Raw genomic sequence first — 57,671 nt, 5'->3', positions numbered from 1 at the left:
TCGCGCTATTGAGTGATGATTTGTTGTCTAGCATCGACAAATTAAGAGACATGGGTATCCCGCTGATGACAGCGCCAAATGATACCTATTACCAAATGCTGGATGAGCGCTTACCAAACCACGGCGAGAATGTCGCTGAACTACAAATGCGCGGCATCTTGTTAGACGGTACCACAGAAGGCGGTACGCCACGCTTATTGCTACAGATTTTCTCTGAAACCATCCTTGGTAGCCCCGTATTCTTCGAATTTATCCAGCGTAAAGGCGATTATGAAGAAGGCTTTGGTGAAGGTAACTTTAAAGCCTTGTTTGAATCCATCGAGCGTGACCAAGTCCGACGCGGCGCGATTGGTCAGCCAGAAACTGAAACGCCATAGTTTTAGCTTAATCGTTTATAAGTATAATAAATGGGCAGGGCAAAAGGAATTTGTCTTGTCCTTAATCAGCAAAGTACTGCTTGCGATGGTAAATCAAAAATACCTGAGAATTACTGACGACAAGCGACTGTACTAACGCTAATAAAAGGAACACAGGCATGGAACGCCTACAAGCTAACAATACTATTCAAAAATCCCACAGTGCCAAGAGTGTGTCTTCAAATGCTCTCGGCGCTGATGATGCTAGCCATAGCGATTCAACCGCTGAGAAGCAACCTTACCTCTCGCATCAGCCAGACAGTCAGGGTCATATTCACTATAGTGACGATGAAAATGCCATGTGGCAGGCGCTGCTTACACGTCAAGCCAAGCAAATACCCAATCGAGCTTGCTCGGCCTATATAGAAGGCTTAGAAAAGCTAAATCTGCCATCGATGCATATCCCGCAACTCCACGATATCGACGAAATATTGCAAGCCACCACCGGCTGGCAAACTGCTGCCGTTCCTGCGCTTATCAGCTTTGGTAAGTTTTTTAAACTTTTAGCAAATAAACGCTTTCCGGTAGCGACCTTTATCCGCCGCTTTGAAGACATGGACTATATCGAAGAGCCAGATATCTTTCATGAAATCGTTGGCCATTGTCCGCTGCTGACCCATCCTGCGTTTGCCGCTTTTAATGAGACCTATGGCAAACTGGGTCTTGATGCCAGTAAAGAAGAAAGGTGGTTTTTGGCACGGCTTTATTGGTTTACCATCGAGTTTGGCTTGGTAGGTAGTCACCCTGACAATCGCCGTATCTATGGCGGCGGTATCTTAAGCTCCCCTTCTGAAACGATTTATGCGCTTAATGGTAGCGATACATTGCAACAATCCAACCATCACCATCAGCAGCAACCTCAAAATCAGCCAGAACACCGCGCATTTGATTTGCTTGATGTTCTGCGTACACCTTATCGCATTGACCATATTCAGCCGATTTATTATGTCATTGATGATTTAGATGCGCTGTTCGATATCGTCGATAGCGACATCATGGGCAAGGTCAAACAAGCAATGGCACTTGGCTTGTTTGAACCAACTTATGCACCAAAAAACTCTTAATACATTAAAAAATTTAGCATCGTTAAAATAACGATGGGTAAAAGTGCTGCTGTAAAAACAGTATTAACACGGACGTAACTGTATTAAACCTAACGGTATTAAAAAAATAATAGTTAACTTAAAAGGATATTATCATGACGACATTATCACAAGCCAGCTGTGAAGCCTGCCGTATCGGTGCTCCAACCGTCGACGACACAGAAGCACGCGAGCTATTACAACAAATTCCTGACTGGTCGCTCATCGATGTCGACGGCATTAAGCAATTACAGCGTCAGTATAAATTCAAAAATTTTGTCACAGCGATGGCATTTGCCAATGAGCTTGCCGACATTGCGGAAGCAGAAGGGCATCATCCAGGTATTTTGGTAGAGTGGGGCAAGGTCACCGTCACTTGGTGGTCACATAGCATTAAAGGTCTGCATCACAATGATTTTATCATGGCAGCCAAGACCGATAGCCTACTGGGTAAGTCATGAGACTGGCAATAATCTTTGCAACTAATTAAACTTGTCCCACCCAAAACCAACCCTAACGCCAGAGTATATATGATGGCCCCATAAGGATGTGTTATGCCTCCACAAGTACTTACCGAGCTATCTCCCAAGGTAGCTTTTATTATTGCCAGCGTTGTCATCGCGATTATGGGTGTGACCATGATCGGCTTTGGCTGGGTACCGCATCTGTCATTGATGCTTGCAATCGTTGTTTTATTAGGCCTTGGTATGTATAAAGGTCTAAGCTTTGAGAAGATGCAGGGGCAGATGTCATCGGGTGTTGTCAGTGGTATTGGTGCTATTTATTTACTATTTTTTATTGGTTTGCTGGTCGCCGCGCTGATGATGTCAGGTGCTATTCCTACCATTATGTATTATGGTTTTGATCTCATCTCACCGCAGTATTATTATATTTCGGCTTTTGTTTTGACCTCAATTATTGGTGTCGCTCTAGGCAGTAGTTTGACCACAGCCGCGACACTTGGTGTGGCCTTTATTGGTATGAGTAATGCCTTTGATGCCAACGTTGCTATTGCTGCTGGTGCTGTGGTTTCAGGTGCTTTTTTTGCCGATAAAATGTCGCCGTTGTCAGATACTTGTACGCTTGCCTCTTCTGTCGTCGGCATTGATTTGTTCGAGCATATTCGCAATATGATGTATACCACGGTACCGGCGTGGCTCATTACAGCTGGGCTATTTTGGTATTTCTCTGGCCAGACGGGTACGGGTGATTTAGGTCAAGTGACCTTACTGCAATCACAATTGGTCGATAGCGGCTTAGTCCATGGTTATGCCGTATTACCATTTGTCGTGCTAGTGGTATTAGCACTATGCCGAGTCAATGCCATTTATACCATCATTTGTACAATCGCGACCGCTTTAGTGCTTACTTATCTGCACAGCACGCCAAGTATTGGGCAGCTCGGCGGTTATCTATTTGCTGGTTATACGCCCGCCGAAAATTTAGAGCTGGGTGAAGTGGCGGGTATGATCTCACGTGGCGGTATGCAAAGTATGTTCTTTACTCAGACTATCGTGATATTGGCGTTAAGTTTGGGCGGTTTATTACGTGCTTTGGGTATCTTGCCAGCGTTATTGTTAGGTATTCGAAATATGCTGACAAGCTCAGGACGTGCTATTTTTGCCGCGGCAATGGCAGCTTTAAGTATCAACGTGCTGATCGGTGAGCAGTATTTGAGTATCTTATTATCAGGAACTGCGTTTCGTCCGACCTTTGAGCGTTTGAATTTACACCCCAAAAACCTATCGCGTACTATCGAAGATGCGGGCACGGTTATCAATCCATTAGTACCGTGGAGCGTGTGCGGGGTATTTATCAGCCAAGCGTTAGGTGTTCCAGTACTTGAATATTTGCCTTATGCCTTTTTCTGTTATTTATCGCTGCTGCTTACGATACTGTTTGGATTCACAGGTATCACCATCAGTTGTAAAGATGGCTCTAGCATTCGTAAGCAACCAAAAGTACAAATGGCCAATTAGCGAACATTCATTTTTAAAATAAACTGAGATAGTATTGGTTGCATAAAAACCACTCTAAGCAACTTAGAGTGGTTTTTTTTGGTTAATTTGAACGCCTAAACCATATATCTAAAAGTGGCTGAATAAGAGATAATAGAGGACATAGATTTTCGCTTACCTCAATAAAAAGGCAGTCCTGCATGACCCATAATAATCCATATAACCTGATACCCTTGCAACCTACGGGCAGAAATGAGACCAATACCGCCAATACCTATTCACCTGAAGATATGATTGCCATTTACGAGCAGCAGTTTCTGACCGAAGTGCCAGAAGACAAGCTCACAGAGTTCTTACCTTTTTTAAAAGCGTTTTATGATATCGACGACCATACCTTAGATGTCAGTGCGGTGATTTTTGATGCGATTGCGGACGCTTGTATTATTTATAATCACAAAGTCAAAGTTGGGCGTTACGAAATATTAGAAGGCTTGGTAAAAGAAGAGATTGCAGAAGATATAAGTGATGCAGAAGGCGCTGAAGAGAAACAAGTACAAGCCTATACCCTAGAGTGTAAGCGTACTTTTTTTATCAATGAGGTGGAAATACCTTATCATTTTAATTTGTTTATCCATGGCGATAATTATTCTACCTTGACGAGAAGAGAGAGCGTGTTAGAAAAAATGTATTGGTTTGTCAGTGATAGCTTTGATGAGCAGTTATTGGATAATTCTGAAGATACTGAGAGCTTGGCGTCTATTAATAAGCAACTGGCAAGTTTGGGTATTCGAGAAATGGATCTGACTACTATTCATCAGCTAGTCGATTATTTAGAAGGTAACATCATAGATGATGACATGGCAGATGCGGTCAATAAGCTGCTAGATGAAGCCGAGTAGCATTGAATACACTATTCACTGTTATTCACTGTTAAAAAAGACCACGCTAAGCCAATTTAGCGTGGTCTTTTTTTGATAGGACAACCAATTTTAAACAGTAAGCAATAAAAAACCCTCGTAATCGATAGATTGCGAGGGTTTCGTATATGGTACCAGTGGTCGGACTCGAACCGACACGCTTTTAAAGGCAACGGATTTTGAATCCGTCATGTCTACCAATTCCATCACACTGGCATGTTAGGAGATAAAGTCTTTACTGCTAGACTATATCGAATTGGGCTACAAGGTTAACTCTGTATAGGCTGCGTATTATAGCAGGCTATTTTTAGCCGTCAAGAATTATTTATTATATTTAAGATAAAAATTCATTTTTAACCAACGAAGGCACGTTCAACGGCATAATCCGCTTGTACGCCCATACGTGGAGAGACGGTGAGACCGAAGTCGTCTAAAATTGTAGAGATATCCGCATTAAATGGCATACTACCGCAGATAAGTACTCGGTCATCGTCTTTATTCATTGGCGGTAGACCGATATCTTCAAAGAATTTACCTGATTTCATCAGATCAGTGATACGGCCGGTATTTCTAAACTCTTCGCGCGTGACGGTCGGGTAGTAGATAAACTTCTCACGGAACTCTTCACCAAAGATTTCATCGTTTGGCAGCTCTTCTTCGAACATTTCGCGATAAGCCAAATCCTTGACCTGACGTACGCCGTGTACCAAAATGATTTTGTCAAAACGCTCATAGACTTCAGGGTCGCGTGATAACGCTAAAAATGGCGCAAGTCCTGTACCGGTTGAGAGCATATATAAGTGCTTACCCGGCAACAAATCATCTAAGACCAACGTGCCAGTCGGTTTTTTACTGACCAGTAACTCATCGCCCACTTTGATATGCTGCAAGCGCGAGGTTAGCGGACCGTCTTGAACTTTAATAGAGAAAAATTCCAAATGCTCTTCGTAGTTGGGGCTGGCAATCGAGTAAGCGCGCAATAGCGGTCTACCATCGACAACGATACCAATCATCGCAAACTCGCCATTACGGAAGCGTAAGCCATCGTCGCGCGTGGTTTTGATGCTAAATAGAGAGTCATTCCAGTGATGAACCTCAGTGACCGTTTCGGTGCGGAGTTTTGACATAAAGCCCTCGTTAGTAAGTGGTAATGTGTATTCGCCCATTAAAAATGGTGGTAAGCAAAAATTTTTAAGGTAATAAAAAGTGTGAATAAGATTAAGCGCTTATCAATTATCAGTTCAGGCTAATTAAGCAAATGACATGCTAAGCAAATGACACGGATAAAAAACCGTTATTTTAACATTATTATCAGGTTTTATAAGGCGTCAGATTATAGCAAACAACGGCGCTGCCGGTAAAAGTAAACTTTGCTGCTTGTACTTTTAGACGTGTGCGTTATGAATGCAAGCCATTCTCAATAAATTTCTCGCTCATCATAACAAACTTTAAAATAAAAATCCGCCTAGCTGCCTGTCTGTACCATGATAAAATGGAATATCGTTAGCGAGTAATTTTCTATCATTGCCGCATGCCATGTATTATCAGCTATTTACTTTTGGAACTTGATTTATGACTTGTCAGACTTCCGCCGCTATTAACTATCATATATCGCCCATTATCGGTTACCACCGTGCGCCGCTGTCACAAAAGTTTGGCGCACCGAGGCAGCCAAATTTGGTTGCTATGACTAGTGTGATTGAAATGCTCGCGCCGTATGACACGCCAGCGGCATTTGTCGGACTGGAGGATTTTAGTCATATTTGGATCAGTTGGCAGTTTCATCATAACTATTTATATAAAGACAAGTTAGATAAAGACAAGCATTCACTCAATAATAAGCAGCAAGACAAAAATGATAGTAATTTTCGCCCGCAAGTGCGTCCGCCGCGTTTGGGTGGCAATCAAAAAATAGGCGTATTTGCCAGTCGCAGTATGTATCGACCATCCGCGCTTGGACTGTCTGTGGTAAAGCTTGAGCGCATTGAGATGGTAGAAGGTCGAGTGTTACTTATTATCAGCGGTGCTGATATGATAGATGGGACGCCCATCATCGATATCAAGCCTTATGTGGCTTATAGTGATGCCTTGCCTGAAGCAAAAAGCGGTTTTGCGCCTTCGGCGCCGCATTTGTTGGACGTGACGATTACCGAATCGGCTTATGAGCAATTTGGGCAAATTATCGCCATTCAAAGTGCAGATAATGCAGCGGAAGAAAATGCGCAAAATAAGCACTCATCCGTTAAAGCAGTCATTGATAAAACTCAAAAGCAGTTAGTAATATCTGATTTTGATACTATCAAAGCTTTGATAGCGCAAGACCCGCGCCCTGCTTATCGACGTACAGAGACAGAGTCGTCATTTGTTATGCGCTATAAATCGGTTGATGTCAGTTTTAAATTGCTAGAATCAGGTGAATTGCAGATAATGAATATTGTCACAGTATAATGAAAGTAAAAATCGCCGCTGCCAAATGCCTTAAACCTCATAAGAATAAACCTTTAAAAGAAGACAACCATGCCTGTTCAAAAATATTCGATAGTGATTGATTTGCGTTGGTGCCTAGATGAATTATTGGCAGATAGGGTGATTGATCAACGCGGCTATAACCTTGTCATTACCAGTCGCCGTAACAAGGCGCAGCATCCGCTGATTACGATTAGCGAGTTTGGGCTGCCAAATGGTCACGCGCTTAATAATAATTCTGAGAATAAATTGACGCTAGCATGGCTTAATCAATGGTTGGCTGCCAAAGCAGATATGCCGCTGGTGCGTATTGATCCGTTAAAGGTCGATGTACCAGCAGTGACGCAGCTGATGTCGTTTGAGTATGCGCGTTCGCAGCATATTTTACCGATTGAAGTGACGCTTGATGAAGTGGTTATTGGTACTGACCAGCCATTTTATACCGATTGGCATGGCAATATCGAAAAGCTCATTAAATCAAAAAGCTATCGTACGGTCTTTATCAATCCTGAACAAATCAATCGCTATCGGCAAGAGTTTTATCAAGTCACGCAAGCGATTGCTGGCGCGAACTCCCTACATAAGCGCGCGGCGTCTGACGTCACTAATGTCGAAGCGTTGTTGCAGCTCGGAGATAATGCCAATCCCGATGCCAATGACCAACATATCGTCAAAGTGGTCGATTGGCTATTGCAATATGCCTTTGAGCAGCGCGCAAGCGACATTCATCTAGAGCCGCGCCGTGAGACTGGAAAAGTGCGCTTTCGTATCGATGGGGTGCTGCATAGCGTTTATGAGATGCCGCTGGCGATCATCGTCGCTGTGACTGCACGCATTAAAATCTTGGGGCGGCTCAATGTCGCAGAAAAGCGCAAGCCGCAAGATGGACGCCTAAAAACCCGTACGCCCAAAGGCTTAGAGACTGAGCTGCGTCTCTCTACTATGCCGACTGCCTTTGGTGAAAAGCTCGTCATGCGGGTATTTGACCCAGAAGTACTGGTGCGCTCGTTTGCCCAACTTGGCCTGTCGGGTAAGCAGCTTGAAACGTGGCACGAGCTGACCGCGCATCCAAATGGGATTATCTTGGTGACGGGTCCGACGGGTTCTGGTAAAACCACCACCTTATATAGTACGCTCAAGCAGCTCGCCACCGAGCAGGTCAATGTCTGTACCATTGAAGATCCGATTGAAATGATTGAGCCGGCCTTTAATCAAATGCAGGTCAATCCAGGGGTTGATTTGCATTTTGCCGACGGTATTCGTTCTTTGATGCGTCAAGACCCAGACATTATTATGGTCGGTGAGATTCGCGATGCCGAAACCGCCAATATGGCCGTGCAAGCGTCTTTGACGGGGCATTTGGTGCTATCAACGTTGCATACCAATGACGCACCAAGCTCTATTACTCGTCTGCATGATTTGGGTATTCAGCCGTTCTTAACCTCAGCAACGATATTGGGCGTCATGGCACAGCGATTATTACGGACGTTATGCCCGCATTGTAAGCAAGCGCTTGATGTGACGCCAGATAGTGAGATAGCCATTCAATGGCAAGAGCTGGTGCAGCCTTGGCGCGCGCCTGTACCAACACAAGTTTATAAGGCGCAGGGCTGTGAGCACTGTCGCCATACGGGTTATCAAGGCCGCGTTGGTCTGTACGAGATTATGCCGTTATCCAATGAGCTAAAAAAACTGGTCGCCGCCGATGCTAATTTGGATACGTTGAAGCAGCAAGCGTACCGCGAAGGTGTGCAGCCGCTACGTTTATCGGGAGCAAAGCGTATTAGCGAAGGGTTAACAACCATAGAAGAGGTGATGCGTGTGGTGCCGCTGCATTAAAGGATGTCTCTAAAATACACCTCATTCAAAAAAACCATTCTTTAAAAAAATGCTCTGATAAAAAGCCTTTGTATAGACGTTTGTTAAACACGACTTGAAAAGCCAGCTTATCAGAGCAATTAATACTATTACTATTACCAAATCCATATTTTAAGATAATTTTATTTATTGATTCTTATTAACGAGATTGTTTATGTTTACAGATACGCATTGCCATCTAAACCGTTTGGATTTAACCAAGTATGATGGTCAATTGTCCGGCGCGATTGCGGCGATGAAAGAGGCGAATGTTAATCGTGCGATGGCGATTATGTGTGATTTTGCTGAATACGATGAGATTGCCAATATCGTCAGCACTTATAATGACGAGACGCTAAATCTTGGTATGAGCGTCGGTATTCATCCTTGTGAAGATATCGGCGTATTGCAGTCAGCGACAGTTGAGCGCTTGATAGAAATGGCTGATGCTGAGAACGTGTGGGCGATAGGGGAGACGGGGCTGGACTATTACTGGTCGACGGAAAATAAAAAAGAGCAACAAGCTAGCCTTGCGCGTCATATCTATGCCAGCCAACAGCTAAAGAAACCGCTTGTCGTGCATATGCGTGACGCCAAAGAAGATACGCTTGATATCCTAAAAGCAGAAGGCGCTGAACACGGTATTATCCATTGCTTTACTGAAGACTGGGAGACGGCAAAACGAGCGCTAGATTTAGGGTTTTATATCTCCTTCTCAGGCATCGTCAGTTTTAAAAGTGCGCAAATGATTCAAGATGCCGCAAAAAACATGCCCAAAGACAGAATACTTATCGAAACCGATAGCCCATATTTAGCACCCGTGCCTAAACGTGGCAGGCCTAATGAGCCGGCATACGTGCCATACGTGGCAAGCTATCTTGCCGAGATATATGGCTGTAGTGGCGAGGAAGTCGGCGCGCTGACTGCAAAAAACTTTGAAAATTTACTGGCACAGTATCACTAAAATGGTTATGCTATGACCAATCAGTCATTTATAGGCTTGTCTTGTAGTTCTGTGTTGAATGTGTTTTTGATGCTGAACTTAACCCTATGATTATCAATGACTATTTAGCAAACATAAGCATATTGCCTTTGATGGTATTGGCGTAGCCGTTATAAAATTTATAAGCGTGCTGCCAGTACACTGACAAAAGGGACGGCGGTATGCATGATATTGTCAGTTTTTAGGAGAAATTATGAGTCGTCAGCACCAGTTCAAGGCCCGAGAAGAAAATATCTTAGCGATGGCGGAGCAATTGCTACTTGAGTCAGGCGATGGTGATATCACTTTGGACAGTTTGGCAGACCAGCTTGATTTGGCTAAAGGCACCTTATATAAGCATTTCTCCAGTAAAGATGAGCTCTACCTGCGTATTATTATCCGTTATGAAGAGCAATTGTTTGAGATCAATCGTATTGATGACTGTCCATCGGCTGGTGTTGCGCGGATGATTTTCCAGCAACTATTTAATCCGCAAAAAGCCATGCTCCTTAACCAAATCGAAGAGCGTTTGGCAGCATCAGTGACGGGTCTGAACCGCCTGTTCGGTGAGCTTTACGATATTCGTCGTCAGCGCATGAAGCGTTTGATTGATATTATCAGTGCGTATCTTCAAGAGCAGCATAGTAGTCTAAGTACGCGTGATTATTTGTCCTCGATTTGGGCGATGGGTCAGGGCGGCGCAGGATTATTAAACTCAAGTTTTTATCAGCGCTACTTAGGTCGCCGTGATACCTTGCGTTATGCTTTTGTGCAGCAAATGCTTGAGTTGCCAAGCCATTATCCAGCTGCCGATGATGAAGTCATGGATGAAGATATGCAAGAATTGGTAGAGCAAATCGATACTGAATCAGAAGAGCACCGTAATACCAATTACTAGCTTTTTATTCTATTTTAAACACAGTCAGCTATTATTTTATAACGGTCCGTGTTGCTATCTTCTGTATGGCAACACGTTAAATTATCTTTTAACACGTGTACGAAGTCATAGTTTTTGTAACTCGTCATGTCTTTCGTCGTTTGTATACCATTCAATATAGCGTTATTTTTAATAAGGTGACGCCATTCTAGATGACTTCTGTATGTCAAAACCGACTTCCTCGATATCTTCAATAACAGCCTTTCACGCACGCAGCCATATCGGGCAAGCGGGCTTTACCCTTGTTGAAATAGTAGTGGTGGTCGTTATTCTATCCATATTTGCTGGGATGATGAGCTTATCGGTCGGTAGTAGTGAGTCACGCAAAAACCGTGCTTTTTATGAGCATTTAACGGATTCATTGAGCTATGTACGGCTTTTATCGGCTGAGCGTATGCAGCCCATGGGTCTAAGCTTACAAGCCGATAAACAAGGTCAAATTGCGCCTGTCATTGTCACGCTATCAAACCCGTATATTGCCTATCAAACTCAAGATTCTACGTCTTCTAGAGGCGATAGTACGCCTAAGAACGCCATGGAGCTGTCAGCAGATTTGACGAGTATGTCAGGTGCTGCTTCAGATAAAGTGCCCACACCAAGCTGGGAGATTGAGCCAGAAGTTAGTCTGCCTGAATTGCCTGCTGGCATGAGTTTAAGCGTGCAAAGCCTAGATGCAGGGAGGCAAACAACCGCAGGCCAAACACAAGCACTGCAGCCATGGTTTACCGACCAAAACGTACCGCAAGTACTATGGTTTGGCACAGGTCAGGCCACGCCGGTGACGATTGAGGTGCGTCATAATTCGCGTTTGGTGGGTGAAGTCATTACAATTATGCCCGATGGTAGTATCTCGATAGGACAAGGGCTGTAGCTGATGATTAACAAAGATAAAGCCAAATCGACCTACACAAATCCAAAGCCTGTTATATCAAGGCATGAGCAAGGATTTACCCTGATTGAAGTCATGGTTGCTTTAGCAATTTTGGCCGTCGTTGCCGTTGCCGCGAGCCGTGCGAGTAGTGCGTATTTAAGCTCAGTTGATGTTTTACGTACTCGCACGCTAGCGCAGTTTGTCGCACAAAACGCGGCAGCGGACTTGCATATTCAAGATACGTGGCTGACGGCCAACAAAACACAAACCATCAATGCTCAAGGTCGTGATTGGCAAGTGACAATGACTGCCACCGATGCCATCACACCTGCATTAAAGCAAGTAAATATCGCTGTTGCGCCCATTATAGACGGACAAACACGCAGCGCAGTGACGGATATCAACGTGATGTTAAGTAATGCTGAGCAAGAGGTTGGTAGTTTGGATTTGAGCCAACTAGACCCTAATGGAGGCAATCCATGAAATCAAATCATGGGTTTACTCTGCTTGAGCTGATGGTGGCGATGGCGATATTTGCCATGTTAGCGGTGGCTGGCTGGCAAGTGTTTGATGGCGTTAACCGTGCGCGCGAACGGGCGCAGTTTCATGCGGATCATTTAGCAGTTCTGCAATATGCCTATTTGCAATTACAGCAAGATATGAACCAAATGATTCCCTATCAGGCAGTGGATACGCAGGGTGCTAATTCTTTAACTAATAACGCCTCAACCAATAACGCCTCAACCAATAACGCTACAACCAACAATACCGCAAATAACAATGGTAGTAATAACAACGCCAACAATAGCAATCAAGAAAATGCACCAGCGCCCGAACCTTTCATGAGTCTAGAAGGCGCACGTATCAGCTTTGTTCGTTTTGCCGACCCTGACCCACGTTATCAAAGCAGCGCGAGTTTGCAGCATATCGAATACATTTTTGCTGATGAACGCTTAATTCGTCGTCAATATACCAGTCTTGCCGGTGGCAGTGACAGCATTAGCCTAGATAGTGTGTTGCTTGAAGGCGTTACGGCTGGACGTTGGCAAGCTTATTTACCTGAATTAAGTGCCAAATTTCCCAATAAAGACAGCAGCAGCATTAATAACAATACCATATCAGCGCAGTTGACGAATTCACCCAATAACACGTCTGAGATTATACTGTTACCAAAAGGGGTTGTGCTCAACTTTACGTATCAAGATATGCCGATCACTTGGCAATGGGCACTGACGCCGCAGCCAATACCAAATGTCAGTACAAATACCAGTCATAAAAATACGCCTAACAATTCTAATGGCGATAGCAATAGTAATAACAACAATAACGGCAACAGTAATGGTGGCACCAATAACGATAGCGAAGCCAATGGCAATGCAGCCAATAATAGCTCAGGGAACGCTACTGAAAATACCCCTTTTGGTCAATGATAGAGGCTATTTATGTCAAACAAGCCACAAATAGGGCCAACGATGCCTATAACCTCTATAAAAGCCAATTCTCAATGTGGCGTCGCACTGCTAACTATTTTATTATTGGTGGTTAGTATTACTGTGGTTGCAGGGGCAATGCTTGCTAGCCAAAAGATTGCCATTCGGCGTAGCGGCTTATTGTTTGACCAAAACCAACTCTTACAAGATATTAATGCAGGTCAGCAATTGGCGGTTACCTTGATTCGTGCTGATGCCAAATTAAATGATACTGATAGCGAGCAGGATATTTGGGCGCAGCCAATACCGCCTTACACCCTAGGCGGACATAGTATCGACATCGAATTACGCGATGAGGGCAGTCGTTTTAATATTAATAATTTATATCATAATGGCGCTGTCGATACTGCTGCCTTGGCCGTCTTTCAAAGACTGCTTACACAGCTAAATTTAGAGCCTGATACCGCCGTTGCGATACTTGATTATCAAGATGCCGACAGCGAGGTCTACCAAGATGGCGGTGATGAAAGTGTGGTTTATGCTCAGCAGTCTAATCGCGGCGCGGATACAGCTTTACCCAACCAAGCATTGCTTAGTATCGATCAATTAGCAGAGGTAAAGGGCGTTGATGCGCAAGTATTGGCGACACTGCGTCCCTATATCACGGCGGTGCCATATTATTTACCCATTAATATTAATACCGCCAGTCCCGTTTTGTTTGCTGCCTTGGTAGAAGGTGCGAGCAGCCAGCAAATGCAGAGTATCATTGAGTTGCGAGCAAAACAAGCCTTTAGCTCTGTCGAAGATGTTTGGCAACTGCCCGTATTAAGTAGTGTAAAAGAAGAGGAGCGCAAAGCCTTGACGCCATTACTAGCGGTTGATAGCCAAGCCTTTATGGCACTTATTACCGCCTCTGATAATGCGACGGTTGGTCAAGCAAGACAACGCTTTGCGACTATTATTATTAGCAAAACGGCCGCTGATGGCGACGCAGCAAATAGCAGCGATAATAATGGTAATGAAAACAGCAGTGATGCTAACAACGCTAATGGCAATGCTAATAACGCTGATAATAAAAAGCCCAAAGAGGTGCGTGTGCTAACGCAGCGACTTTGGGCGTTTAGGCCAATTTTCTAATGGTTATAGATAATTAGTAATAAATAGCATGCAAAAATTAAGTCTAATTAATCATTTAAACGGGTTTCTTCGGTAGATTTCCAGTTATAGGCACCATAAAACAGCATTTGTGCTTGGCGCGTGCAATTATGCAGCATCAGCTGTTTTTTCTTTTCAATCTCAGCCAAGTCGACCTCATCATCATGATCTTCGGTATAGGTTAGCTCGAGCCAGTCAATAATCCAAGAAAAAAACATATTGACCCCAGCTTCCGCCAACAGTCTACGATCATAAGTATTGATGTGGGTAAATGCCGGCTGTAGCGCTAAGTCTTCTGCTAGGTTTTGGCCGTGTTTTTTAATCAGCTCATTGATGGCTTTGCGTACCGCCTCTGAGCCGCCATAGCGTTCACTGACTAAGAACTGCCAGTAGCAAGGCTGCTCGCTGACCATATATAAAAACATTTGGATGCTTTTTGCGATTTGACGCTCAAAACTGCGTTTGCGCCCAATTTGCAAGTTTTCACTTAACGTTGCCATCGTACCGCCCAACTCTTCGATGACTAAGGCGCGACCAAGCGATTCCATGTCATCAAAATGGCGATAAAAGGCGGTCGGCACCACGCCAACCTCACGCGTGACTTGCCTGAGACTGATTGAGCTAAAAGACTGTCCTGTCATACACAAATCGAGCACCGCATTAAAAAAAGCGTGCCGTGTTTGAAGTTTCTTTTGTTCGCGACTACTCATAATATTTCAAAATTACCTGATAGATGTCTATCATACTCATTTCATTGCGAAAATACGAATAAAATAGAGGATTATCGTTAATGGTTTGCTTAAATTTTGGTTTGGCTCGGTTTTAAATTGTCTCTAAACTTCTTTTTAAACGAGCTGCTTAAACATGTTGTTTAAACAATGGTGCCCCAATGTCCTTGTAGCTCTTGTGCCAGTCGATAGGCTTCATGGTCATTCATACCGGTTATAAAGTCTAAAACATTAAGCATATTATCATAGGTATTATCTGCTAGAGTCCGGCGGTGTTCATCGAGATGCGGCTGGAGTAATTTTAGCAAACGCTGCTGCTCAAAGGATATTTGGCTTATCGGCGCATCGGTTTCATTTGCCTCATTTGTCTGTTTTATCCAGGCGAGTGGCATAAAAGCATCGAGCAGGCGCTGCAAGCATTGATTGGCCATCAGCTCCATGCGTACCTTACTTGGGTGATTAAATATCTTTTCGCGTGCCAATTGCTTAGCTTGGTTAATGCCACTTTGTACGCTCGGCTCACAGTGCGCAAACAAGCTGCCTGGTAGCATCCCCGCCAACATAGTATCACTATTGGCTACAAAGGCATCGGTGACGGCATTGACCAAACGCATCATTGCACGTGCCCGCAGCGATGCCAAATGCTGTCTGACTGATACTTGAGTGGGTAGAATAAGCGTATCAGGGCGCTCGCCAATCAGCTCATAAAAAATCGCCGCAACCTCTGCATAGCTTAGCATATTCAAATTGATGCCATCCTCCAAATCTATCAGCGCATAGCAAATATCGTCTGCCGCTTCTAATAAATAGGCTAGCGGATGACGAGCAAAGCCATCGTGCTGCTTTGAATATGGCAAGCCTAACGTTTCTGCCAACTGCTCTAACTGCGCTGCCTCACTATAAAAGCAGCCAAATTTTTGCATGTTAGTGGTGTGATTGCCTTGGTAAATGCAGTTGTTTTGATCAATAGAGCTGTCTTGATAAACGGGATTGCTATGGGTCGCAAGCCAAGGGTACTTCATAAACGCGCCCAAAGTAGCACAGGTTAAGCGCATACCACCTAAATCAGGGTGGTGCTCATTTCGGGTTAATATACGAAATCCTTGTGCATTGCCTTCATAAGCCAGTAAATCTAATTGCTCGTTATTATTCAGATTTTGCAAGATTTGCTTACGGTCAGGATGCATAAACCAGTCACGAATGGCGTACTCTCCGGCATGACCAAACGGTGGGTTGCCAATATCATGGGCAAGGCAAGCTGCTTGGACAATGACACCGACATCAGCGGGCGTGACGCCATTCGGTAAACCGCCGCCCAACTTATCATGCAGCTTCTCTGCCGCCATGATACCTAAAGAGCGACCAATACAAGAAACTTCTAGCGAATGTGTCAACCGCGTATGAATACCTAGTTGATTAGTTAAGGGATGGACTTGAGTTTTTTGATTGAGCTGGCGAAAGGAGTGTGAAAATACCAGTCTGTCATAGTCTTTATGAAAGGATGAGCGTGCGCTGTCCTCGGCAGGGGCTTTTTTATGACTGCCTAAACGCTGAGCACTAAATAGTTTTGCCCAATGATCGCTGGAATTCGTGGTTTGATTAACAGAAGCAGTCATCATTTATCGCCCGTTATTTTTATCATTTTATTTTATCGTTGTTGTTCGAGAATTTAATTATTTTAATGTTATTCCCTTTATTATAATAAAAAAAGCCAGCGTTGAAGCTGGCTTTTGGTTGTTCTCTACTAAGACTATGTAAACATTCAATCCGCTTGTACTTGTAAATATTAAACGTTAAAGCGGAAATGCATCACATCGCCATCTTGCACGATGTAGGTTTTGCCTTCTAAGCGTGATTTGCCGGCTGCTGCTGCGCCTTTTTCGCCGCCATACTCGATAAAGTCATCATATGCAATGACTTCAGCGCGGATAAAACCCCGTTCAAAATCAGTATGAATCACCCCAGCGGCTTCAGGAGCGGTGGCACCAACAGCGACTGTCCAAGCGCGGACTTCTTTGACGCCTGCCGTAAAATACGTTTGCATATCAAGCAAATCATAACCGCCGCGAATCACTTGATCAAGACCAGCTTCTTCCATATCCATTTCAGCTAGGAAGTCTTTTTTGTCATCTTCATCAAGCTGAGCAATTTCAGATTCGATTTGATTGCATAGGGCAATGACAATAGAATCTTCGCCAGTGGCATAGTTACGCACTGCATCTAGATATGGGTTATTTTCAAAGCCATCTTCGCTCACGTTAGCGATATACATCGTTGGCTTTAAGGTAATCAGACCATAACTTCTGATCAGTTTTTGCTCGTCTTTGTCTAGGTTAGCACCGCGAGCCGCTTTACCTTCTGCTAATAAAGGCTCGATTTTTTTGAAAATATCGAGCATAGCCGTCGCATCTTTGTCGCCACCTTTGGCTTTTTTGCTTAAGTTGGTAATAGCGCGCTCAACGGCCTCTAAATCGGCCAATGCCAATTCGGTATTGATGGTTTCGATATCATCGATAGGGCTGACGCGGCCATCAACGTGGACGACGTTGTCATCATCAAAGCAGCGTACCACGTGGGCAATCGCATCGGTCTCGCGAATATTAGCCAAGAACTGATTGCCCATACCTTCACCTTTTGAGGCGCCAGCGACCAAACCTGCGATGTCGACAAATTCCATCGTTGTCGGCAATACGCGCTCGGGCTTGACGATATCAGCCAATTTTTTTAGGCGTGGATCTGGCACAGGAACAATACCGGTATTGGGATCTTTGGTACAAAAAGGGAAGTTTTCAGCGGCGATACCCGCTTTGGTCAAGGCGTTAAACAGGGTGGATTTACCCACGTTTGGTAGACCGACGATGCCGCAATTAAAACCCATAACATGCTCTCAATATATTAATAAAATCAGGCAATAACAGACTTGGTATTTAGTCAGTATAAAGCTTGGTAAAATAGGAACTCAAAATTGGGCATATTGTAGCAAATTTCAGCCAAAATGGGTGAGGTTGTTGTGCTTGCTATTTTAATTTTTACGCTCAATCACAATACTTAGTAACCTGTTTAATACCGCGGTTTAATACCATCCTTTAATACCATCGTTTCATATGAGTGTTCGTTATCAACGACCCTCAGCGCCCTGTCTATTATGATAAGCTACTACCTATAAATGATGATGCATGCTGCTGCGCTGTCATCAATAGCCAGCACGATAAACCATACCAAAGGCAATTTTAATAATGACCACCATTTTTGCTACCCACCATTATAATTATCCGCAAAATTTCGTTGACATGAAACCCAAGCTGACGCGGCTTGAGCAGGCGATTAAAAAGCTCGAGGCCAACTTGATAAATGCGGATGCTGAAATATTAGAGCGACGGCTTGCCAGTCATTTAGGGTTACAAGTGGATTACGCTCGTGAGCTGAACCCTAACCAGTTGTTGGCTGCCACGACTATTGAGGGCAAAGTATTGGTCATCGCCGGTGCAGGCTCTGGTAAAACCAAAACCTTGACTTATAGAACCAGCTATTTGATAGAAAATGGCGTCGCGCCAAAAGAGATTTTGCTATTAACCTTTACCCGCAAGGCGGCCAATGAAATTAAAAGTCGCGCTAGAACTTTGCTGGCAAGCCGTCTAGATGATAGTCACATAAATGGTAAGGCGCTAAATGATATCACTAGCGGCACTTTTCACTCATTTTGCAATATGTTATTGCGCCAATATTCTGGGCTACTTGGTATCAATCCGCGCTTTACGATTTTAGATACCGGCGATAGTGAAGATGCGATTGATTTGATTAATAAAGAAAAAAAGTATCCGACCAAAATAACCAATCAGGCGTTTCCGCGCAAAAAAACCTTGCAAAATATATTTTCAACTTCTAGAAATCGGCGCATTCATATTCGCGACTTAATCGAAAGCAGTTATCCTGATATCGCCGTGCATATTCCAGTTATTGAGCAATTGGCGGTCGACTTTCATGAATATAAGCGTGCCAATCATTTATATGATTTTGATGACATCATCAGCCAAGTGGTGCGCCATCTAAAGCACAATGACACCTTTCGAAAGCTACTGCAACAGCACTATCGTTATGTCATGGTCGATGAATACCAAGACACCAATATTCCGCAAAAAGAGCTGATTGACCTCATTTGTGCGCCGGCGTCGGTATCGCTGATGGTCGTTGGTGATGACAACCAAAGCATCTATGCTTTTCGCGGTGCCAATTATGAAAATATCTTACTATTTGGCGAAAGCTACCCCGAAGCAAAACTGATTAAGCTAGAGCAAAATTATCGCAGTACGCCAGCGGTGCTTGATTATATCAATGCTTTATCGGCGCAAATTACCTTGGGCTATCAAAAGCAATTGTACTCGAGCGCATCTATAGAAGGCATCAAGCCAATATTTCGCCGTTTAAGTGATGAAACAAAAGAGGCTAAATATATTGCAGATAAAATCATCGAATTAAAACCAGATTATGATTATCAGGATTTTGCTGTCTTGTGCCGCACATCTTTTCAATCCAACTACGTTCAGCTTGAATTTATGGAACGCAATATTCCCTTTATCGTCGTGGGCGGCATTCGCTTTATTGAGCGGCGTCATATCAAGGACGTTTTAGCCTTTGTCAAAATACTTTATAACCCAAATGACACCATTGCATGGCACCGTATTTTAACCTTGTTTAAAGGAGTAGGAGCAGTGACGGCGACGCGCTTAACCCAAGCGATTAATGCCGATAACAATGTGAATAATAATGTAAATAACAATGTGAATAGCGATGTTAATAGTAACGCTAACAACAACACTTTCGAGCCGCTATTAGCACCATCATTTGCAAAGAAAAGCCCACAGCTTAAATCATTGCATACGACTTTAACCAAAGCCAGTCAGGCAGAGTCAGTGGAAATAGTAATTGAGCGAATTTTAGCGTTTTATATTCCTGTATTAAAAACGATTGAAGAGAATTGGCGCGAGCGTAGTGAAGATTTTCGTGTGCTTAAAAACCTAGCAACAGAGTACGACAGCCTCGATAAATTCTTAGAAAATCTTGCCCTCGATCCGCCCAATGATTCAGTTGCTACCGCAGGCGAGCCTGAAAAAGACGAAAATAGTAATGATAAAGTTACCGTTTCTACCATTCATAGTGCCAAAGGGCTTGAATGGCCAGTGGTATTTGTCAACTCTCTCGTCGATGGTATGACGCCGCACTATCGCTCGCTCAGTGATTTTGAAGAGTTAGAGGAGGAGCGTAAGCTGTTTTATGTTGCTTGTAGCCGTGCTAAGAGCAGATTATTTTTAACTGCGCCCGAGTATTTCTCAAGCTATTCGGGTTACTTTGATAAGCCGTCACGGTTCATCGCTGAGCTACCTGCCGATAAGTTGACGGTCGAGACTGGCAAGAAGCTTTTAGAAACACTAGCAAGTGAGGATCCAATTTGGTGGTGATTGGTTTATTCCTTGCATTTTGATTAGCCAAAATAGGTCTAATTTCTTAATAATTTCTACATTATTCCTATCAGAAATAGCTTTCAATTAAACGCATAACCAAAAGTATTAAATAGCAAAAATATTTCTATGATAAGGGTTTAATCTGATGCGCAATGCGTTACTATTACTCCCTTATTTGTTATTTCTCAACCTTGATATTCTGTATTAAAATCTTAAAAAAGGACGTGTTATGCGCTACGAAGTGATCGTTATCGGTGCAGGTATGGTCGGCACCTCAGCGGCTTGGCATTTACAAAAAAATAACGCCAAAGTTTTACTATTGGACAAAAAACTACCGGGCTCTGAGACTTCATATGGCAATGCTGGTTTGATTCAGCGCGAGGCGATTCATACTCATCCGTTTCCACGCCAGCTGACTGAAATGATACGCGTATTGCCAAACCAAGGCACTGATATTCGCTATCGAATCCCAGCGATTTTGCGCTATCATCAAGCGTTATTGCAGTATTGGAAATACTCGACGCCAGCTTCAATTAAAAAAATCGAAGCGGAGTGGCAGACACTGATTGAACATTGCACCAGTGAACACCAAACCATGATTGAAGCGTCTGGCGCTGAATATTTGATTAGCCGCAAAGGCTGGTTACAGTTGCATCGCTCTGAAGAGACGTTTAAAGCAGCTATTGATGCTGCAATCAAAGACCGTGATCAGGGCGTTGAGCACAATGTCTTGACGCTTGACGAATTAAAAGCGATGGAACCAAGCGCCAATTTTGATGAGTTCGTTGGCGCGATTCATTGGCTAAACTCTTGGCAAGTGTCAAACCCGAGCTTATTGGTGAAATCATACGCAAAAAACTTTCAAGAAATGGGTGGTACCATCAAAGAAAGCGGTGTCAATGAAATCGTCCAAGAAGCAGATGGCTGGAAAATTATTACCGACAACGACACTTTTTATAGTGAAAAATTGGTCATTGCTGCTGGGCCTTGGTCTAACGATTTAATCAAACCGCTTGGTTATGATTTGCCGCTGTTCCCAATGCGTGGCTATCATCAGCATTTTAAAGTCACGGAAAAAAACACCATCAACCATAGTATGTTTGATATGGATAAGGGTTTTGTGATGGGTCCGATGCAGCAAGGTATCCGTATCACTACCGGTGCTGAGATGACCACCATGAATGCGCCAAAGAATTTTGGTCAATTAAATACCGTATTAAAACTTGCGCGCAAAATTCTGCCGCTAGAAGATGCCGTCGAGAGTGAAGCGTGGGCGGGCTCACGTCCTTGCATGCCAGATATGAAGCCAGTCATCGGTCCTGCGCCGCAGCACGACAAATTATGGTTTGCCTTTGGTCATAGCCATCAGGGTTTTACCTTAGGACCCATGACTGGTCGTCTGGTAGAGGAGATGATTCATGACAAGCCATTATTGGTTGATATTAAACCCTTTAGCGCTGAGCGTTTTTCTCGCTAACTCCTAGCTAAGCACTGTTTAAAAAAATCTGAACTGTTTATATATTTGACAGTTCAGGTATTTGAAAGAACTGAAACATTAAAAATTAAGGATAATAATTCATGCAAAAGCTGCATAGTAACCAACGTATGAGTCAGATTGTGATTCATAACCAAACCATTTATCTGTCCGGTCAAGTGGGTAATAGCGAAGAGGATATCAAAGCCCAAACCTTGACATGCTTAGAGAAAGTCGAAAAACTGCTGCAAGAAGTTGGTAGTGACAAATCAAAGCTGCTATCCGCAACCGTCTGGCTAAAAAGTATGTCAGACTTTGCCGCAATGAATGAGGTGTGGGATAAATGGTTTGAAGGCGTCCAGCCACCAGCGCGTGCATGCGGTGAATCAGCATTGGCTCGTCCTGAGTTATTGGTCGAGATTACCGTTATCGCTGCTGAATAATTGCTTATTTTACTTGTTTAGGTTGAAAGCCAGATAAAATAAAAGGGTGTGATTGCTATCACGCCCTTTTCTATGAGCTATTGTTATAAATTAGTCTATAATCAACATCATTCAACGCCTATAACGCGCAACCAACAGGGTAACCCATCATGATTAATACCAAAATATATAAATCCATCTATGTGTTAGCAGAAAAGCTGCTAGAAGCGGACAGTAAGAACGATCAAAAAACCTTTGATGCGCTATATGCGCAGCTAAAAGATTTGTGTAATGAAAATGAAAAAAGCGATAAAGACCATCCTGAACAGTGGGAAACCTTGGCTGACTTTACCGAGGATTTGGATGAAGCGCTGGTTATATATCAAAAAGCATTAGATAAAGCCGCAGCGATTAATTCAAAAGACCATTTAGCATCGATTGCTTTTTCGATGGCTGAGCTGCAAATCGAATTGGGCCAAACCGATGCTGCGATCAAAAGTCTACAAAACGCTAAAATCAGCGCCAATAAAATCGAAGATAAAGAGTTTAAAGTCGAAATAAATGAATTGTTGGCGAAGTTGTTGGCAGAGTAGCTTTGTTAAAGCTATTGGTTATTGAGAAAAGCATTTTTTATGATACAAAAAGCGAGCTTACCAATTAAGCATCTATAATATAGTTCTATAAATACTGTTTTAGGCGTTGACCCAATTTTATCGCTGCGGCAATATTAGTAGCGGTAATTTCAATATTGTTATAAGCGTTTTTAAAGACATTATCGAGGGAATCTAGCTTTTGGATACTGGGCACAATGACGTCAAACTGGCTAGTCTGAGCGGATTTTAGCCCATCAACACTGCCGCAAATAGCAATCACGGGGGTATGACTCAATTTAGCAATTTGGCTAATACCACCTGCCACTTTGCCCATAGCAGACTGAGCATCAAGCTTGCCTTCACCAGTGATGACCAAGTCTGCCTCGGCGATATGCTGTGATAAATTGGCCACTTTTGCCACTGTATCAAAACCTGACTTTAACTCCGCTTGGCAAAAGCTCATTAACGCATAGCCCAGTCCACCTGCTGCACCGGCACCTGCTACCTCTTGATGGCCTTGATAGCCATGCTGCCCGCACACATTTACAAAATGCGTTAACGATTTATCTAGCTCATGGACTTGCTGCGGGCTAGCGCCTTTTTGAGGACCAAATATGGCACTGGCACCCAATTCACCACATAACGGATTGGTGACATCACAAGCCACTTCAAACACCGTGTTTAAGACGCTTGCATGAAAGCTGGTCGCATCCAATCGTTGCAAGTTAGCAAGTGCGCCGCCGCCTTGGGCTAAGATGTTGTCATTACTATCATGAAACGTCATACCAAGCGCCGTTAACATACCAAGTCCTGCATCATTGGTAGCACTGCCACCAAGACCAATGATAATCCGCTTGACGCCTTCATTTAGAGCATCCTCAATCAATTCGCCGACGCCATAGCTGCTAGCAATGACAGGATTACGCTCTGCTACCGTCAATAGATGTAAGCCACAAGCTTGAGCGACTTCAATGACCGCAGTTGCATCAGGGAGTAATAAATATTTTGCGTTAATTGGTCGCATTAAAGGGTCATGGACACGCACTTCTTTCCAGCGTCCACCTAACACATAAGACAACACTGCAGAAGTCCCTTCGCCGCCATCTGCCATCGGTAGCAGTTTATAGTCAGCGTCAGGAAACACTTGGCTGAAGCCAGATTGAATAGCGTGGCAGACATCCAGTGCTTCTACACTTTCTTTAAACGAGTCAGGGGCGATTAAAATTTTCATGACTTTCTCTTTAAATGTTTCTTTGAGTCTTTTTTAATTACTTAAATTTTAAAAATTGACTTTCAATAATTTACTTAAGGCGCTAGATAAATACCAAGGTCAATAGCCAAATAAAGATGATGCTGGTCACGCCTTGAATACCTGTCGCCATAGAATGGGCTTTGTAAGCCTGCGCCACACTCATACGACTAAACTGGCTAACAATCCAAAAGAAGCTGTCATTAGCATGCGAGACAGTCATCGCGCCTGCACCAATCGCCATCACACAAAATACGCGACCAAGCTCACTATCAAGACCTATTTGACCTAATAATGGAGCGACCATCGCCGAAGTAGTGACCAAAGCAACAGTGGTTGAACCTTGTGCTGTTTTGAGCGCCGCAGAAACGATAAATGGCATAAAAATACCAAGCCCTAGGGCAGATAACGTAGTACCCAAATAATCACCGATTGGCGTAACTTTTAGCATAGCGCCAAACGCGCCACCAGCACCAGTAATTAAAAGAATAGGCGCTGCGACTACCAAGCCTTGTGAGATGCTGTCACTAATCTGCTGTGTTTTTTGGTCAGTATTAATCAGTAAGAATGATAAAAACAAACCAATTAATAGGGCGGTTAATGGGTTGCCAATAAATATGAGAATATCGGTTAGTATGCCGCTACCAAATGGTGTGCTGGGTAAATTGGCAATAGACGATAAGCAAATCAATACAATGGGCACGATAATAGGTAAAAATGCCATAGTCGCTGATGGCAGTTTGCTGTAGTCGTCACGAGTCTTCATATTATCTGGTACGGCGACTGCGTCAAGGGCATCAATATTGTCAGGCGTGGCGTCAAGGAAGCGATTTGACCACAGCCAACCAGCAAGTACCGCAACGGTGGTGACGACAACACCGACCATGATGACCAAGCCCAAGTTTGACTCAAGACCCAAGTTGCCCGCTGCTGCAATTGGACCGGGTGTTGGCGGCACAAAGGTATGAGTGGCATATAAGCCAGTCGCTAATGCGACACTCATTGCCACGCTCGAAACTTTTAAACGCTCAGCCAAAGACTCTTTTAACGAGTTTAAAATAATATAGCCTGAGTCGCAGAACACGGGTACAGATACGACAGCACCAACGATAGACATGGTCAAAGTAGGGAAACGCGGTCCCAAAACTTTAATGACGGTTTCTGCCATCACGATGGCGGCACCCGTTTTCTCAAGGATTAGGCCAATAATGGTTCCAAACACAATCACCAACCCGATATATCCTAAGATACCGCCAAAGCCATCAGAGATAGTTTTTGCGACCGTATTAAGCGGTACTTGGTAGAAAAGTGCGACCAGAAAGGCAGATAGTATTAATACTAAAAAAGGATGCCATTTTAACTTCGCAGTGGCGAAAATGATAAAAAGAATGGTCAGCAGCAGCCAAAATACGATCATTACTGTCTCTATATAGTTGTTAATCTCTTATCGCTATTAATGCAACTCACACAGCATTTAGTGAGTTTGGCGTCTAGCTTAACATCAATAGTGATATGAATTTTTAAAGGTGCATATTCTATCGTAAATCTATCCTACTAGGGAGTCTATTCGGCTCTCATTTGATTTTATTCGTGGTAAAGCTGAGATACTCTGCTAGTATGTGGGTTTTGTTTTAATTGTATAAATACGAGGGTGGTTTGCTTGAACACATTTATAGCACCAACGATTGCAAATATAGAAAATCACGAGCTGCGTCAGCAATTGCAGCAAATCATGGATCAAAAGACTAAGCCGCTTGGCGCCCTTGGACGCTTGGAGACGCTCGCGGTACAGTTGGGATTGATTCAAGGTACGACCACGCCGCATATTGAGCAACCGCAAATTCGGGTATTTGCTGCCGACCATGGCCTAACCAAGCATGGTACCTCAGCATATCCTAGCGCGGTGACGGCGCAGATGGTATATAACTTTTTGCAAGGCGGTGCAGCTATCAATGTTTTAGCGCGTCAGCATGATATTGAGCTAAAAGTGGTCGATGCTGGTGTCGATACTGACTTTGCCCATTCTCCTTTTAAAGATCACACGCAACTGCTCGATTATAAAGTGCGTCATGGAAGCCGCGACGCGTTAACAGAACCTGCCATGACAGCAGAAGAGTGCTTAGCCGCATTAGAAAATGGTATAGACGTAGTCAAGAATATGGCGGGCAATCTATTGATTGTCGGTGAAATGGGAATTGGTAACACATCCGCCGCCAGTTTATTACTGGCAAGACTGGGCGATATACCGCTTGACGAGTGTATCGGTCGCGGCACTGGTCTCGACGATGCAGGATTAAAGCACAAGGCAAGTATTTTAACCCAAGTATTAGTGCGGCACAGTGAAGCGCAAACGCCATTCGACATACTTGCGGCATTAGGCGGGCTTGAGATTGCGATGATGGCAGGGGCGCTGATGCAAGCCGCCAGTGAGCGCCGTATTCTTCTTATCGACGGTTTTATTGCCAGTAGCGCGTTGTTGGCGGCTGAGCGCTTAGCGCCGGGTGTTGCTCAATATGCTGTCTTTGCTCATCATTCGGTCGAGCCGGGACATACGCATTTATTAAAACTGCTCAATGCTGAGCCATTACTCAATATGGGTATGCGCTTAGGTGAGGGTAGTGGCGCGGCGCTGGCGTATCCATTATTACAGTCGGCTTGTGCGGTTATCAATGAGATGGCAAGTTTTAATGATGCTGGTATCAGTGGACAGAACAGCTAATGTCACAATTATCAAAAAAGCCATCGCATCAACCAGATTCATTATCCCACTCTCCGTCTAAACCCAGCGTTGGCCAATTTATAAAACATGAATGGCGTTTATTGTTAGTAGCAGTACAGTTTTTAACGCGTCTGCCCGTACCGCAATTTGCCAATTACAATCCGCAGTGGTTGCACCAGAGCAGCCGTCATTTTCCTGGGGTAGGTTTGCTGGTTGGGCTACTTTGCGCGAGCGTATTTTGGCTAGGCAGCCTTTTATTTACGCCTTTGGTGGCGGCAGTGATAAGTACGGCCTTTGGAATTAGGCTCACTGGCGCTTTTCATGAAGATGGACTTGCGGATAGCTGTGATGGTCTAGGTGGTGGTCTGACTCGCGCGCGTACTTTAACCATTATGAAGGATTCGCGCTTAGGGACTTATGGTGTACTAGGATTGGTCTTGGCGTTACTTATCAAAATCAGCTTATTGGCGTCTATGTCTTTATCAGTGGCTATCGTGGCGCTGATTATTGGACATACGCTCTCACGCTTATTATGTATTAGTTTACTGGCGCTATTGCCTTACGGCGGTGAGATTGAGCATGCTAAAGCCAAACCGATGGCGCAGCAGCTGACGCCATTACAAGGACTATGGAGCAGTGGTTGGCTCATACTAGCGGGCGTGCTGGTCGTGCTCCTATTGCCAAATGCCGTGCAACAAATTGGTATTTGGCAATGGTCATTGGCTTTATTACTAGGCATCGTAGCGACGGATTATATGCGGCGCTTGTTGCGCAGACGTTTAGATGGTTATACCGGTGATGGGTTAGGCGCCACGCAGCAGTTAAGTGAAATCGCTATTTATATCGGACTTGCTGCCTCGAACCCTTTTATTTAATGTTAAGCGTACTATTTAGAAAGGATAATGATAGCGAATGGTTTTGTATATTTGGCGCCATCCAAAGCCCATTGCGGCTAATGGCTTTTGTATCGGACAGACTGATATCAGTGTCGATAAACGCAAAATTAAACGCCTTGCTAATAAAATACAGCGCTTCGTGCGTTTTCATCAATTGCCAAAAGTGATTTGGGTCAGCCCACTACAGCGCTCGCTAAAAGTCGGAGAAATATTGGCGCCGCATGGCTTTCAATATCATGTCGCCCCTGAGCTGGCAGAGATTGATTTTGGCGGCTGGGATGGCAGGCCTTGGGCGCAAATTCCTAAACAACAGATTGATGATTGGTGTGATCATTTTGCAGATTTTGCCCCTAAGGGCGGCGAGAGTTTACAGCAGTTGTTTAATCGTGTGGAAAACTGGTTAAATGAGATGGCTGCGCAAAATAGGGGTCAAAAACCAGTATTAGCAGTCGGTCATGCGGGCTGGATAAATGCTGCCAGTATGATTGCCGCTTGGCAAGAGGCGCCAAAAATAGCGGCTGATTGGCCACAAGCAGTAAATTATTTACAATGCCGTAAACTAGTTTTTCAACCAAAAAAGCTGACTGTTTATAACAGCCAGCTTTTTGAGTAATAATTTTTCTATCTAATTTTTATAATCGTTTATCTTTCATCAATATAGCAATAAAAACCTCTAATCTATCTTATCAAACCATGCTTTATTGTCTTTAGGGCTCATAGAATCAAAGCTAACATAAATACCTTCGTCGTCTAATGTTGCATACCAATGGTCAGAGTTGTCGCCAGTCAATATCTGAAAATACTTATCATTCACAATTCTACCGACCCTGTAGGTTTCACCTTCTTTATAAAACTCGTTACCTTGGATGCATATTAATTTGTCATCAGTGTTTATCATATCGTCCCATTTTATCTATGACTAAATACAGCTAGGATAGCAATAGGTCCGATATTATTGAAGACGACTTTATAAGCAGTATTTTATTATTAGGTATAGGTTATACAGGTGTTTTATTACCAGTTATTGCTACACAATACTATTGTAAGTATTAATGAGATAGCATTTAGCAAATTTTAGAAATAAAAAAAGCCAGCAACATGACGTTGCTGGCTTTCTTAGACGGGTAGTAAGTTTACACTACTATCAAATATTACTCTTCTGAGTAATCTTCGTTGTCGTCTTCAACTTCTTCAGCGGCATCTTCGTTGTCGCCATCTTCAGAAAGAATGGTTACTAAGATGCTAGCAGTTACGTCATGGTGTAGTTGAATATCAACATTGTATTCGCCCACTTGACGTAGTGTGCCTTCAGGTAGCTTGATTTCAGCACGGTCAACTTCTAGACCTGAGTTAGTCAATGCTTCAGCGATATCGCGAGTACCGATAGAGCCAAATAGCTTGCCTTCGTCACCTGATTTAGCGCGCATGATAACATTAACGTCCGTTAATGCGTCAGCACGTTCTTGAGCAACCGCTACTTCTTTTGCTTCTTCAGCTTCAAGTTCAGCACGGCGTGCTTCGAACTTTTCAATGTTTGCTTTAGTTGCAGGTAGTGCTTTGCCCTGAGGGATAAGAAAGTTACGTCCGTAACCTGGTTTCACATCGACAGTTTCACCGAGTTTACCAAGGTTGACGATACGCTGTAACAAAATAATTTGCATGAGTCATTCCTAGTTAACGGTTAAATTACTGATGGTTGTCAGTATACGGAAGTAGCGCAAGATAGCGAGCTTGCTTGATAGCAGTGGCTAGCTGACGCTGATATTTAGTAGATGTACCGGTGATGCGGCTTGGTACGATTTTACCATTGTCACTGATGTACTGTTTTAGCAATTCAACATCTTTATAATCGATGTGAGTGATGCCTTCAGCAGTGAAACGGCAGAATTTGCGACGGCGATAGAAACGTGCCATGAGTATTCTCCTTTAATTAGTCTTCACTGTTGTCGTTGTCGTCGTTTTCACGATTGTCTGGACGACGAGTCGTTGCTTTGCGTGCGCGTTTTTCATCGGCATTCTTGGCTAACTGCGACTCTTCAGTGACAGCTTCGTCACGGCGCATAACTAGACTACGAATGATCGCGTCGTTATAACGGAATAATTCTTCAAGTTCAGCCAAAGTCTCACCGTCAGTTTCAACGTTGAAAAGAACGTAGTGAGCTTTGTGAATTTTGTTAATTGGGTAAGCCAATTGACGACGACCCCAATCTTCTAGACGATGGATCGTACCGCCGTTGTCTTGAACCAACTTGATATAGCGTTCAACCATGCCGACCACTTGGTCGCTTTGGTCTGGGTGTACAAGTAACACCAGTTCGTAATGTCGCATTATGACTCCTTACGGATTAGTAGCTATTAACCCTATGTTAATAGCAAGGAGATTTATAAGGTAAGCCCAAATCTTATCGAATTTTGCAAAAACAATAGGGGATAAGCTTAGTTTATAAAGCGCCGTATTATAACAGTACTCAGCCTTTAACACAAAGGTTAATGACTGAGCGTCTGTCAATAAATAATAAAAGACGTAAATATAAATCCTTCAATAAAAAAGCAGCGTATAAACGCCACTTTTTCATATAACCTTATGATATTTATAACAATCGTTTTTATCATAAACTTATAAACCCATTATTTTACTTTTGGTTGTTTGACCAATTGGCTATTATCGGCTTTCACTACTAAGGTTTTAGCCAGTTTATCATGCCAACCGATGTTTTCAGGACTTTTTGAGGCCATATAATAATGAACAATAATAACCACAAAACCTAAAAAGCTAGTAAATGAGAATAATAAGTTATAAATAATAAACAGTAGTAGCGTACGCATGCCAATAAGCTTGCTAAAAGAAGGCAAGCGGTGGGTGGTTTGGTCAACGACGCGAATACCGGTAATCAGCTTACCAAGTGATTGTCCCCGCAAGGTAATAAATACCAGCTGCAGCGCAAACAAACCAAACACCATCACTTGTGACATCATCAAAGTGCTGCTAGGAATACTTTCCATCAAGGTCATGGAATACTGATACGCGGCATCCATATCTTGGATGTTTTGAAATTTGGTATAGTCCACATCCATTTTGGTTAATGCCATGACCAGCGGTAAAATTGCTAATACATAGAGCAAACCATTGATTGCGGTCGCTAACACCCGCGACATAATCGGCGCAAGGACGACATTACCGACGACTTTATCTTTAGGCGAGGCGGCTTTGACTGTACCAGACTTATTCAATGACACGTTTTTATTGGGTGTATATTGACGATTGGTGGTCATGTCCAGCTTGGTATTTTTAGCGTTCTCTGCTGGGCGTTCAGGCTTACCATACAATCTGTCTAGCGATACCGCTTTGTCATCTTTAGAGGTGCTACTAGCAGAATCTTCTGGGAAGATAGTGACGTTATTGATAATAGAGTCATTATGATCTGCCGACACTATAGGGGCAGGACGATAATAAGTCTGATTATTGGTTAAATTACCAACACGCTGCCACTGATCTAGGCCTTCATGCCACATCAAATCATCTAATACTACTTCACCTGAGGCGAGCATAATATTGAGCTGATCCAACGTGTATGGACCCGCTTGTACGTTATTTCGAGCAAGGAAAATCTGCATAATTGCCTACATAGTTAGTCATATCTTAAGTCACTTTTTCAAGCCACTTTCGCTAATACATTATATTAGGGTCTATTTGAAAAAATCAAATAGACCCTAATGGCAGTATATTAAATGACTCTGTCAATTAACGCTGTGACGTATCGTTACGTCTTATTTCGTTTCTTCACCAGCTAAGAAGAACCAAGTATCTAGCACTGAGTCAGGGTTTAGTGACACTGAGTTGATGCCTTGTTCCATGAGCCAAAACGCAAGATCTGGATGATCTGATGGACCTTGACCGCAAATACCAATGTATTTGCCTGCTTTGTTACAAGCTTCAATCGCCATAGATAATAGCTTCTTAACCGCGGGATCACGCTCATCAAATAGATGTGAGACGATACCTGAGTCACGGTCAAGACCTAGCGTTAACTGAGTCAAGTCGTTTGAACCGATTGAGAAACCATCGAAGTGCTCTAGGAAATCTTCTGCTAATAGCGCGTTGGTTGGTAGCTCACACATCATGATGACGCGCAGACCATTTTCGCCACGTTTTAGACCGTTTTTCGCGAGTAGCTCGATGACCTCTTTTGCTTCGCCAACGGTACGAACGAATGGAATCATAATCTCAACGTTGGTCAAGCCCATCTCATCACGGACGCGTTTTAGTGCTTTACACTCAAGCTCGAAGCAGTCACGGAAGTTGTCAGACACATAGCGACTGGCACCGCGGAAACCTAGCATTGGGTTTTCTTCTGATGGCTCGTATAATTTACCGCCGAGCAAGTTGGCATATTCGTTTGATTTAAAATCAGACATACGCACGATAACTGGCTGATCCATAAAGGCAACGGCTAGGGTTGAGATACCTTCGACCAATTTATCGACATAGAAATCGACTGGTGAGGCATAACCGGCGATACGCTCATTGATCGCTTGGGCGATTTCACGTGGCAAGCTGTTCATGTTCAGTAGCGCTTTTGGATGCACACCAATCATACGGTTGATGATGAACTCTAAACGCGCAAGACCGATACCTTCGTTTGGCATTTGGGTAAATGAGAAGGCACGATCTGGGTTACCCACGTTCATCATGACTTTGAATGCAAGCTCTGGCATAGATTCAACAGAGTTGGTCTGTACTTCAAAATCAATCTGACCTTCATAGATAAAGCCAGTATCACCTTCAGCACAAGAAACAGTGACGTCTTGACCATCAACCAATAATTCAGTGGCATTACCACAGCCAACGATAGCTGGAACGCCAAGCTCACGAGCAATAATAGCCGCGTGACAAGTACGACCACCACGGTTGGTGATAATCGCAGAAGCACGCTTCATGACGGGCTCCCAATCCGGATCGGTCATGTCTGATACTAAGACGTCGCCGTCTTGAACTTTGTCCATCTCGTTTAAATTGCTAACGATACGTACTTTACCAGCGCCGATGCGTTGACCGATTGAACGACCTTCACATAGGATTTTAGCATCGCCAGTATTGATGATATAACGCTCCATGACATTGCTGTCTTGGCGGCTCTTAACGGTTTCTGGACGTGCTTGGACGATAAAGATTTCACCGCTGTCGCCGTCTTTTGCCCACTCGATATCCATCGCTTGACCATAATGCTTTTCAATAGTCATGGCTTGTTTGGCAAGTGAGTTTAGCTCTTCAGTGGTTAAAGAGAACTGCATGCGGTCTTGTTTTTCGACATCGACGGTTTTGACAGACTTAGTGGTGCTACCTTCATCACCATAAATCATTTTCTTATGTTTGCTGCCTAGATTACGGCGAATGACCGCAGGCTTGCCATTTTCAAGCAATTTTTTGGAGATGTAGAATTCGTCAGGGTTGACTGCACCTTGCACAACCATTTCACCTAGTCCGTAGCTTGAGGTGATAAAGACCACTTGATCAAAGCCACTTTCGGTATCTAGGGTGAACATCACGCCAGCAGCGCCAGTTTCTGAACGTACCATGCGCTGTACAGCAGCAGATAGGGCAACGCCTTCGTGCTCAAAACCTTTATGCACACGATAAGAAATCGCGCGGTCATTATATAAAGAGGCGAATACTTCTTTAATAGCAATCAGGACGTTATCAATGCCGCGAATGTTCAAGAAAGTTTCTTGCTGACCGGCAAATGACGCATCTGGCAAATCTTCAGCCGTGGCAGAAGAACGTACCGCAACCGCGATGTCTTCGCCGCCACTCATGGTTTCAAACGACTGGCGCACTTCTTGCTCAAGGTCGCTTGGCAGCTCTTGCTCAATAATCCAAGTACGGATTTTTTTACCAGTCTCAGCAAGCTTATTAACATCATTCACATCAAGGGTTTTAAGCTCGTTGTTGATTTTGTCGAGTAAGCCTGTTTCTGTCAAAAAGCGATTGAACGCATTTGAAGTGGTCGCAAAGCCACCTGGAACGCTGACACCCAAATCAGATAAATGGCTGATCATCTCGCCAAGCGAGGCATTCTTGCCGCCAACCATCTCAATGTCATCTTTTCCTAGCTGATCAAGATTGATTACAAGTGCTGTAGATTGCGCTGCCATGATAACTCCAGAAAATAAGGTTATTTAGTAAAGATTATAACGGTCGATTATACCCCTATATTTGGATAATTTCGATACCTAGAACCAAATAAATCGTCAAAAATATACAAATTGTGGCGTTTGCTACATATTTGCGCAGCCAAAACTCAATATTTGGCTGTTAGAATATAACAAAGAGTAAAATATAACTGGTTTTTAGAGAAAAAATTTGCTGATAAGAAACCTTCCTTTATAGCAATACTATAGATGCATAAATACTCTTAATAGATATCTTTATTACATCGTGCTTACTAAGTGTACGCCTGTAACATTGATTTCTATTAGACAGCTATTGTGCGTATAATATAGGGCACAAGAAACTAACCGCTACAGATTTTCTGCGCTAAATAAAAGCGCCTATTGAGGTCTTAACCAAGGTGTTCACGTTATGTTTGTAAATAATCCGCCCGAAGCCGCCAAGCCGACCATTCAAAACAAACAAGCGTTGCAAGTAGATAACGACCAAAATATCAGAACGGCGTTTTTTATCTCTGATGGGACGGCGATTACCGCAGAAACCCTTGGACGCGCCATTTTAAGTCAATTTGCCTCTGTGCCTTTTGAAACTCGAGTGTTGCCTTATGTTGATAGCTTAGAGCGCGCCGAAGAAGCGGTCGAACAAATCAATATGGCCTATCAGCGCGACGGTTTGCTGCCCTTGGTGTTCGATACGATTGTTAGCCCTGAAATTCGTGAAAAAATTAATTCGGCCCACAGCTGTAATTTGGATATGTATGAAGGGTTAATCGGCCGAGTCGCAGAAGAGACGGGCGTCGAGCCGGACGCGCATTCGGGTCATGCCCATGATAACGTCGATTCTGAAACTTATAAAGAACGTATCGATGCCGTGCATTTTGCGCTAGATAATGATGATGGTGCACGTACTCGTCATTATCACGCCGCAGATATCATTCTTATCGGTGTTTCGCGCTCTGGCAAAACCCCAACCTCACTGTATTTAGCGCTACAATTTGGTATTCGAGCGGCAAACTATCCGCTAACCGAAGAAGATTTAAACGACAATCAATTGCCAAAAGCCTTACGTGAGCATAAGCACAAGTTATTTGGCTTGTTAATCGATACCGATCGCTTAGTAAAAATCCGCCAAGAACGCCGCGCGGGCAGCCGTTATTCTAGCTATCAGCAATGTCAGCAAGAACAGCGCGCCATACAGGGCATTTATATCTCGCAAGGGATTCCGAGTCTTGATGTCTCTGAGATGTCTGTTGAAGAGATTGCCACACGTATCTTGCAGATGACGGGACTTAAACGCCGTATCGGCTAAAGGGATTAAGCAACAGCGTATAACGAATAACGAATAACGGCTATGGCGATAACGTAACTGTCGCCAATATTGCAAAATATCCTATCAGCACGTATGGTAGGCACGCTTTAGCGCTATGGGTCTAACTTGATCGTTACTTGTAGACATTCATAGCCTAAAAAATACACAGATTTATAAATTAATAAAAGAGGATACGATGGGAAGCAAACCGATAAGCGACGCGACCAATGACACGGGTAAAGACATTCATACCGAGGTGTCTAATAAAGAAAGCGGCCGCGCGCCGAACCCTGAGCATACTGAAGGCAAAACTAAAAAAGCAAAAATTGAGCAAACCCATGAGCAAGTCACTGAAGATATCATGCATCACCCTGACTTGGTCAATCCGCTTAATGATATCCGCATCGATATTAAAACCCCTTTTACCAAAGACTCGCAGCGCATCAAAGGCGATAAGCATAAGTATGAATATGACGCCGTTGTCCTAGGCGCAGGGCCGGCTGGTGAAGCGGCGGCGATGAAGCTGACGAAGGCTGGCAAAAAAGTTGCGGTGATTGATCCGCGTGAACAAGTTGGTGGTAACTCGACCCATGTAGGCACGATTCCAAGTAAAGCCTTGCGTCAATCGGTCTTTAACTTGATTAACTTTCGCCGTGATCCTATGTTTACCAAGGCGATGGAGTATCAGCAAGTGCCCCTAAACCGCGTACTGGCCAATGCGCGCCGCGTAATCCGCAATCAAGTAAGCACCCACACCCGTTTTTATGAGCGCAACCGTATTGATGTGATTCATGGTTGGGCAAGCTTTGTTGATGCGCATACCTTGAGTGTCGAAAAGGACGACGGCGTCTTTGAAACCGTGACCTTTAATAAAGCCATTATTACCGTTGGAAGCCGTCCTTATCGTCCTGAGATTTTAGACTTTGACCATCCGCGTGTGTTTGACTCTGATAAAATCTTGCAAATGGATTATGTGGTCAAAAAAATCATCATTTATGGTGCAGGCGTTATCGGTTGTGAGTATGCCTCTATCTTTACTGGTCTTGGCTATAAAGTTGACTTAATTAATAACCAAAATCAATTGCTCAATTATCTAGACAGCGAAATTAGTGATGCCATCGCTCATGACTTTAGACAGTTTGGCGTCTTGATTCGTAGCAATGAAGAGATTGACCGCCTAGAGACGCATGATGATTACGTGGTCTTGCATCTAAAAAGCGGTAAGCGCATCAAATCAGATGCCATTCTTTGGTCAAATGGGCGTTCGGGTAACACCGAAGGCTTAAACTTAGAGGCCATTGGGCTGGAAGCCAATAGTCGGGGTCAGCTAAAAGTAGATGATACCTATTGTACTGGCGTCGAAAATATCTATGCTGCTGGTGACGTCATTGGCTGGCCCTCATTGGCATCAGCGGCCTACGATCAAGGACGCTGTGCCGCAGCGTTTATGGTTGGCGATAGCGATGCCGAGCCAGTATCAAGCGTGCCAACAGGTATCTATACCATCCCTGAGATTTCTTGTATCGGTAAAACTGAGCAAGAGCTGACCGATGAAAAAGTCCCTTATGAAGTAGGGCAGGCGTTCTTTAAACATCTGGCACGAGCGCAAATCATTGGTGAGCGTTCGGGCGTATTAAAGATTTTGTTCCATCGTGAGACGCTTGAGATTTTAGGTATTCATTGCTATGGCAATCATGCCTCAGAGATTATTCACATTGGTCAGGCGGTCATGAAGTGCAACAATACCCTTGAGTATTTTGTGAACACAACTTTTAACTATCCAACGATGGCAGAAGCCTATCGCGTCGCCGCTCTCAATGGTTTAAATCGCGTTTTTTAAACCAAACATCATAAAGTCAGATAGATAAAAAAGCGCCTGCTTATTGAGTAGGCGCTTTTTTTGAGGTATTTTTTATAGCATAAATACCAATACTATCCATATATTTTTATGCTAAACAGCAGTTTTGCTTTGGCTGGTACGCCAGCGGAAAAGTAGCAGTAATAAAAAGTAAAACGCCCACAATCCTGCTAATGCATAAAAGCCAGTTGCGACTTGCGCCACACTCGCGCCCATTTGATTGAGCTGAACAGAGGTATTGATACCAGGCGTCGTCGGTATGACCCAGCGAATGATTTGTAAAAATTCTGGTAATTGATTGGCAGGCCATGGATAACCGCTGACAAAAAACATCGGTAGCGAGCTAAAAATCAAGATTTGCATACTGCGCTCACGCTGACGGAACCAGAGCCCAAACACACAACCAAGGATGGCGACAGTTGGGCAAAACAGCAGTAAAAATAACAAGCTGCCAAGCATGTTTTGACCACGTGGATAATGGTGCAGCTCAAAGGTCCAGCCATAATAGAAGCAGCCGATGATAAAGCTGAACATACTGAGCGCTGCAATACGGCCAAGCCAGCCGCGAATACTGGTGGCATGACGACGTTGTTCATACCAAGTACCGATTAACATCGCTGTAGACATCAACAGGGTTTGCTGCAAGATAAGAATAGCGACTGCTGGCACCACATAAGCGCCATAGCCTTCGGTTTGATTGTACAAAGGGATGATTCTTAACGGTACCGCTTGGGTATTTGCCGCTGCGGTTGCAGAATACGCCCCTTGCGCCACGCTTTTTTTAATCTCAACGCCCGCTGAAACCGTACTGACCGCCTGCAAAAAACCCATTTGAACGTTTTTATTTAACAGAAAATAACCCCCATTGCCTAATACGCTGACGCTCGCTGCTTTGCCAGATAGGACTTGCTGCTCAAGTCCGCTTGGAATAATCATATATCCAGCGATGTCATCGGACCATATCGCTTCTTGAGCGTCTTGCTCATTTAAAAAACGCTTGGTATCGAGCTGCGGGCTGGCACTGGCATAACGAACGATGGTTTGAGACAGATTAGTATTGTCTTGATCGACAATACCAACGGGCACATGGTTGACCACTTCGGTTGAATAGGGCCAAGGATAAAAGAAGCCATAAATAATTGGCGCAATCATGAGCAGTAGTAGCACGCCTTTATCAGAAAAGACGTCTTTGATAGTTTGCAAAAAACTGCCGAAAAAGCTTTGCGCTGGCGAATGACTTTTTGCCTCTAACATAGCACTAGAAGGCTGATTTTTTGTTGCTATGAGGTTTTCTTGAGATAAAGGTTCTTTTGGTGTCATAACCATTAGCGGGCTCCCCAGCGTTCAGGATGTGCGAGCGCGCGCTTGCTCAATAAGGCGGCTAAAAGCATAGTGACAATCGTTGCAAGCGTCAGTCCATAGACGATGGGTAATGAGATGGCAACCGGCGCTTGCATTTGTAATTGCGCTATATGCAGCTTAAGGTAATGGGTCAGTGGTAGGGCATCCGACCAATGCTGAGCGTTTTTACTGATGGCGATATAGGGAAATGTTACCCCAGCAAAGGCATAAGAAGGCGCTGAGATAAATCCGGTTGACGATAAACCCATGCGTAACGAAAATGAGGTTAAGGTAAATATCGCACCCAGCCAAAATGACAACATCATTAGCAATACAAGGCCGATATAAGTCGCAATGATTGAGCTGATAGCAACCGCTTGCTGCGGCGTGGCGAGCCATAACGCTAAAACTGACCATAAGCTATAAGCCAGCATGGGCCAAAAGTACTTACCCAATAAACCAAAAAGCAAAACTGATACACTAGCTTTTCTTGGCGTAGTATCTTCAATGAGTGTTTGATTATCTTCAGTTAAGACTGAAACGGCCGTGGTCTGACGGTCTTTATTTTGGCTACCTTGAATCTCATTGTCTTTAATAGTGGTTAAATCAGGCTGACCACCATTAACAAAGTCATACCAAATACCGATTTTCTTATCGCGCAATTCACGCCCAATGGTCGTCGCGCCAATGACCATGGTTAAAATATGTAGCAGTGCTGGGATAACGGTTGATGCTAAAAACTGTTGATAGTCGGTTGCTGCGTTAAACAAACTGATGCGTTGAATACCAATGGGAGAGTAAGCAATCGCCGCTTGTGATGGGGCCACGCCTTTTTTGACTAAACGCTGTATTTCAACGCCTGCCGATAGTGTACCAGTCACCGATTGGACACTGGTTTGGATGATGCCGGAATGAGTACCGTATTGGGCATTTACTTGCAATACAATCGGCGCCGGTTTACTCGATGAGATATTGCGCGAGAAATCCTCTGGAATAATAACCACCGCATAGATATCACGTTGCAGGAGCGCTGCTTCTACTGCTGCTGGCGAGTGATAAAGCTGTCTGACCGTCAGGTTTGGGTTGGCTTCCAAATAACGCACCGCAGTATTGGCAACAGGACCACGATCGTTATCCACGACGCCGATGGGCAAGTCGGTGATTTGTATTTGTGAAAAAATCCACCAAATCAAGAGCACGGTCGCAAGCGGTATCCAGACCACCATGCTTAAATCCCACGGATTTTTGGCTAAAAACCGGCGCTCGTATCCAGCACTACGTATAAAGGCGCCGATTAATCCGCCGCGTTGCCCGTTTTGCTCAGTCAGGCGCATGGTTTACTCTTTGGTCTGATTGGCAAGGGCTGGATTGATATTGACAACCACGCTCATCCCCGAGCGGATACGTCTATCAGGAGCAGATGGTCGCGCTTTAACTTCAAAGGTGCGCACATCAAAGCCATCGTTGTTGTTGGTCGGACGCCAAGTAGCAAAGTCAGATAAGGTTGAGGTTGCATAAACGGTAAACTGCTTGGTATAAGGCTTTTCAGGCGAGGATAAAGCAGGAATCGTACCCATAAAACGCTGCCCAATGGCAAACTGGTTTAGGTAGGTTTCAGTGACGTTCAGTACTACCCATTGATCGTCGGTATTAACCAAAGTTAGGATAGGCACACCTTGCCCAATGACTTCGCCCGCGTTGACGATGACATTATCCACGATACCGGCAATCGGACTTTTTAGATTGGCTTCTTCTTTAGCGACCAATGCTTCTTCTAGTTGCGCATCGACTTGGGCAACTTGGGCGGTTGCGGCAGATTTATCCTCACTGCGAGCGCCTTCTTTTGCCAAATCATACTGCAAGCGCGCCGCTTCTGTCTTATCTTGAGTCGCTAGATATTGCGCATAAGCTTCATCGCGCTTTTGCCGTGCCATCAGACCTTCTTCATAAAGACGATTGACGCGCTGATAAGTATTTTCTGCCAAATCAGACGCCGCTTTATTGGCTTGCCAAGCCGCTTTTGCTTGGGCAATTTCTTGTGGGCGGGCGCCGTTTTCTGCTTTATCAAGCTGGCTTTGCGCCATTTGCTTGCCAGCGCGCGCCTGATTGATTTTAGCGTTAATTTCAGGTGAGTCCATTTCAATAAGCTGCTGACCGACTGTCACCGCATCGCCTTCTGTGACCATGATTTGTGCAATACGCCCCGGCACTTTTGCCGCAATAGACGTTTGCTGCATTTGCATTTGACCTTGTAAGGTGATGACTTCAGGCGCATTGTGTTGATTGCTTTTATACAAACCATAAGCAATTGCCCCTAATATAAGCAGCACAAGAAGTACCAAAATCGCCTTTTTAATCCCAGCCGATTTATCTGATTTTACTGGCTCGCGTTTATAAGGCGGCACCGCTTGTTCTTGGTCACTATCAGTGCTGTCGATTCTATTAGTGCTATCGACGCTATCAGTATTATCAAAGCCGGATTCAGTCGGTTTAGTACCATTAATCGCATCAGTATCAACGGGCGTTCGCTCATGATGACTGCGGTTTGTTTCAGTAGCTTGGTCTGTAGCAGGTAGTTTGCGTGAGTCGCCTGATTCGTTATTAGATTCAGTCATGACAGTGAGATTCCTAAAGCGATAAAGTCGATAATAAGCAGAATAGTATTGGCGTTATTTAATCTTGGCAATTCATATGATTGTTGAATACGGTGTACTAAATAAGCTACTTGTCATATAGGGTTGGTAGACGAATATCAGCGGCGTTCAAGTAAGCATTAAAAGCAAGCGGCGTACCGCAGCTTTGCATCAAGGCGGCAAGCGACTGGACATAAGTATTTGCTGCCTGCGCTTGCTCGGTGCGCGCTTTGAGGTATTGTGTCTGAGCTTGTACCACATCGATGGGCGTATTCAGGCCTTCTTGTAGCCCAAGTTGACGTAAGCGCAATACCTCTGCTGCCAAATCCACATTACTTTGTAAGGCTTGATAGCGCGACTGAGCGTTATTGACATCGTGCCAGTTTTTTTCGACCAATAATAACAGGTTGTCACTGACTTCTATCTCTGACAAATCTGCTTGGCGTATTTTAGCGTTACTGGAAGCTAAAGACGCCTTTTTATCTAGCCCGCCCCAAAGCTTCCAGCTGGCTGAAATACCAGCGACCCAACTGGGGTCTTTTTCAACTTGGCTATAGCCATAAAGCATGACCGTAGGTTTGTAACCCGTATCAGATAGCGCATGCAGCTGCTGCGCTTGCGCTCGTTTGGCGGCAACTTTTTGCAAACCTGGATGATTATTCAGTGCTAAGTCTTGAAAGTAATTCACATCAGGCAGAGGACGGCTTGAGACAAATAAAGGCGTGCTGGGTTTAATACGATAATCGGTACGCAATAGACGCTGCAGCGCCATCATTGCCAGACGCGCATCATTATTAGCATTGACCGATTCGCTTTTTGCATCCGCAAGCGCCGACTGGGCTTCTAAGCGATCGACACGGGAGATAAAGCCTTCTTCAAGCAGACGCTGCGCCATATGGTCAACTTGCTGCACCGTATCATAAGCATCGTCACGTAAATAAGCGGCAATAATCGCCAACTGTGCCTTAAAATAACGCTCAACTAAGGTGTTATACAGCTCGTTGGTATCTAGTATGCTATCAGCAACGGCTTCTTGGGTGCGAGCAGTGGAAGCGCCTGTCAATGCCGCTGTGCGTCCAGCGGTATAAATAGGCCATACCACGCCAAGGCCTGCGCCCGTCGTTGAACCCGAACGTTTCAAATCGTAAGTATCTGGGATACGGTCACCGACCAATTCACCAAAGTCTGGCAAATTTTCTATGTCTATCGGCGGGTCGATACCATCAATACTACTATTCACATCGTTGATAATACCGTTTTTAATTGACGATAAATCAACATCGGCGTCCAAGTTATAAGCAGTGGCGGAGGCGCGCGCAAATACTAACGGGTGGTCGATGGTTTTTAAGGCATCGGTTTCATATTCACTGGCAGCAATCGCGGCTTGATTGGCGGCGATTTTTGGTGAAACTTGCAATAAAATATTTTGCGCTTGCTCAAGACTAAGCAGACTCGATACTTCTAAAGGATAGCTATTTTCAATGCTTTTATGGGTAATAGGATCGATAAGGGTGGTTAAATGACCATTTGACTCAGCTTTAACTGGCTGTGTTTCTATCGGCGCGGCTTTATTTTTTATGATGCTTTTTTGCGCAAGGTTTTTATCAGTTTGAGTGTGAGTTATTTGAGTGCCGTTTTCTTGAACACTGTTTTTAATACCACTACTGTCTTGCAGGCTGCTTGGCGTATCCGCGTCAACAATTTGCGTCACGACAACGGGCGCTACTTCATTTTGGGGCGTGTTAATATCATCATTGGCGTTTGCGGAGTGAGACGCGGCTAAGCCCATGAGCGTAACCGTCATCACCGCAGTAGACAGAGTCGATAAAGCAAATTTCATAAGTCACATAAGCCATTAATTAGAATGCAAAGTGTTTAAAGCGCAAAATTTCTAGCAGGTAGTCAAACAGGGCAATATTATAGACCATTAATAGAAAGCAAAAATTGGTTATTCATAACAAAGCGTACACTGTAGTGGCACAATGGTGACGGGTCAATGCTCACTATTCGCTTATTTTGCGTTGAATGGACACCAGTTTTATGTTAAGTGTCTAGCTTCAAGACAGATAATAGCATTATTTATGAATTGGTTTATAAATCAGTGATGAAACCAGATAAAAATTAGCCGATAAAAAATAACATTATATAAAATAGGATGCGAGTAATGGCAGGATATATTTTAGCGCTAGATCAAGGTACGACGTCGAGCCGCGCAATATTGTATGACGACCATGCCCGCCCGATTAAAATGGCCCAGCAGCCGACGACTTTAAAAACTCCGCAGGCAAGTTTTGTTGAGCAAGACGCGCAGCAGATCTGGCAAACGCAGATTAGCTGTGCTCATGATGTGATTAATCAAGCAGGGCTGCTAGCCACCGATGTCACCAGTATTGCAATTACCAATCAGCGTGAGTCTATCGTGATGTGGGATAAGCAAACGGGCAAACCTTTAGCGCCGGCCATTATTTGGCAAGACCGCCGTACTGCCAGCTATTGTAAAACGCTTGCTGCGAAAAGCCCAAGCGCTAAGACGGATAACAGCCATGATGATATGGCCAGTGAGATTCAACGTCTTACAGGCTTGCGTTTGGATCCATATTTTAGCGCCAGTAAAATTGCATGGTTGTTAGAAAACGATCCCAAATTAAGGGTGCGCGCTAATAAAGGCGAAATCGCGGTCGGTACTATAGACAGCTGGCTTATTTATAAATTGACCGGTGGCGAGCATGTCATTGACGTCACCAATGCTTGTCGTACCTTATTATATGATGTCCATAAACTGGTATGGTCGGAGGAGCTATGTACCTGCTTTGGGATACCAATGAACATATTGCCCAAGGTACTACCGTCTGATGGCGATTTTGGTAAAACAAAAAAGGGATTATTTGCTAAACAAATTCCCATTCAGGCGGTATTAGGTGACCAGCAAGCGGCGCTGTTTGGGCAAGGTTGCCTCAATGCAGGGATGGCAAAAAATACTTATGGCACCGGCTGTTTTATGCTGATGAATATTGGTAAAGAGCCAAAACTGAGCGAGCATAAGTTACTGACGACCATTGCTTGGCAACGCAAATCAACGCCAACCCGCCCAGACAATCTATCCTTTGATCAAATCGTGCAGTCTGGCAGACGCTTGCTACAGCCGCCCAAAAGAGAAGTCACTTATGCCTTAGAGGGTAGTGTGTTTATGGCAGGCGCTATCGTGCAGTGGTTGCGTGACAATCTTGGCATGATTCAACAAAGCAGTGAGGTTGAGCATTTAGCGCGGCAGGTAGATAGTAGTGAGGAGGTGGTATTACTGCCAGCATTTACAGGGCTTGCGGCGCCTTATTGGCGCTCAGATATCAATGCCAGTATTACCGGTATGAGCCGCGGTACGACCAAAGCCCATATTGCGCGCGCCGCGCTAGAAGCCATTGCCTATCAAACTTACGATGTGCTGATTGCGATGCAAAAAGACAGCCCGCACCCTTTGACTGAATTAAGAGTAGATGGTGGTGCGGCGAATAACGACTTGCTCATGCAGTTTCAAGCCGACTTATTAGGCGTACCGGTGCTACGCCCTAAAGACACAGAAATTACCGCTAAAGGTGCAGCTTTATTAGCGGGATTAAAAACCGGACTATACGATGAGACTACGATACAAGCCTCGTGGCAGATTGACCGCATCTTTGAGCCTGAGATGTCTGCGGATAGGCGCGAACAGCATCTTGATAAGTGGCAACAAGCGATTGATAGAGCGCTAAAAGTCTTATAAATATTTAAATGAAAATTAAAGTTTTCGTGAATAGACGCTTATAAATTACTCAAAATACTCTGCTGCCCTACAAAATAGTGATAAAGATACAGGCTGTAACGCAAGGCAATCGTAATTTGGACATAGTTTACATAATCTGTGTATCGGTCGTTATCCATAAGTTCCTATACTTTAAATGAATCAAGCAACACTGCTGATTTATAAAAGTTAATTCTTAACAATTATTTTTATTGGTTAATTCTAATATTGCTTAGTTTGTTAAATTTAACGCTTTATAAATGAGTGAACAATAAATCTAATATATAACAAATAATTTAAGGATAATATTATGAATAACGATGGACGTATTACCGACCCTAATAACCGCGTAGTGAATGATGATTATGTTGAAGTAGGCGACAGAGAGCGTATTATCGATGATAACGATCGCCGCTTAGCAGGCACTGACCGTGATATTAATGGCAATAGAGTCGTTGCTCATGAAAATGACAATATCATCAACGACCACGATGCCATCGACCGTACTGCCGTTAAGCACATGTCAAAAGAGAGCAAAGAAGATTTAAACGCTGATCCAATTACAGGTGAGCCAGGTTCACATCCAATCGGTACTGGTATTGGTGGTGTTGGCGGTGCAGCAGCAGGCGCGGCAATTGGTACAATGGCAGGCCCATTAGGAACCTTAATCGGTGGTGCTATTGGTGCTATCGTTGGTGGCGGCGCAGGTCATGCAGCAGCAGAAGCGATTGATCCTACTCGTGAAGAAGCTTACTGGCGCGCAGAACATGCTAATGCTGATTATTACCGTGAAGGTCATGACTTTGACCGCGATTTACACCCAGCGTATGCGGTAGGTTATGCAAACCGTGCCCGTTATCCAGCTGATGCTCGTTTTGAAGACCATGAATCAGACTTAGAGCGCTCATGGCATGAAGTGAAAGGTGAGTCGCGCCTAGAGTGGAATGAAGCACGCCGTGCCTCACGTGACGCATGGAACCGTGTATCGTAATAAAGCGATGAGTTCATAGATACTGGCTATAAGTCAGGTTAGCCTTAAAAAATGAAGGATAAGTTACGTTTTGTTGAACTGCTTTTTGCTAAACATATAAGTTAAGTTTAACTAATGAGGTATTTAATATAAGTAAGCAAAGGATAAGAAAACTTACTCCTTCATTACTAGAGTTAGTTTGATTGTAGAACTGGCTCTGCTAACTCATAAATATAGTCAGTTTTATGTTATTTTAAAGCTTCCAAAGATGTCTTTGGAGGCTTTTTTAATGTATATTGTTATATATGAATATAGGGTAGTAAAAGGTGATTCTAGAAAATAGTCATTATTAAACAAAGACAATCACCAAAAACAGTTACTCGTAAAAAAAGACAATTATTAAAAATAATAATAATAGGTAATTCATGGTTAATAACGCTGAAGACAATAGCCCTAAGCAATTTTATATAGCAACGGCCAATTTACTTAATTTTGCTAACCCTAATCGAATCTATTATGAAAACGCGCCGGCTTATAGCGATAACGAATACCAGCATAAGCTGCACGGCATTACCGACTTACTGGCAAAGGCGCATGCTGATATTATAGCCATACAAGAAGTATGGGACAGTCAGGCGCTTGAAGCACTTGCAGTAGGGTTAGGATTCAAACCTGAGCATGTGGTTATTCCGCTGGCAAGTAATGATAAGGCCAGTCCTTATACCCAAGGCAAAGGCGCGCAACATACGCCAGCTGTCGGAATTATTACGCGTTTTGAGCAGTTAGAAAGCACTTTGTTAGAACAGGTAGAACCAAAAGCGGTCATTGATATTCCTGATATCGGTCTTTATCAGCGCTTTAATCGTCCGCCGCTTGTATTACGAGTCAATGCCTTTGGACAACCGATTACGATTGTCACCGCGCATTTAAAAAGCAAACGTGCTTTTTTCCTACGCGATGAAAATGGTCAGTTACTAGAGGATATGGACGATCCAAATATTCGCGTTCGTGCCAAGCTGCGTAGTTTGTGTATGCGCGCCGCAGAAGCTGCCTCTATCCGTATGTCGATTATTGAGCGCCTGCATCATACGCGTGAGCCACTGATTTTATTAGGCGATATGAACGATGTCACCGGTAGCGTGACCACCCAACTGATGAGCGAGACAGGCGAAGTCAATTATGATAAAAGTATGCGCGATGTCGCGTTATTTGACGCCGCTCGTATTCAAGCACGCTATGGCTGGATGAAAGATGTTGCTTATACCCATATTTATCAAGGTATGCCTGAAGTGATTGATCAGCTGTTTGTTTCAGAAGAGTTTTTACCTGATAGTAAGTTTTCGCTTGGTCAGGTTGAACGAGTTGACTATTTTAATGACCATTTAAAGTGGGATTATGCCGATAGAGTCATCGATCATGGTATTATAAGAGCGAAAATTAAACTTCACAATTAACCCTGTTTACTTAGTAATTAGTGAGTTATTTTTTAACCTATTCATGTCCCTTGCTTGATAGTTTACAAGCGTTTATCATGCTGATTCATTTTAGTATAGTAGCGGTGCTATTGGCCCAAATTACCGGTTGATAGAAAATAGTCCTTCGATTTAGGACAAGTACTATCTGATGAAGACTATATAAAGTTAGGGCGTAACCTTAAGAGATTTATGATGATTGAAAATAAAGAAGATAAGATTGAAGATGTACTGGTAGATTCTGAGCTGGCAAAGAAGCTGGTGCCAAATAAATTCAAATTTACCAGTCAACAAGGCCGCGCACGCCGTCAAAAACTATTGATGGGCGCGAAAAAATTGAGTGAAACTCAAGCAATTAACGACATCACTTTGGCAGCTGTCTGCGAAGAAGCGGGTATTCCAAGAGCTTCTGCTTATCATTTCTTCCCTAATATCGAAGCGATATTTTTAGCACTGCGTTTTTTAAATGCCATCGATATTTTAGAAGTGCTGACAACGGTTGAAACGGTTGATTATGACAGATGGCAAGCGTACTTGACCGCGTTGATTGAGCGCTGTGTACAAATATTTGATGAAGATCAAACCAAAGCCAAATTGATTTATGACACCAATACGCCTGATTTTGAAGGGGACAGCTATGGTGAGCATATGGACAATCAAGTGGTGCAATTGGTCTATAAGCGCTTATCAGAGCGTTATGAGATGCCAAAATTCGAAGATATTCAAGATGTATTATTGATTACCTTCAGCATCATCAATGCCATCTTTACGGTTTCTTATCGCCGTCATCAAAGCATTACTGAGAAGTATTTGCAAGAAGCTAATACGGCGTCTATCGCTTATCTGCGTTGCTATCTGCCAGAAAAATTACCGCGTAAAAACCGTTAATTTTTATTGAGTTAGACAAGAGTTTTGAGCCAAATGACGAATATAAAAAAGCCGACATGATGTCGGCTTTTTTTTGTGCAATTTTATGAGATTTTATTAATCGTTTAGTGTTTTAAGAGGACATTTAATTTTTATTCATTATCGGTAGCGCTTGACCGTTACAACCGTCATCGCTTGAATCTAAAGGAGCGTATTCTTCATAATAGCGCACGATAAGCGCTTCTAAAGCGACATTCGCTTTTGAATCATGAGTATTTACAAATGCCTCGCGCGCTTGCTCAAGCCAGCGGTCTGCCATCCGAAAGTGACTGTTTGATGATTTCGCGCCACGCTCACACTGGTCGGTAGCTGCCCATATTAATGACACTTCGCTAAAGGCGATTTCGCGTGGCGCACTATTGATACCACCGCTATCTTTAAGAGCGCTTAAAGTTGCCCATAAATCAGGTCGCATGAGCGCAGAAGTAGACGGAATGTCTTCAATAAGTGCAAGCTCTTCAACTTTATCATTTTTTAATGCTTGCAAGATATTTTCTGCCGTTTGGGCAGCTTCCACACCAACGTCTGAGCGACTATTCATACTGTTTTTATGAGTGGCATAGTTTAGCCAAGCTTGGGCTTTGTAAGCAAAGTATTGTTGCTGCGCACTCATGTTTTTTTGCTGATAAGTTTGTAATTCGTTCAGCATGCAATCCATAGCACGCTGCTGTACGCTTTGTGATTTAGAAGGTGCTAGAGTTTTAGTATCGTTGCTGCTGCGACAGTAATCTGCTGTCTTTAATGTATTCTCTTTTGGCGTAAGACTTGTAGTTGATACACAAGAAACCGCTGACAATAGTAACGCAGCTGATAAGACAGTATATAAAGGTTTTTTATAGCCAGTGGCTTGAATGCTAGTGCGAGGCATAAGAACAACCTTATAGTAAGGTAATAAGTATTAGAGGTTTGTATTTAAATGGGTTGGTTATCATAGGATAAAAAGTATCGACCCGTTAATACAAAATTGCCGTAAGCATGGCTTACGACAATGAAAATAAATGACAACTAGGAGGAATTATAACGTAGAACGGGCGCTGAGCGGCTTATTTTTACGTGAATCTTCGCGTTTGAATAAGTCTTCGTCAAACTTGAAGCGTAATCTAAAGTAAGCACCTTCTATCGTCGTATCGTCATAGGCAATATCTTCATCTTCAAAGCCCATAAAGTTGTAGCCAAGCGACAACCAAAGGTTGGTCATCGGGCTATAGCCAACTTCGGCGCCAACCAAGTAAGATAAATCGTCCGCTTGCTTATTCCAATACGTACCTGCTTGCAAACCGATATCCCAGCGCTCGCTGATATCATACAATCCGCGTGCATACACAGCGTGTGCAGTATTATCGCTAGCAATTCCTTGAGCGTCATATTCCGTATATTTACCGGCATAATGCCCTGATAGCGTTAATGGGCGCGTTGGATGATAGTTACCACTCCATGACCAGACAACAGTATCTTTTTGATATGGATCGTTGCCTGTTGCGTTATCATCTAAGCGGTATTCAAGCTTAGCAAGCATATCGAGCTTATTGCTATCGTAATCACGGTAAGCGGCGCCTAGCTGAAAACGATTGATGGTACGATGACCATCATCATAATCCACTTGTGAATAGATATCCTTGGCGAGTAAAGTAACTTCATCGCTATAGCGATAAGCGGCGCCTGCGCTAGCGAGTAGCGTATCACTAGTGTCGCCCCAACGTTTTTCTAAGCGCCCTGAGGCTTTATAGTTTTCATTAGCAAGGTATTCAACGCCAACACCGGCTGCAGTCGCGGTACTGTCTTTTTCACCTTCTAACGATTCGACACGCTCGAACAAAGTGTTAAGCGTTAAACCTTTTTGAACATACCATTTATTCTTTAGGCCAATAGCGGCTTCAGCTTCGCGGGCGCTGATGGCATCACGCATACGGTATTCGCTATAGACTTTGCCATCTTTCATATAAGTGGCATCAAAGCCGATAACGGTACGTTGGCGCTCTTCAGAATCGTCTAGACCGTAGCTGCCTGACAAGCTATTGATTAAATCATGACGGGCGTATAAACGACCTAGGTTGCTAAGCGCCGTTTCGCCGCCGATAGAAGTGGCATTGCGCGAGCTATGCTCGATATCTTGCTCATACTCAGCAAAGACCAATGAGTTATTGAGCTTTGGCAAACGCGCGGTAAGACGGGCGCGGGCAGTGGTGCCCTCGATGTCTTTTTCAGCACTACTTACACCATTAAGCGCTGATTGATTAATAATGTCGTCATTAAAGATGGTATCGTTAGTAGTATCTAAGACATCGGTTGCCGCTTGGGTATTGCGTGAGGCGGCAGTGGCCTCTTGCTTATAGTAACGTACGCCAATCTCGCCAACGATGTTTTGACTCAAACGCTGCTCAATACTGGCTTGGACACCTTGGCGACTGGCTTCGGTGGTATGGTCTTCTGTACGCACACCTTCCAATTTAAGGGCGGTTTTTTTGTCGTTTAACGTATGGGTGACTTCGATACCAGATTCAGTGCGACCAGCGGTTTGCGGCGAAGCACCAGTAACAAAGCCGATATCGGTGTCGTTATGATAGGCTTTTGCACGGGTGTTTTTCTTATTATCATAGTCAAGCTCGATGCGTAAAGCATCGCCTTCGACATTTTTGTTTTCTAACTCTTTGGCATTAATCTGATCGCTTGGCTGCGAGTTTGGATTTTCTGCTTTATTTTTGGCATATTCTGCGACCAGCTTTAGCTTATCGTTAAATTTGACGACCGTATTGACGCTGGCAAGTTCTTCTTTATTCAGCGGGTCGTCACTATTGATATAGCTGCCACCGATGGCGATTTTATCCGTCACTTGCTGCTTGGCGGCGATACCGCCAACCCAATATTTCTCGCCGCCTTCGTCGACTTCGACCGTCACGCGCAAATAGATAGGGTTGCCATCGATATCTTGGCTGGCAATCGGTGACTTTAGATATAAGCTGCGGCTAATAGGGTCGATTTCATAATCAGCAAAACGCGTCAAGGTCTCACGGCGCACGATACGCCCCGGGTTATTGGCGTCACGGGTGATGACTTCAATGGTTTCTGAATTTTCTAATACCGCGTCGAAATCATTGGCAAGTGGGTAGGGACCTGAAATTCCAAGACCACGAGTTTCGTTGACGCGCTGTGAAGTACTGGTCTCAGCGGCAAACGCGGCGATGCGAGTGTTACTATCTTCAAACTGCGCTTTTAAACCCGTTAAGGTACGGTTGTATTGACCAAGTTTGATACCTTCATCATTATCGATTTGGGTTTTTAAGTCGCCATACATGGCAAATGAGCGACCTTTATCGACGCGCACATAAAGTTTGCTGGTCGATTGCGCATCGAAACCTTTAGCAGAAGAATCGCCATAGACAGGATAGTATTCACCTGGCTCGATATCACGGAACAGGCGTTCGCCTTTTTTATCGCTGTCATAAGCTAGTGTCAGTAGATAATCGCCGCGTACCTTACCTTTTAGGAACATCGCCGCACGACCCGTTGCTGAATAGTCGTCATTGCCAGAAATTTCACGCAGTTCTTGCTCAAAGGCACCTTGGGCATCGGTAATATTGCTGCCATCGAAGTTTTTAAGAGAAATAGTACCTTCGACGATACCGACAGCGATAAGAGGGCGCAGTTGAGCGGTAAACTGTAGCGGAATTACTTGCTTGCTGCTGCCGGTGTTAATGACTAGCTCACCTTTACCCGGTACGATTGGGGCGGTGATGGGTATTAGTAGCTCGCCACCAGAGACGGTGACTTGCGTACCAGCTTGATCTTTACTGCTATCGCTAAGATTGATGCGACCGATATTGGTGTCAATTGTAATCGGCGTTGAGGCGATATAAGGGCGACCGTCACGGTCTTTTAGGCTAATGACGACTTGATATTCGCTAACACCGTCTGCAGCGACCAGTTGTTTTTGCGTGCGATAATCAATGGCTTGCAGGCTATCGGGCGTCAATACTTTAATGGTCTGCTCAGAGATGACTTTGTCATTAATGTCAGTCGCGACACCGTGTAAGGTATTATTGCCGCGTTGTAAATCGACGGCATAGTAATCAAATGCCGTTACCTTTTGCTTTTCTTGCTCAGCGGTTTTACCGATTTGCTCGGCTGATACCGCTTTGCCATTGGCATATAGGGTAAAGTTAGAACCTAGCGGTGCTTGTACTTGCACCATTTGTTTATAAGTAGTTAGCTGCTGACCTTCGCTTAGATTGATAAACGCAACATCATTGGTAGCGACGTCTTTTAAGTATTCTTCAAGCTCTTTTTCTACCGGCGGCGCAATAGTCGTCACTGCCATATCGACACGATTGGCAGTTGGCTTAACCATCTTATTGACGATGGCTGAGTCGCACTGAATACCGGCATCTAAGACGTCGTTAGATTTACAGCCGCTGGCATCGACATTGTCTTTATTGTCGCGGTTATAGTCAGGCTCTAACACCAACTCGGCTTTTACTGCTTGTTCTAGGCTATCGTTTTTAGCGCTGACAGATTTGCTGCGCGCAATCAGCTCTGCATTTAGGCGCTCAGTGCTATCGCCCATACCACCAACGATAGCAAAGTCAGCACGATGCAGCTCGCCATATTTCAAATCGACGAAACGGCTGCTTGCATCGCCAGCATTGCGATTACTTTGAGTCACCATTTCGGCGGCGTTAGGGATGGTGGTGCGATCGACTTTTAGGACGTGAGTTTTTGCGCTAACACCGTAAAAATTATATTTACCTTCAGGATCGGTGACGACAAAATTGCCATTTTCCATATAGATGCGTACGCCTGCAACGCCAAGCTCGCCATCTTCTTTTTGTTGGATACCGTCGCGGTTGATATCGTGGTAAACCTTCCCAATGATGATGCCGTCGGTATTCATGACACCGCGCTCAACCTCAATCTTCCACTGCGCTTCTCGTGATATGAGGTTCTGACCTTGCTCGGTAGTAGCAACGGCGGTCGCACGGTTGATACCGTCACCGCCTAAGGCCGATGAGCCAATAAGGACGCGATAAGTAATATCTTTCGTTTCGCCAGCATTCATATTACCTAAACTTAAAACTTGGTATTTGCCGTCGCTTTTAAACTCAGTCGTTTGGGCTTTATCAATACGTACGCTGCTATCTACGTAGGCAAAACCACGTGGGAGGGCGTCTTTTAATTGCACGTCGTAGGCGGTCGACTCACCATTATTGGTAACATTGATGCTGTAATTGACATAGTCGCCAAATTCAGCATTTTTCACGTCACTTTCTTTGGTCACTACTAAACTAGCACTATCATCAATGATAGTAATTTGGGTGGCCAAATTATCGATACGAACGGTCAAATCAGCGTCGCTTGGCAGCTGCTCAGTACCAGTGTCGACAGAAGGCGCGATACAAGCATCGAGGCTGGCGGTCAAAGTATCATTTTTTAAAGTCTGAATGATTTTATCATTGATAGCATTGGCATTATTTTGCGTCGGTGCTGAAAGCTGATATTTGCCAGTACTATTACCGGTTTCAATTCCTTTTAATGAGTACTTATCACCAGTCAATAAAGAAGTGATGGTTACCCATACTTGATCAGGTTTATCTAACTGAACATTACATTGCGCGTAGCTGGCTTCGATATAGACATTATCGTCCAATTGCGAAGTGGTTTTATTGTCATCAAACTTAGCAGTGGTAAAGTTAATCTCAGGCTCAACGATAATCAGTTTATCAGTGGCATTAACAATCGCTACTGACGGATCTTCTAATACCACGGCACCGATTTTGATATCAGCAGTATCGCCACTCTTACCATTAGGGTCGGACAATGCTTGAACGATAAGCTGAATGCTTTCGCTGTGTCCAAGTTTAATTTGGGCACGTAAATGATCAAAGATAATCTCGCTGTCAGCGGCATCAATAATGCCGTTCTTATTTAGATCTTGATAAACTTTAATGTTAGAGAGGGTTGGCGCGATATTAAGTGTCAACTCAACCGTTTGATTACTATAGCTGGTATTATTTAGGACGTTAACCCAGTTTACCAATGCTTTCGGCATGACAGTAAGTAACGGCTGCTGGCTTAAGCTGATGCCGTATTCAGGTAGAGCAGAGGCTTTGACTTGAACTTGGTTTGAAGTACTAGATATCGTCACGTCAGACTGGCTATTGACGTTATAGGTGGCGTTTGCAATGTTATTGATAATTTGTAGATTCGGGTTTGCTGCTGAATGTGAATCAGTCGCTGCAAATGCCAGATTCGATTGCATAAGCAACATCGCCAATGACAGCGCAGAGATCTTTGCTGTGCACAATGCGGTACGATTAGACGGTGTCATTACAGATAGAGTCATGTGTCGCTTATCCAATAAAACATCAAGAGGTGGGGTAATAATGCTCTAGCTTGGCTAATTAAAATGGGTTAGTTCAAGCTAGATGGGTTATCTATAAGCAGCTTTTGCTGCTTATAGATATTAAAATAATAAATAGTTCAATGTTTTATATTAAGGCTGAGATTGTGCTGGCTGTTTAGGATCGTTTTTGATCTTGACTCTAAATTGAAGGATTGCAGTACTTTGAGGTGATAAAGTAGTGATTGTTGTATTGATATTAGTACCATCATCGTTTGCTTTTGTAGTGATGTTGGTTACTGCAACTCCAGATGTAGTAGCAGATCCTGGTGCATAGTCTGCTGCAGCATTAAACTGAGACTTAGCATCAGAAATAGTCAAACCTGTGATATCAAAGCCTAATGCGGTAGTAGATGTGTTGGTAGCATCAATCTTATAGATAACGCATTGGTTTGGCTCAGCATCGATACTGGTCTTCACAAATGTACCGTCAGCAGTACCATCACATTTAGCATCAAGTGCTTGCATCTTAACTAGCGCTAAGCCTTTGATGGTTGTGGTATTAGTAGCGTTAACTGGAGCGGAAGGATCATTGCCAGCAGGTGTGATAGTGACGGTATTATTTTCAGTATTATCTAGCGTACCTGAGCCATCAGACTTGACTGTATAAATAATATCAACAGTGCCCTTTGATGCAATAGTCACTGAATTTGGAAGACGATATTCGCCAGCAGTGCCAGTAGGTTCTAAATATCCTGTTGTGCCGTCAGCTAGCTTATAGCTTGGACGATTAGTATCAGCTGTGCCAGTTACGATGCCAAGTGGTGTGCTACCATTAGGATCAGTAATTTTAATGGTAATAGGACGTTTGTCGCCGCCCTCAGCTGCATCACCTGTATTTGTGATGGTGTTAGTAAATGTAACCGTGCCGTCTACAGCAATCTCTTTAGAAGTGCCATTATCGTTGACGCCATTAGATATCGTTAAGCCACGCTGATTGACTTCCAGTGCTGTAGCTGAGTCACCACCTTTAGTGCCGGGCTCAGCAGTATTGGTGTACTCTGTATCAGCATCAGCAGGGTAATAAGTACCAGTGTTTTCTTGAGGGTCAGCATTATTAGTACTATCAATAATAGTGACACCACTATCTAAAGTATTTTCAACGCGCGCGTGATTGATCACACCATTAACAGGCGCTTTATTAGGGTCTTGTTTGACATTAAAGGTGATAGTTACACTAGCCCCAACAGCTAGATTAATACCTGAGTATACAAAGCCTTGACTGTTACCTGTCGTGGTTTCTACAACAGAAGCACCACTAGTGGCATCCGTTGATTTTACAGAACCTGCTACTAACACTAGACCAGCAGGTAAGGTGTCACGCACGATGATGCCAGTTGCAGCAGCGGCATAATTTGCACGCCCATCGTTAGTGACTTTAATACTATAGGTAGCTGTATCATTTAAGTCATTAAGGTTAAGCGTATCAGTTATCGACTTTACGATACTAAAAACAGGCAAAACTGTACTTGAGGTATCTGTATTGGTTAATGTCTTACTAATGCCTGCTGGTGTATTCGTTGATAGTGCTGTACTGGTAGCAGTTAAGATTAGGTTTTGAGTGTCACCCCCTTTGTTACCTTCAGTCTTAGCATTAATAGTAAAGTTAACATACTGGCCTGCTTCTAATGGAAATTTAAAGTCATTTAAAGTTGCTACAAGCATGTTATCGCCAGATGTATATTGCCCAGTAGCTTTGGTACCATCACTATTATATAGCTGGTATGAAACTGTAGACGCACCAAGGTTATAATCAGCCTGATCACCAGATCCGTTAGTTATATTGCTTAGATTAACCGTGTATTGATCAGTACGGTTACCAGTATTTTCTAATCTATGTACAAACGCTACCACCCCTTCAGGAGTTACGTTGTCACCAGGATTTACATCATCAGCATTACCAGCATTTTGCGCCAAAAGTGAGAATGAAATCTGCTCTGAGATATTAACAGTAACAGCATTAGATTTGACTTTAGGCTGTTCAACGTTGTTAACAGAATAGGTAGCTTCAGCTACGTTAACAATAGTAGGAGATTTCTTTGATTCGCCACTAACGGCAGCATTAGCGCCAGTACATAAACCCATCAATGTCGCGACACCGACGGCAAGCAAGCTATAGTTAAAAGTGTTTGATTTCATGTATTGCTCCAAAAGTGATGATAAAAACCATGTGTAAGGTTGAAAAGAATGAAGGGTTCAGGAGGCTTAATTAACAGTGGTATTTAGAGCAACCGCTGCTGATTTCTGTGCGGGCAATAACTTGATATTCCAGCGCAGGGTACGATATTCAGAAAAAGGGATCTTGACCATTTTGCCGTCGACTTTACGCATGAGTGGCATATCGGCGTAGTTTTTGCCATCGATACTGGCTTGCGCGGTTGAAGGGATAGCTTCACCAGTGAAGGTCATGTTCGCAGGAATAGGCAGCACAACTGCCAAGTCTTGAATGTCTTTATTGATTGTGTTGCTATAGGTGGCTTTATACTGAATGACCGTACCAGCTGGCGCATTACGAACTGGTAAATAAGTGGTTTTACCCTCAGCGTTCTTGATGACCTTGTTAGCAGTTAAATCCATCTTTAAGGCGTCATCGGCATTGGCTGTACCTAATAAAAGTACTGATGCTGAGATAGCGAATAAGGTATGGCGTAAAAAATTAGAACCTTTCATATAAAATCCTTTATTAAATCGTCACTATCGGAGATGATTTGGCTTGTGCCGCCAGCAAACTGGATAGTTGTTAGGCTGTCGATAAGTTGAAAAATATCGACTGTGCTCTTAGAATGGATTTTTACAAATTACTTACATACTGTCACTATAAAAGCGACAAAAGGTCGTTTGAGATAGCTGAACGGTAAAAGCCCTATCTGTAAAGATAGGGCTTTTGTTGGAAATAATTAAGTTTTGAATATTAGAGAAAATGCAAGAGGTAATAAATATTAGGGATCTACGGTTGTTCCGTACTTAGTGTTGAAATATAGCGTGGCTTTAGTAGGAGCTGCTCCAGTAGGCTTATCTAATTTAAACAGCTCAGAGGTAATTGTACCTGTTGGTAGAGTTGTACGAGTATAGAGAGAGGTAGGATCTCCCTTAGGAGCTGGAAAAGCGAAAACAGAATTCACTAAGCCACCCTGTGCTTTAGTCTGCAATTCATCACTAATTCTAATGTCTTCTAAATCAACATGACCTCGGTTATAGGCTTCAATTCTATAA

At 43.7% G+C, this 57,671-nt stretch carries 47 protein-coding genes and 1 tRNA gene (2 of these 48 running past the window's edge); 26 read left to right on the top strand and 22 right to left on the bottom strand.

What is annotated here, in order from left to right; all coding sequences use genetic code 11:
- From hppD to ACPEGP_RS04580, 5 genes are all read left to right on the top strand, one after another.
- Positions 1–377: the 3' end of a 4-hydroxyphenylpyruvate dioxygenase gene (gene hppD / locus ACPEGP_RS04600; RefSeq protein WP_200663520.1), read on the top strand. 736 nt of this gene lie to the left of the window's left edge; only the last 377 of its 1,113 coding nucleotides appear in the window; its start codon lies beyond the left edge, outside the window; the stop codon is at positions 375–377.
- A 158-nt stretch (positions 378–535) separates the two neighbouring features.
- The gene (gene phhA, locus ACPEGP_RS04595) at positions 536–1,480 is read left to right on the top strand and encodes a phenylalanine 4-monooxygenase (RefSeq protein WP_423814078.1); all 945 of its coding nucleotides are present in this window, start codon (positions 536–538) and stop codon (positions 1,478–1,480) included.
- 134 nt (positions 1,481–1,614) lie between these two features.
- Complete coding sequence (locus ACPEGP_RS04590; RefSeq protein WP_423814077.1) at positions 1,615–1,959, top strand: 4a-hydroxytetrahydrobiopterin dehydratase; 345 nt, start codon at positions 1,615–1,617, stop codon at positions 1,957–1,959.
- Between the two features lie 93 nt (positions 1,960–2,052).
- On the top strand, positions 2,053–3,477 hold the full coding sequence (gene nhaC / locus ACPEGP_RS04585) for a Na+/H+ antiporter NhaC (RefSeq protein ID WP_068405572.1): 1,425 nt from the start codon (positions 2,053–2,055) through the stop codon (positions 3,475–3,477).
- 179 nt (positions 3,478–3,656) lie between these two features.
- Complete coding sequence (locus ACPEGP_RS04580; protein ID WP_306495165.1) at positions 3,657–4,355, top strand: hypothetical protein; 699 nt, start codon at positions 3,657–3,659, stop codon at positions 4,353–4,355.
- A gap of 147 nt (positions 4,356–4,502) precedes the next feature.
- Here the strand turns inward: ACPEGP_RS04580 and ACPEGP_RS04575 are convergent.
- Both ACPEGP_RS04575 and ACPEGP_RS04570 read right to left on the bottom strand, forming a co-directional pair.
- A tRNA-Leu gene (locus ACPEGP_RS04575) sits at positions 4,503–4,589 on the bottom strand.
- Between the two features lie 137 nt (positions 4,590–4,726).
- Positions 4,727–5,500 (bottom strand): ferredoxin--NADP reductase, encoded by a 774-nt coding sequence (locus tag ACPEGP_RS04570; RefSeq protein ID WP_144296434.1) that lies wholly within the window; start codon positions 5,498–5,500, stop codon positions 4,727–4,729.
- A 445-nt stretch (positions 5,501–5,945) separates the two neighbouring features.
- Here ACPEGP_RS04570 and ACPEGP_RS04565 point away from each other — a divergent pair, with 445 nt between their 5' ends.
- From ACPEGP_RS04565 to gspK, 8 genes are all read left to right on the top strand, one after another.
- The gene (locus tag ACPEGP_RS04565) at positions 5,946–6,821 is read left to right on the top strand and encodes a TrmO family methyltransferase domain-containing protein (protein WP_423814076.1); all 876 of its coding nucleotides are present in this window, start codon (positions 5,946–5,948) and stop codon (positions 6,819–6,821) included.
- A gap of 69 nt (positions 6,822–6,890) precedes the next feature.
- Complete coding sequence (locus ACPEGP_RS04560) at positions 6,891–8,678, top strand: GspE/PulE family protein (protein WP_423814075.1); 1,788 nt, start codon at positions 6,891–6,893, stop codon at positions 8,676–8,678.
- A 193-nt stretch (positions 8,679–8,871) separates the two neighbouring features.
- A complete protein-coding gene (locus ACPEGP_RS04555) occupies positions 8,872–9,660 on the top strand; it encodes a TatD family hydrolase (RefSeq protein ID WP_423814074.1) in 789 nt (262 codons plus the stop codon).
- A gap of 232 nt (positions 9,661–9,892) precedes the next feature.
- Entirely contained in the window at positions 9,893–10,576 is a 684-nt protein-coding gene (locus tag ACPEGP_RS04550; protein WP_068405549.1) for a TetR/AcrR family transcriptional regulator, read from the top strand.
- A 202-nt stretch (positions 10,577–10,778) separates the two neighbouring features.
- Positions 10,779–11,486 carry a prepilin-type N-terminal cleavage/methylation domain-containing protein gene (locus ACPEGP_RS04545; RefSeq protein WP_423814073.1) on the top strand — a complete coding sequence of 236 codons (708 nt, stop codon included), beginning with the start codon at positions 10,779–10,781 and terminating at the stop codon, positions 11,484–11,486.
- Positions 11,487–11,489: 3 nt separating this feature from the next.
- Positions 11,490–11,969 carry a type II secretion system minor pseudopilin GspI gene (gene gspI / locus ACPEGP_RS04540; RefSeq protein ID WP_200663613.1) on the top strand — a complete coding sequence of 160 codons (480 nt, stop codon included), beginning with the start codon at positions 11,490–11,492 and terminating at the stop codon, positions 11,967–11,969.
- Positions 11,966–12,916 carry a type II secretion system protein GspJ gene (locus ACPEGP_RS04535; RefSeq protein ID WP_423814072.1) on the top strand — a complete coding sequence of 317 codons (951 nt, stop codon included), beginning with the start codon at positions 11,966–11,968 and terminating at the stop codon, positions 12,914–12,916. Before gspI ends, ACPEGP_RS04535 begins: the two co-directional genes overlap by 4 nt.
- Before the next feature lie 12 nt (positions 12,917–12,928).
- Complete coding sequence (gspK, locus tag ACPEGP_RS04530) at positions 12,929–14,053, top strand: type II secretion system minor pseudopilin GspK (protein ID WP_423814071.1); 1,125 nt, start codon at positions 12,929–12,931, stop codon at positions 14,051–14,053.
- 47 nt (positions 14,054–14,100) lie between these two features.
- Here gspK and ACPEGP_RS04525 read toward each other — a convergent pair whose 3' ends face one another.
- From ACPEGP_RS04525 to ychF, 3 genes are all read right to left on the bottom strand, one after another.
- Positions 14,101–14,781, bottom strand: a complete 681-nt coding sequence (locus ACPEGP_RS04525; protein WP_191692145.1) for a TetR family transcriptional regulator — start codon at positions 14,779–14,781, stop codon at positions 14,101–14,103.
- Positions 14,782–14,942: 161 nt separating this feature from the next.
- Positions 14,943–16,415, bottom strand: a complete 1,473-nt coding sequence (locus tag ACPEGP_RS04520) for a deoxyguanosinetriphosphate triphosphohydrolase (protein WP_423814245.1) — start codon at positions 16,413–16,415, stop codon at positions 14,943–14,945.
- Positions 16,416–16,585: 170 nt separating this feature from the next.
- Positions 16,586–17,677, bottom strand: a complete 1,092-nt coding sequence (gene ychF, locus ACPEGP_RS04515) for a redox-regulated ATPase YchF (RefSeq protein ID WP_423814070.1) — start codon at positions 17,675–17,677, stop codon at positions 16,586–16,588.
- Between the two features lie 358 nt (positions 17,678–18,035).
- On the opposite strand from ychF, the gene ACPEGP_RS04510 reads away from it, so the two are divergent.
- From ACPEGP_RS04510 to ACPEGP_RS04495, 4 genes are all read left to right on the top strand, one after another.
- Positions 18,036–20,255: an ATP-dependent helicase gene (locus ACPEGP_RS04510; RefSeq protein WP_423814069.1), complete on the top strand. Its 2,220-nt coding sequence runs from the start codon at positions 18,036–18,038 to the stop codon at positions 20,253–20,255.
- A 232-nt stretch (positions 20,256–20,487) separates the two neighbouring features.
- Complete coding sequence (locus ACPEGP_RS04505; RefSeq protein ID WP_423814068.1) at positions 20,488–21,735, top strand: NAD(P)/FAD-dependent oxidoreductase; 1,248 nt, start codon at positions 20,488–20,490, stop codon at positions 21,733–21,735.
- A 101-nt stretch (positions 21,736–21,836) separates the two neighbouring features.
- Complete coding sequence (locus tag ACPEGP_RS04500; protein WP_068405525.1) at positions 21,837–22,175, top strand: RidA family protein; 339 nt, start codon at positions 21,837–21,839, stop codon at positions 22,173–22,175.
- A gap of 149 nt (positions 22,176–22,324) precedes the next feature.
- Entirely contained in the window at positions 22,325–22,747 is a 423-nt protein-coding gene (locus ACPEGP_RS04495) for a tetratricopeptide repeat protein (protein ID WP_191692141.1), read from the top strand.
- A gap of 85 nt (positions 22,748–22,832) precedes the next feature.
- Here the strand turns inward: ACPEGP_RS04495 and ACPEGP_RS04490 are convergent, their stop codons facing one another.
- Together ACPEGP_RS04490 and ACPEGP_RS04485 are read right to left on the bottom strand one after the other, a co-directional pair.
- The gene (locus tag ACPEGP_RS04490) at positions 22,833–23,978 is read right to left on the bottom strand and encodes a glycerate kinase (protein WP_423814067.1); all 1,146 of its coding nucleotides are present in this window, start codon (positions 23,976–23,978) and stop codon (positions 22,833–22,835) included.
- A gap of 82 nt (positions 23,979–24,060) precedes the next feature.
- Positions 24,061–25,413: a GntP family permease gene (locus ACPEGP_RS04485; protein WP_068405516.1), complete on the bottom strand. Its 1,353-nt coding sequence runs from the start codon at positions 25,411–25,413 to the stop codon at positions 24,061–24,063.
- A 234-nt stretch (positions 25,414–25,647) separates the two neighbouring features.
- Here ACPEGP_RS04485 and cobT point away from each other — a divergent pair, with 234 nt between their 5' ends.
- Genes cobT through ACPEGP_RS04470 form a run of 3 tightly spaced genes read left to right on the top strand, consistent with a single transcriptional unit; the run spans position 25,648 to position 28,224 of the window.
- Positions 25,648–26,715, top strand: a complete 1,068-nt coding sequence (cobT, locus tag ACPEGP_RS04480) for a nicotinate-nucleotide--dimethylbenzimidazole phosphoribosyltransferase (RefSeq protein ID WP_423814066.1) — start codon at positions 25,648–25,650, stop codon at positions 26,713–26,715.
- Positions 26,715–27,590 carry an adenosylcobinamide-GDP ribazoletransferase gene (cobS, locus tag ACPEGP_RS04475; protein ID WP_423814065.1) on the top strand — a complete coding sequence of 292 codons (876 nt, stop codon included), beginning with the start codon at positions 26,715–26,717 and terminating at the stop codon, positions 27,588–27,590. Before cobT ends, cobS begins: the two co-directional genes overlap by 1 nt.
- A 37-nt stretch (positions 27,591–27,627) precedes the next feature.
- Entirely contained in the window at positions 27,628–28,224 is a 597-nt protein-coding gene (locus ACPEGP_RS04470; protein ID WP_423814064.1) for a histidine phosphatase family protein, read from the top strand.
- A gap of 60 nt (positions 28,225–28,284) precedes the next feature.
- Here the strand turns inward: ACPEGP_RS04470 and ACPEGP_RS04465 are convergent, their stop codons facing one another.
- The 6 genes from ACPEGP_RS04465 to ppsA form a co-directional block, all read right to left on the bottom strand.
- A complete protein-coding gene (locus tag ACPEGP_RS04465; RefSeq protein ID WP_423814063.1) occupies positions 28,285–28,509 on the bottom strand; it encodes a hypothetical protein in 225 nt (74 codons plus the stop codon).
- A gap of 253 nt (positions 28,510–28,762) precedes the next feature.
- On the bottom strand, positions 28,763–29,272 hold the full coding sequence (gene rplI, locus ACPEGP_RS04460) for a 50S ribosomal protein L9 (RefSeq protein WP_068404825.1): 510 nt from the start codon (positions 29,270–29,272) through the stop codon (positions 28,763–28,765).
- A 25-nt stretch (positions 29,273–29,297) separates the two neighbouring features.
- Positions 29,298–29,525, bottom strand: a complete 228-nt coding sequence (rpsR, locus tag ACPEGP_RS04455) for a 30S ribosomal protein S18 (RefSeq protein ID WP_068404827.1) — start codon at positions 29,523–29,525, stop codon at positions 29,298–29,300.
- A 16-nt stretch (positions 29,526–29,541) separates the two neighbouring features.
- Positions 29,542–29,940, bottom strand: coding sequence for a 30S ribosomal protein S6 (rpsF, locus tag ACPEGP_RS04450; RefSeq protein WP_068404828.1), 399 nt, complete (start codon positions 29,938–29,940; stop codon positions 29,542–29,544).
- A gap of 299 nt (positions 29,941–30,239) precedes the next feature.
- Positions 30,240–31,226: an RDD family protein gene (locus ACPEGP_RS04445; protein ID WP_423814062.1), complete on the bottom strand. Its 987-nt coding sequence runs from the start codon at positions 31,224–31,226 to the stop codon at positions 30,240–30,242.
- A gap of 153 nt (positions 31,227–31,379) precedes the next feature.
- Positions 31,380–33,764, bottom strand: coding sequence for a phosphoenolpyruvate synthase (ppsA, locus tag ACPEGP_RS04440; protein WP_191692359.1), 2,385 nt, complete (start codon positions 33,762–33,764; stop codon positions 31,380–31,382).
- 427 nt (positions 33,765–34,191) lie between these two features.
- On the opposite strand from ppsA, the gene ppsR reads away from it, so the two are divergent.
- Entirely contained in the window at positions 34,192–35,088 is an 897-nt protein-coding gene (ppsR, locus tag ACPEGP_RS04435) for a posphoenolpyruvate synthetase regulatory kinase/phosphorylase PpsR (protein ID WP_068404832.1), read from the top strand.
- A 196-nt stretch (positions 35,089–35,284) separates the two neighbouring features.
- A complete protein-coding gene (sthA, locus tag ACPEGP_RS04430) occupies positions 35,285–36,928 on the top strand; it encodes a Si-specific NAD(P)(+) transhydrogenase (RefSeq protein ID WP_423814061.1) in 1,644 nt (547 codons plus the stop codon).
- 111 nt (positions 36,929–37,039) lie between these two features.
- On the opposite strand, the gene ACPEGP_RS04425 is transcribed toward sthA, so the two are convergent.
- The 4 genes from ACPEGP_RS04425 to ACPEGP_RS04410 all read right to left on the bottom strand — a co-directional run bounded on the left by ACPEGP_RS04425 (position 37,040) and on the right by ACPEGP_RS04410 (position 42,760).
- Positions 37,040–38,200 (bottom strand): ABC transporter permease, encoded by a 1,161-nt coding sequence (locus ACPEGP_RS04425; RefSeq protein ID WP_423814244.1) that lies wholly within the window; start codon positions 38,198–38,200, stop codon positions 37,040–37,042.
- Positions 38,201–38,271: 71 nt separating this feature from the next.
- On the bottom strand, positions 38,272–39,621 hold the full coding sequence (locus tag ACPEGP_RS04420; protein ID WP_423814060.1) for an ABC transporter permease: 1,350 nt from the start codon (positions 39,619–39,621) through the stop codon (positions 38,272–38,274).
- 3 nt (positions 39,622–39,624) lie between these two features.
- On the bottom strand, positions 39,625–40,902 hold the full coding sequence (locus ACPEGP_RS04415) for an HlyD family secretion protein (protein ID WP_423814059.1): 1,278 nt from the start codon (positions 40,900–40,902) through the stop codon (positions 39,625–39,627).
- Between the two features lie 106 nt (positions 40,903–41,008).
- The gene (locus tag ACPEGP_RS04410; protein WP_191692355.1) at positions 41,009–42,760 is read right to left on the bottom strand and encodes a TolC family protein; all 1,752 of its coding nucleotides are present in this window, start codon (positions 42,758–42,760) and stop codon (positions 41,009–41,011) included.
- 324 nt (positions 42,761–43,084) lie between these two features.
- Between ACPEGP_RS04410 and glpK the strand changes: the two genes are divergently transcribed.
- From glpK to ACPEGP_RS04390, 4 genes are all read left to right on the top strand, one after another.
- Positions 43,085–44,677, top strand: a complete 1,593-nt coding sequence (glpK, locus tag ACPEGP_RS04405) for a glycerol kinase GlpK (RefSeq protein WP_068404840.1) — start codon at positions 43,085–43,087, stop codon at positions 44,675–44,677.
- Between the two features lie 538 nt (positions 44,678–45,215).
- A complete protein-coding gene (locus tag ACPEGP_RS04400) occupies positions 45,216–45,686 on the top strand; it encodes a hypothetical protein (RefSeq protein WP_198329031.1) in 471 nt (156 codons plus the stop codon).
- Positions 45,687–46,090: 404 nt separating this feature from the next.
- Positions 46,091–47,119 (top strand): endonuclease/exonuclease/phosphatase family protein, encoded by a 1,029-nt coding sequence (locus ACPEGP_RS04395; protein WP_423814058.1) that lies wholly within the window; start codon positions 46,091–46,093, stop codon positions 47,117–47,119.
- Between the two features lie 213 nt (positions 47,120–47,332).
- Positions 47,333–48,025 (top strand): TetR/AcrR family transcriptional regulator, encoded by a 693-nt coding sequence (locus ACPEGP_RS04390; protein WP_200663669.1) that lies wholly within the window; start codon positions 47,333–47,335, stop codon positions 48,023–48,025.
- A gap of 124 nt (positions 48,026–48,149) precedes the next feature.
- On the opposite strand, the gene ACPEGP_RS04385 is transcribed toward ACPEGP_RS04390, so the two are convergent.
- The 5 genes from ACPEGP_RS04385 to ACPEGP_RS04365 form a co-directional block, all read right to left on the bottom strand.
- A complete protein-coding gene (locus ACPEGP_RS04385) occupies positions 48,150–48,932 on the bottom strand; it encodes a hypothetical protein (RefSeq protein ID WP_423814057.1) in 783 nt (260 codons plus the stop codon).
- A gap of 147 nt (positions 48,933–49,079) precedes the next feature.
- Positions 49,080–54,401 carry an SdrD B-like domain-containing protein gene (locus tag ACPEGP_RS04380; protein WP_423814056.1) on the bottom strand — a complete coding sequence of 1,774 codons (5,322 nt, stop codon included), beginning with the start codon at positions 54,399–54,401 and terminating at the stop codon, positions 49,080–49,082.
- 150 nt (positions 54,402–54,551) lie between these two features.
- Positions 54,552–56,597 (bottom strand): hypothetical protein, encoded by a 2,046-nt coding sequence (locus tag ACPEGP_RS04375; protein ID WP_423814055.1) that lies wholly within the window; start codon positions 56,595–56,597, stop codon positions 54,552–54,554.
- Positions 56,598–56,663: 66 nt separating this feature from the next.
- Positions 56,664–57,128 (bottom strand): hypothetical protein, encoded by a 465-nt coding sequence (locus tag ACPEGP_RS04370; RefSeq protein ID WP_289048005.1) that lies wholly within the window; start codon positions 57,126–57,128, stop codon positions 56,664–56,666.
- A 269-nt stretch (positions 57,129–57,397) separates the two neighbouring features.
- On the bottom strand, positions 57,398–57,671 hold the final stretch of the coding sequence (locus ACPEGP_RS04365) for a hypothetical protein (RefSeq protein WP_423814054.1). The gene runs 1,364 nt beyond the window's last position; the window shows 274 of its 1,638 coding nt (coding positions 1,365–1,638); its start codon lies beyond the right edge, outside the window; its stop codon occupies positions 57,398–57,400.

Origin of the sequence: Psychrobacter sp. 219-2-C, from assembly GCF_049560815.1 — a bacterium.
GTDB lineage: Bacteria > Pseudomonadota > Gammaproteobacteria > Pseudomonadales > Moraxellaceae > Psychrobacter > Psychrobacter faecalis.
This window is presented reverse-complemented; position numbering and strand designations above follow the sequence as displayed.

Coding starts and splice junctions, on each gene's coding strand:
- ACPEGP_RS04380 (WP_423814056.1), bottom strand. CDS start 54,401: ATGACTCTATCTGTAATGACACCGTCTAATCGTACCGCATTGTGCACA.
- cobS (WP_423814065.1), top strand. CDS start 26,715: ATGTCACAATTATCAAAAAAGCCATCGCATCAACCAGATTCATTATCC.
- ACPEGP_RS04505 (WP_423814068.1), top strand. CDS start 20,488: ATGCGCTACGAAGTGATCGTTATCGGTGCAGGTATGGTCGGCACCTCA.
- ACPEGP_RS04485 (WP_068405516.1), bottom strand. CDS start 25,413: ATGATCGTATTTTGGCTGCTGCTGACCATTCTTTTTATCATTTTCGCC.
- ACPEGP_RS04415 (WP_423814059.1), bottom strand. CDS start 40,902: ATGACTGAATCTAATAACGAATCAGGCGACTCACGCAAACTACCTGCT.
- nhaC (WP_068405572.1), top strand. CDS start 2,053: ATGCCTCCACAAGTACTTACCGAGCTATCTCCCAAGGTAGCTTTTATT.
- ppsR (WP_068404832.1), top strand. CDS start 34,192: ATGTTTGTAAATAATCCGCCCGAAGCCGCCAAGCCGACCATTCAAAAC.
- ACPEGP_RS04425 (WP_423814244.1), bottom strand. CDS start 38,200: ATGTTAGAGGCAAAAAGTCATTCGCCAGCGCAAAGCTTTTTCGGCAGT.
- ACPEGP_RS04390 (WP_200663669.1), top strand. CDS start 47,333: ATGATTGAAAATAAAGAAGATAAGATTGAAGATGTACTGGTAGATTCT.
- gspK (WP_423814071.1), top strand. CDS start 12,929: ATGTCAAACAAGCCACAAATAGGGCCAACGATGCCTATAACCTCTATA.
- ACPEGP_RS04470 (WP_423814064.1), top strand. CDS start 27,628: ATGGTTTTGTATATTTGGCGCCATCCAAAGCCCATTGCGGCTAATGGC.
- ACPEGP_RS04510 (WP_423814069.1), top strand. CDS start 18,036: ATGACCACCATTTTTGCTACCCACCATTATAATTATCCGCAAAATTTC.
- ACPEGP_RS04400 (WP_198329031.1), top strand. CDS start 45,216: ATGTCAAAAGAGAGCAAAGAAGATTTAAACGCTGATCCAATTACAGGT.
- ACPEGP_RS04445 (WP_423814062.1), bottom strand. CDS start 31,226: ATGCAGATTTTCCTTGCTCGAAATAACGTACAAGCGGGTCCATACACG.
- ACPEGP_RS04560 (WP_423814075.1), top strand. CDS start 6,891: ATGCCTGTTCAAAAATATTCGATAGTGATTGATTTGCGTTGGTGCCTA.
- rplI (WP_068404825.1), bottom strand. CDS start 29,272: ATGCAAATTATTTTGTTACAGCGTATCGTCAACCTTGGTAAACTCGGT.
- ACPEGP_RS04490 (WP_423814067.1), bottom strand. CDS start 23,978: ATGAAAATTTTAATCGCCCCTGACTCGTTTAAAGAAAGTGTAGAAGCA.
- ACPEGP_RS04590 (WP_423814077.1), top strand. CDS start 1,615: ATGACGACATTATCACAAGCCAGCTGTGAAGCCTGCCGTATCGGTGCT.
- ACPEGP_RS04565 (WP_423814076.1), top strand. CDS start 5,946: ATGACTTGTCAGACTTCCGCCGCTATTAACTATCATATATCGCCCATT.
- ACPEGP_RS04555 (WP_423814074.1), top strand. CDS start 8,872: ATGTTTACAGATACGCATTGCCATCTAAACCGTTTGGATTTAACCAAG.
- ACPEGP_RS04580 (WP_306495165.1), top strand. CDS start 3,657: ATGACCCATAATAATCCATATAACCTGATACCCTTGCAACCTACGGGC.
- ACPEGP_RS04535 (WP_423814072.1), top strand. CDS start 11,966: ATGAAATCAAATCATGGGTTTACTCTGCTTGAGCTGATGGTGGCGATG.
- ACPEGP_RS04410 (WP_191692355.1), bottom strand. CDS start 42,760: ATGAAATTTGCTTTATCGACTCTGTCTACTGCGGTGATGACGGTTACG.
- ACPEGP_RS04465 (WP_423814063.1), bottom strand. CDS start 28,509: ATGATAAACACTGATGACAAATTAATATGCATCCAAGGTAACGAGTTT.
- ACPEGP_RS04370 (WP_289048005.1), bottom strand. CDS start 57,128: ATGAAAGGTTCTAATTTTTTACGCCATACCTTATTCGCTATCTCAGCA.
- ACPEGP_RS04420 (WP_423814060.1), bottom strand. CDS start 39,621: ATGCGCCTGACTGAGCAAAACGGGCAACGCGGCGGATTAATCGGCGCC.
- ACPEGP_RS04385 (WP_423814057.1), bottom strand. CDS start 48,932: ATGCCTCGCACTAGCATTCAAGCCACTGGCTATAAAAAACCTTTATAT.
- ACPEGP_RS04520 (WP_423814245.1), bottom strand. CDS start 16,415: ATGACTGCTTCTGTTAATCAAACCACGAATTCCAGCGATCATTGGGCA.
- ACPEGP_RS04525 (WP_191692145.1), bottom strand. CDS start 14,781: ATGAGTAGTCGCGAACAAAAGAAACTTCAAACACGGCACGCTTTTTTT.
- ACPEGP_RS04545 (WP_423814073.1), top strand. CDS start 10,779: ATGTCAAAACCGACTTCCTCGATATCTTCAATAACAGCCTTTCACGCA.
- ychF (WP_423814070.1), bottom strand. CDS start 17,677: ATGGGTTTTAATTGCGGCATCGTCGGTCTACCAAACGTGGGTAAATCC.
- phhA (WP_423814078.1), top strand. CDS start 536: ATGGAACGCCTACAAGCTAACAATACTATTCAAAAATCCCACAGTGCC.
- ACPEGP_RS04495 (WP_191692141.1), top strand. CDS start 22,325: ATGATTAATACCAAAATATATAAATCCATCTATGTGTTAGCAGAAAAG.
- rpsR (WP_068404827.1), bottom strand. CDS start 29,525: ATGGCACGTTTCTATCGCCGTCGCAAATTCTGCCGTTTCACTGCTGAA.
- gspI (WP_200663613.1), top strand. CDS start 11,490: ATGATTAACAAAGATAAAGCCAAATCGACCTACACAAATCCAAAGCCT.
- ACPEGP_RS04375 (WP_423814055.1), bottom strand. CDS start 56,597: ATGAAATCAAACACTTTTAACTATAGCTTGCTTGCCGTCGGTGTCGCG.
- ACPEGP_RS04550 (WP_068405549.1), top strand. CDS start 9,893: ATGAGTCGTCAGCACCAGTTCAAGGCCCGAGAAGAAAATATCTTAGCG.
- ppsA (WP_191692359.1), bottom strand. CDS start 33,764: ATGGCAGCGCAATCTACAGCACTTGTAATCAATCTTGATCAGCTAGGA.
- glpK (WP_068404840.1), top strand. CDS start 43,085: ATGGCAGGATATATTTTAGCGCTAGATCAAGGTACGACGTCGAGCCGC.
- ACPEGP_RS04500 (WP_068405525.1), top strand. CDS start 21,837: ATGCAAAAGCTGCATAGTAACCAACGTATGAGTCAGATTGTGATTCAT.
- ACPEGP_RS04395 (WP_423814058.1), top strand. CDS start 46,091: ATGGTTAATAACGCTGAAGACAATAGCCCTAAGCAATTTTATATAGCA.
- ACPEGP_RS04570 (WP_144296434.1), bottom strand. CDS start 5,500: ATGTCAAAACTCCGCACCGAAACGGTCACTGAGGTTCATCACTGGAAT.
- rpsF (WP_068404828.1), bottom strand. CDS start 29,940: ATGCGACATTACGAACTGGTGTTACTTGTACACCCAGACCAAAGCGAC.
- sthA (WP_423814061.1), top strand. CDS start 35,285: ATGGGAAGCAAACCGATAAGCGACGCGACCAATGACACGGGTAAAGAC.